The 47,651-nt window shown below is 38.5% G+C and carries 44 protein-coding genes, 8 tRNA genes and 1 other RNA gene; 27 read left to right on the forward strand and 26 right to left on the reverse strand.

Annotation, left to right across the window (positions count from 1 at the left end):
* Positions 1–77 precede the first annotated feature (77 nt).
* From PHO70_01140 to PHO70_01150, 3 genes are read left to right on the forward strand one after another with little or no spacing between them, the layout of a single operon-like run.
* A complete protein-coding gene (locus PHO70_01140; GenBank protein ID MDD5431585.1) occupies positions 78–1,280 on the forward strand; it encodes an FIST N-terminal domain-containing protein in 1,203 nt (400 codons plus the stop codon).
* 4 nt (positions 1,281–1,284) lie between these two features.
* Positions 1,285–2,772 carry a GAF domain-containing sensor histidine kinase gene (locus tag PHO70_01145; GenBank protein ID MDD5431586.1) on the forward strand — a complete coding sequence of 496 codons (1,488 nt, stop codon included), beginning with the start codon at positions 1,285–1,287 and terminating at the stop codon, positions 2,770–2,772.
* Positions 2,773–2,776: 4 nt separating this feature from the next.
* Positions 2,777–3,712: a response regulator gene (locus PHO70_01150; protein MDD5431587.1), complete on the forward strand. Its 936-nt coding sequence runs from the start codon at positions 2,777–2,779 to the stop codon at positions 3,710–3,712.
* A gap of 59 nt (positions 3,713–3,771) precedes the next feature.
* Here PHO70_01150 and PHO70_01155 read toward each other — a convergent pair.
* From PHO70_01155 to dnaA, 26 genes are all read right to left on the reverse strand, one after another.
* Positions 3,772–3,854: transfer RNA gene (locus PHO70_01155), tRNA-Leu, on the reverse strand.
* A 59-nt stretch (positions 3,855–3,913) separates the two neighbouring features.
* Positions 3,914–4,330, reverse strand: a complete 417-nt coding sequence (locus PHO70_01160) for a hypothetical protein (GenBank protein MDD5431588.1) — start codon at positions 4,328–4,330, stop codon at positions 3,914–3,916.
* Positions 4,331–4,389: 59 nt separating this feature from the next.
* Positions 4,390–4,465, reverse strand: a tRNA-Asp gene (locus tag PHO70_01165).
* Between the two features lie 55 nt (positions 4,466–4,520).
* Positions 4,521–4,594, reverse strand: a tRNA-Val gene (locus tag PHO70_01170).
* A gap of 152 nt (positions 4,595–4,746) precedes the next feature.
* Positions 4,747–5,412 (reverse strand): orotidine-5'-phosphate decarboxylase, encoded by a 666-nt coding sequence (gene pyrF / locus PHO70_01175; protein ID MDD5431589.1) that lies wholly within the window; start codon positions 5,410–5,412, stop codon positions 4,747–4,749.
* Positions 5,409–6,356: a dihydroorotate dehydrogenase gene (locus PHO70_01180; protein ID MDD5431590.1), complete on the reverse strand. Its 948-nt coding sequence runs from the start codon at positions 6,354–6,356 to the stop codon at positions 5,409–5,411. Before PHO70_01180 ends, pyrF begins: the two co-directional genes overlap by 4 nt.
* Position 6,357: 1 nt before the next feature.
* Positions 6,358–6,717 (reverse strand): sulfite exporter TauE/SafE family protein, encoded by a 360-nt coding sequence (locus PHO70_01185; GenBank protein MDD5431591.1) that lies wholly within the window; start codon positions 6,715–6,717, stop codon positions 6,358–6,360.
* A gap of 10 nt (positions 6,718–6,727) precedes the next feature.
* Entirely contained in the window at positions 6,728–7,534 is an 807-nt protein-coding gene (locus PHO70_01190) for a dihydroorotate dehydrogenase electron transfer subunit (GenBank protein MDD5431592.1), read from the reverse strand.
* A complete protein-coding gene (locus PHO70_01195) occupies positions 7,531–8,115 on the reverse strand; it encodes an isoprenylcysteine carboxylmethyltransferase family protein (GenBank protein MDD5431593.1) in 585 nt (194 codons plus the stop codon). The genes PHO70_01190 and PHO70_01195 overlap by 4 nt, the downstream gene beginning before the upstream one ends.
* Before the next feature lie 9 nt (positions 8,116–8,124).
* Positions 8,125–8,925 carry a DNA-formamidopyrimidine glycosylase gene (gene mutM / locus PHO70_01200; GenBank protein MDD5431594.1) on the reverse strand — a complete coding sequence of 267 codons (801 nt, stop codon included), beginning with the start codon at positions 8,923–8,925 and terminating at the stop codon, positions 8,125–8,127.
* Position 8,926: 1 nt separating this feature from the next.
* Complete coding sequence (locus PHO70_01205; GenBank protein ID MDD5431595.1) at positions 8,927–9,376, reverse strand: TIGR00725 family protein; 450 nt, start codon at positions 9,374–9,376, stop codon at positions 8,927–8,929.
* A 10-nt stretch (positions 9,377–9,386) separates the two neighbouring features.
* A tRNA-Arg gene (locus PHO70_01210) sits at positions 9,387–9,458 on the reverse strand.
* Positions 9,437–9,931 carry an NAD(P)H-dependent oxidoreductase gene (locus PHO70_01215; protein MDD5431596.1) on the reverse strand — a complete coding sequence of 165 codons (495 nt, stop codon included), beginning with the start codon at positions 9,929–9,931 and terminating at the stop codon, positions 9,437–9,439. The genes PHO70_01210 and PHO70_01215 overlap by 22 nt, the downstream gene beginning before the upstream one ends.
* Positions 9,931–11,172: an endonuclease Q family protein gene (locus PHO70_01220; protein ID MDD5431597.1), complete on the reverse strand. Its 1,242-nt coding sequence runs from the start codon at positions 11,170–11,172 to the stop codon at positions 9,931–9,933. The genes PHO70_01215 and PHO70_01220 overlap by 1 nt, the downstream gene beginning before the upstream one ends.
* An 8-nt stretch (positions 11,173–11,180) precedes the next feature.
* Positions 11,181–12,464: a dihydroorotase gene (locus PHO70_01225; protein ID MDD5431598.1), complete on the reverse strand. Its 1,284-nt coding sequence runs from the start codon at positions 12,462–12,464 to the stop codon at positions 11,181–11,183.
* Positions 12,457–13,395 (reverse strand): aspartate carbamoyltransferase catalytic subunit, encoded by a 939-nt coding sequence (locus PHO70_01230; protein ID MDD5431599.1) that lies wholly within the window; start codon positions 13,393–13,395, stop codon positions 12,457–12,459. Before PHO70_01230 ends, PHO70_01225 begins: the two co-directional genes overlap by 8 nt.
* A gap of 4 nt (positions 13,396–13,399) precedes the next feature.
* A complete protein-coding gene (gene pyrR / locus PHO70_01235; protein MDD5431600.1) occupies positions 13,400–13,939 on the reverse strand; it encodes a bifunctional pyr operon transcriptional regulator/uracil phosphoribosyltransferase PyrR in 540 nt (179 codons plus the stop codon).
* Positions 13,940–14,193: 254 nt separating this feature from the next.
* Entirely contained in the window at positions 14,194–20,001 is a 5,808-nt protein-coding gene (locus tag PHO70_01240; protein MDD5431601.1) for a hypothetical protein, read from the reverse strand.
* A gap of 237 nt (positions 20,002–20,238) precedes the next feature.
* Positions 20,239–20,892: a 16S rRNA (cytidine(1402)-2'-O)-methyltransferase gene (rsmI, locus tag PHO70_01245; protein MDD5431602.1), complete on the reverse strand. Its 654-nt coding sequence runs from the start codon at positions 20,890–20,892 to the stop codon at positions 20,239–20,241.
* Positions 20,892–22,733 carry a glutamine--fructose-6-phosphate transaminase (isomerizing) gene (glmS, locus tag PHO70_01250; GenBank protein ID MDD5431603.1) on the reverse strand — a complete coding sequence of 614 codons (1,842 nt, stop codon included), beginning with the start codon at positions 22,731–22,733 and terminating at the stop codon, positions 20,892–20,894. Before glmS ends, rsmI begins: the two co-directional genes overlap by 1 nt.
* A gap of 93 nt (positions 22,734–22,826) precedes the next feature.
* A tRNA-Glu gene (locus PHO70_01255) sits at positions 22,827–22,900 on the reverse strand.
* A gap of 4 nt (positions 22,901–22,904) precedes the next feature.
* Positions 22,905–25,337: a DNA gyrase subunit A gene (gene gyrA, locus PHO70_01260; GenBank protein MDD5431604.1), complete on the reverse strand. Its 2,433-nt coding sequence runs from the start codon at positions 25,335–25,337 to the stop codon at positions 22,905–22,907.
* Between the two features lies 1 nt (position 25,338).
* Positions 25,339–27,771, reverse strand: coding sequence for a DNA topoisomerase (ATP-hydrolyzing) subunit B (gyrB, locus tag PHO70_01265; GenBank protein MDD5431605.1), 2,433 nt, complete (start codon positions 27,769–27,771; stop codon positions 25,339–25,341).
* Positions 27,768–28,055: a DciA family protein gene (locus tag PHO70_01270; GenBank protein ID MDD5431606.1), complete on the reverse strand. Its 288-nt coding sequence runs from the start codon at positions 28,053–28,055 to the stop codon at positions 27,768–27,770. The genes gyrB and PHO70_01270 overlap by 4 nt, the downstream gene beginning before the upstream one ends.
* 2 nt (positions 28,056–28,057) lie before the next feature.
* The gene (gene dnaN / locus PHO70_01275; protein MDD5431607.1) at positions 28,058–29,149 is read right to left on the reverse strand and encodes a DNA polymerase III subunit beta; all 1,092 of its coding nucleotides are present in this window, start codon (positions 29,147–29,149) and stop codon (positions 28,058–28,060) included.
* A 144-nt stretch (positions 29,150–29,293) separates the two neighbouring features.
* Positions 29,294–30,634 carry a chromosomal replication initiator protein DnaA gene (dnaA, locus tag PHO70_01280; GenBank protein ID MDD5431608.1) on the reverse strand — a complete coding sequence of 447 codons (1,341 nt, stop codon included), beginning with the start codon at positions 30,632–30,634 and terminating at the stop codon, positions 29,294–29,296.
* A gap of 668 nt (positions 30,635–31,302) precedes the next feature.
* Here dnaA and rpmH point away from each other — a divergent pair.
* The 24 genes from rpmH (at position 31,303) to PHO70_01400 (ending at position 47,550) form a co-directional block, all read left to right on the forward strand.
* Positions 31,303–31,440 (forward strand): 50S ribosomal protein L34, encoded by a 138-nt coding sequence (gene rpmH / locus PHO70_01285; protein ID MDD5431609.1) that lies wholly within the window; start codon positions 31,303–31,305, stop codon positions 31,438–31,440.
* A complete protein-coding gene (gene yidD, locus PHO70_01290; GenBank protein MDD5431610.1) occupies positions 31,440–31,655 on the forward strand; it encodes a membrane protein insertion efficiency factor YidD in 216 nt (71 codons plus the stop codon). Before rpmH ends, yidD begins: the two co-directional genes overlap by 1 nt.
* Positions 31,656–31,660: 5 nt before the next feature.
* Positions 31,661–33,208, forward strand: coding sequence for a membrane protein insertase YidC (gene yidC, locus PHO70_01295; protein ID MDD5431611.1), 1,548 nt, complete (start codon positions 31,661–31,663; stop codon positions 33,206–33,208).
* A gap of 7 nt (positions 33,209–33,215) precedes the next feature.
* Positions 33,216–33,404, forward strand: coding sequence for a Jag N-terminal domain-containing protein (locus tag PHO70_01300; GenBank protein ID MDD5431612.1), 189 nt, complete (start codon positions 33,216–33,218; stop codon positions 33,402–33,404).
* A 106-nt stretch (positions 33,405–33,510) separates the two neighbouring features.
* Positions 33,511–34,338 carry an AAA family ATPase gene (locus tag PHO70_01305; GenBank protein ID MDD5431613.1) on the forward strand — a complete coding sequence of 276 codons (828 nt, stop codon included), beginning with the start codon at positions 33,511–33,513 and terminating at the stop codon, positions 34,336–34,338.
* A 1-nt stretch (position 34,339) separates the two neighbouring features.
* Complete coding sequence (locus tag PHO70_01310) at positions 34,340–35,194, forward strand: ParB/RepB/Spo0J family partition protein (protein ID MDD5431614.1); 855 nt, start codon at positions 34,340–34,342, stop codon at positions 35,192–35,194.
* On the forward strand, positions 35,191–35,694 hold the full coding sequence (locus PHO70_01315; GenBank protein ID MDD5431615.1) for a nucleoside-diphosphate kinase: 504 nt from the start codon (positions 35,191–35,193) through the stop codon (positions 35,692–35,694). The genes PHO70_01310 and PHO70_01315 overlap by 4 nt, the downstream gene beginning before the upstream one ends.
* A gap of 15 nt (positions 35,695–35,709) precedes the next feature.
* On the forward strand, positions 35,710–36,537 hold the full coding sequence (locus PHO70_01320) for a YicC family protein (GenBank protein ID MDD5431616.1): 828 nt from the start codon (positions 35,710–35,712) through the stop codon (positions 36,535–36,537).
* Complete coding sequence (gene gmk, locus PHO70_01325; protein ID MDD5431617.1) at positions 36,530–37,117, forward strand: guanylate kinase; 588 nt, start codon at positions 36,530–36,532, stop codon at positions 37,115–37,117. Before PHO70_01320 ends, gmk begins: the two co-directional genes overlap by 8 nt.
* A gap of 12 nt (positions 37,118–37,129) precedes the next feature.
* Positions 37,130–37,333: a DNA-directed RNA polymerase subunit omega gene (gene rpoZ / locus PHO70_01330; protein ID MDD5431618.1), complete on the forward strand. Its 204-nt coding sequence runs from the start codon at positions 37,130–37,132 to the stop codon at positions 37,331–37,333.
* A 16-nt stretch (positions 37,334–37,349) separates the two neighbouring features.
* Positions 37,350–37,892 (forward strand): flavoprotein, encoded by a 543-nt coding sequence (locus tag PHO70_01335; protein ID MDD5431619.1) that lies wholly within the window; start codon positions 37,350–37,352, stop codon positions 37,890–37,892.
* Positions 37,883–37,957: transfer RNA gene (locus PHO70_01340), tRNA-Cys, on the forward strand. Before PHO70_01335 ends, PHO70_01340 begins: the two co-directional genes overlap by 10 nt.
* A 17-nt stretch (positions 37,958–37,974) precedes the next feature.
* Positions 37,975–38,057 (forward strand) — tRNA-Leu (locus PHO70_01345).
* 156 nt (positions 38,058–38,213) lie between these two features.
* A tRNA-Val gene (locus tag PHO70_01350) sits at positions 38,214–38,290 on the forward strand.
* A 17-nt stretch (positions 38,291–38,307) separates the two neighbouring features.
* The gene (locus PHO70_01355) at positions 38,308–39,381 is read left to right on the forward strand and encodes an ATPase, T2SS/T4P/T4SS family (GenBank protein MDD5431620.1); all 1,074 of its coding nucleotides are present in this window, start codon (positions 38,308–38,310) and stop codon (positions 39,379–39,381) included.
* A 6-nt stretch (positions 39,382–39,387) separates the two neighbouring features.
* Positions 39,388–41,106, forward strand: coding sequence for a threonine--tRNA ligase (thrS, locus tag PHO70_01360; GenBank protein MDD5431621.1), 1,719 nt, complete (start codon positions 39,388–39,390; stop codon positions 41,104–41,106).
* Between the two features lie 84 nt (positions 41,107–41,190).
* Positions 41,191–41,706 carry a translation initiation factor IF-3 gene (gene infC / locus PHO70_01365; protein MDD5431622.1) on the forward strand — a complete coding sequence of 172 codons (516 nt, stop codon included), beginning with the start codon at positions 41,191–41,193 and terminating at the stop codon, positions 41,704–41,706.
* 21 nt (positions 41,707–41,727) lie between these two features.
* The gene (gene rpmI, locus PHO70_01370; protein ID MDD5431623.1) at positions 41,728–41,925 is read left to right on the forward strand and encodes a 50S ribosomal protein L35; all 198 of its coding nucleotides are present in this window, start codon (positions 41,728–41,730) and stop codon (positions 41,923–41,925) included.
* 65 nt (positions 41,926–41,990) lie between these two features.
* Positions 41,991–42,341 (forward strand): 50S ribosomal protein L20, encoded by a 351-nt coding sequence (rplT, locus tag PHO70_01375; protein MDD5431624.1) that lies wholly within the window; start codon positions 41,991–41,993, stop codon positions 42,339–42,341.
* Between the two features lie 57 nt (positions 42,342–42,398).
* On the forward strand, positions 42,399–43,421 hold the full coding sequence (pheS, locus tag PHO70_01380; GenBank protein MDD5431625.1) for a phenylalanine--tRNA ligase subunit alpha: 1,023 nt from the start codon (positions 42,399–42,401) through the stop codon (positions 43,419–43,421).
* A gap of 3 nt (positions 43,422–43,424) precedes the next feature.
* A complete protein-coding gene (pheT, locus tag PHO70_01385; GenBank protein ID MDD5431626.1) occupies positions 43,425–45,461 on the forward strand; it encodes a phenylalanine--tRNA ligase subunit beta in 2,037 nt (678 codons plus the stop codon).
* A 79-nt stretch (positions 45,462–45,540) separates the two neighbouring features.
* Positions 45,541–45,699, forward strand: a non-coding RNA gene (ssrS, locus tag PHO70_01390) — 6S RNA.
* Positions 45,700–45,779: 80 nt separating this feature from the next.
* On the forward strand, positions 45,780–47,090 hold the full coding sequence (locus PHO70_01395; protein MDD5431627.1) for a replication-associated recombination protein A: 1,311 nt from the start codon (positions 45,780–45,782) through the stop codon (positions 47,088–47,090).
* 1 nt (position 47,091) lies between these two features.
* Complete coding sequence (locus tag PHO70_01400) at positions 47,092–47,550, forward strand: YMGG-like glycine zipper-containing protein (protein ID MDD5431628.1); 459 nt, start codon at positions 47,092–47,094, stop codon at positions 47,548–47,550.
* Positions 47,551–47,651: the final 101 nt, after the last annotated feature.

Below are 47,651 nucleotides of genomic sequence, written 5' to 3' on the forward strand. Positions count from 1 at the left end.
CTTAAGTCAATAATTTTATTGACCCCTATCTCTTTACATTATATACTGATAAATCAAATAAAATGGAGCTTTAATCTATGCAAATCGGCTTAGGAGTAAGTACCGATAAAAATATTGCCTTCGCAGCGCAAGAAGCGGTAAAATTAGCAAAATCTGAATTAAAAAATGCCCCTGACTTAGCCATCGTTTTCAGCTCTACAGACATGGCTTCATCCATCTTACTTAAAACCATTTCCGCAATTTTATCAGACATCCCGATTATAGGCGCCAGCGCTTCGGTTTTATTTGCCAATCAGGAAATACTTGAACATGGCGTTGCAATCTTGCTTGTTGATTTCCCGGATGGAGTGCATTTCAATACAGCTTTTGCAAAAGGAGTAAACGGCAGGTCAACATTAGCTGCTGAAGAAATCGGAGAAGGCCTTCTATACGGTTTTAAAGATATACCCAGAATATTAAGCGTTGTACTTTCCGACGGCCTAACCGCTGAAAGCACAAATTTTATCGCCGGATTACAAGAAAGATTAGGCAGAAGTTTTCCTTTAACCGGCGCAAGCGCATCCGACCATCCGCTTTTAAAAAGCCAGCTTTTTTTTAATAAAGAAACCTACAGCGATGCCTGTGTCGGCTTGCTCATTGGAGGAAAAATTAACTTCGGGTTAGGGATTAAACATGGCTGGAATCCTTTAGGCAAACCTCACATTGCAACAAAAACCAACGACAACCTCTTAATTGAAATTGACGGACAGCCTACAGTAGAATTCTATCAAGAATATTTAGGATGCGATCTTAAAAGGCTAAAAAAAGACTTGAACAGAATATCTATTTTTTATCCGATTGGTGTGTACATACCCGGAGAAAAAGAATACCTTTTGCGTAACATCGTCTCCTTACAACCTGATGGAGCAATGCGCTTTCAAGGGAATATCCCGGAAAAAAGCACAATCAGAATCATGATTGGCACGAAAGAAACTTGCCTGGATGCAACAAGGCAGGCTGCAGAAGAAGCAATGAACAGCCTTTTATCAAAACCCTCAAAAGAAAACAAAAATGAAATCGGAAAAAAATTCGCGCTTGTCTTTAGTTCAATTTCAAGGCACGAGCTCTTAAGAAGAGATGTCAAAAAAGAACTGGAGGCAATTAAGCAGGTTTTGGGAGATGATACCCCAATACTAGGCATCTACACCCACGGTGAATTAGCACCTTTAAAAGCAATAAGTTACCGTGGGCAGGTTTATTTTCATAACCAATCTATTGCCATTTTAATAATCGGAGGCTAACCTCATGAACGCCGAATATATCGTAAACATAGTGGGTTTAAGCGCATTATTTGCCATAATCTACCTTAGTATCCTTGTTATGTCAAAGATGAAGAAGATACAAGACTTAAACTCCGACGTAAACAGGCTGCAAAAAGCGCTTGAAGAAACCGATGAGCAGGCTAAATTAGTCGTTCGCACCGATATGGAATTAAACCGCGCTCAAGAAGAATTGGATAAGAAAATCAAAAGCCTCTATGCCTTACAAAATCTCTCCCGGGCAATGAGCACAACCCTTGAAGAAAACCAAATATTTAAGAAAATTGACCCTGCGATTATAAAAGAATTAGGCCTTGATAAATCCATGGCTTTTCTTTGGGAGGAAAATGCGAAAAAGTTCCAATTAACTCTTAGCGTAGGATATTCTGAGGCAGATGCCGAGGAAATAAGAAGTTTTTTGGATTACAATCAGGATGCCTATACTAATTTTATTAATGCAGAAAAAACCATTTCTTCTACGCTTTCAAAAAAAGACGATACCGGAAAATTGAATATTTATAATAAATTTAAGGTTAATTCTTTTGTCCTTTCGCCGATTTTACCAAAAGAAGGGTCTAAAGGGATTCTTTTTATGGGGACTGATTATGCTGACGCACCCATTACTGAAGGAGACAAAGAATTAATTACAATACTGGCCAACGAATTAGGGCAAGCATTAGAAAATGCCCGGCTTTTTGAAAAAACATGGAAAGCACAACAAGAATTAGAGAAAAAAGTAGAAGAAAGAACTCATGAGCTTAGCCTTGCGCTTGAAGAGGTAAAAAAAGTAAGTGCGCGCAAAACCGAATTTGTTTCCAGCGTATCTCACGAGTTGCGAACGCCTCTAACGTCTATAAAAGGGTACGCGTCGATCTTATCTACCGGTAAACTTGGGGCTATCCCGGAAGAAGTAAAATTGCGTATTGAAAAAATAAATAAACATAGCGACGAACTTGCTCAATTTGTAAATGACCTCTTGGATATTGCGCGCATTGAATCAGGAAGAATCAGCATGAGCCAATCATCCGAAGACCTTAAGAAGATAGTAGCGGAAGTAGCTGATTTGTTATCCCCGCAATTAAAAGAAAAACAAATTGAATTAAAATTCGACCTTCCGGCCGGATCAGATGTTGCTTATGTTGACCGCGGGCAGATAAAAAGAGTGTTTATCAATTTAATCAACAATGCAATTAAATTTACACCTGAAAAAGGAACAATTACAGTTTCCAGCCACAAGATAAATAAAGATATCCAAATAGATATAAGCGACACCGGCTGCGGAATTCCTCAGGAAGCGCAAAATGCGATTTTTGAAGAATTTTACCGCGTTGATAATCTTATTAACCAACAGCTAAAGGGAACCGGGCTCGGGCTTACTTTAGTAAAAAACATAATTGAGGCGCACAAAGGTAAAATTTGGGTAAAAAGCCAAGAGGCAAAAGGCTCTACCTTTAGCTTTACCTTACCGCAATAAAAGCATGCCAATAAAAATACTCATTGTTGATGACGACCCTGATATCAGAGACGTTTTAAAACTCACGCTTTCAGAAGAAAACTACGAGGTATTGGAAGCCCTGGATGGAGAAGAGGCCTTAAAAATGATCACTGCAAAATCTCCCAATCTGGTCTTATTAGATTATAAAATTCCTAAGGTTGACGGCCGCGAAGTCTGCCGAAGGATAAAAAGCGATTTATTAATGCGCCATCTCCCGATAATCATGGTTACAGGAAAGGGCGACATCACCGATAAAGTCCACGGGATTGACGCTGGAGCGGATGATTACGTGGTTAAACCATTTGAGCCAAAAGAATTATTAGCGCGCATTCGCATGGTTATAAGGCGCTCTGAAAGAGACCTGGAAGCAAACCCGCTTACCCGGCTTCCGGGTAACGTCTCAATTATAAATGAAATTACAAAACGCATTGAAAACAAATGCCTTTTTGCTGTCTGCTACATAGACCTTGATAAATTTAAAGCCTATAACGATAAGTATGGTTTTGAACACGGGGATGAAGTAATTAAGGAAACCGCGCGTATATTAATTAGAGGCGTCCAAGAACAAGGAAACAAAGATGATTTTATCGGGCATATAGGAGGCGATGATTTTGTAATTATTACCCTGCCCTCAAATGCAGATAAAATTTGTGAAAAGGTTATTTCTGATTTTGATACTGCTTCTCCTTCATTCTATAACGAGTCTGATAGAGAAAAAGGCTACATTCTCGCCCGCGACCGCAAAGGAGTTGAGCAACACATCCCCCTTCTTTCTCTTTCAATCGGAGTTGTGACAAATGAATTCCGCAAGATTGAACACGTCGCTCAAATTGGAGAGATTGGTGCAGAGTTAAAAGCAATTGCAAAGAGCCTTGAAAAAAGCAATTACGTAAAAGACAAGCGCAAGTTTGATAAATAATAGGGACACATCCTTTTTCTTCTCCTACAGGTTAAAAATCGGATGTGTCCCTATTTTAATGCGAGGAGAGGGAGTTGAACCCTCACAGTCTTGCGACCAACAGCCCCTCAAACTGTCGCGTCTGCCATTCCGCCATCCTCGCGAAAAATATCTAAATCATCTTACTTTATCTGCTTACTTTCGTCAAGCAGCTTAATCTTTCTATTTCTTTATTACTGTAAAAGAGTCAAAACTTTTGTCGCTTTTCTGCCCGCCATAGGAAACTGCTTTTAGCGACCAGGTATATACCTCACCCTCTTCAAAAACTTTTGATTCCACTTTAAAAGAAGACGTGTCAGAATCAATATTCTGCTTTAGAATCAAATTCTTTTCATACATTTCGTAACCCTTATATAATCTAAACTCGCAATTTCTGATTGTATAAGAATCTATTATAATCCATTTAAATTCCAAATAGTCTTTACCGCTTAAATCAACTTTCTCAGGATAAGGAGCTACTAGCCTTGGCTGTGGAGGATTATAAAAAATACCATCCCCGCGTCCCGCATAAACAAATGTTGTTAATGATAAGAAGCAAACCGCAAGAAACAATAACAAACTACTCTTCCTGTTTAGCATCTTCTCCTCCTCTTACAAGAAAACAGGCACCGCGGAATTTTCGGTGCCTATATGTAAAACGGGGTCGACGAGATTTGAACTCGCGGTCTTCGCCGTGACAGGGCGATGTGTTAGACCAGGCTACACCACGACCCCAAATTGAGAATGTTAATTATAACTGAAATTCCCCTGTTTGCAAACAAAATTTAAATGGGCGATAGAGGAGTTGAACCCCTGACCTTCTGAATGTAAGTCAGACGCTCTAACCAACTGAGCTAATCGCCCAAGGGTTACTATTATAAAAGAAATAAATCCCCGCGTCAACTAATGAGTTAATGAGGGCACAACTTACGGAACGAGCGAAGCGAGTGAACGTAAGTTGTCTGCCCGAATTAATCCCGCAAGCTTTTTGCGGGATAACGTCAACCTGTAGGGTTTTAAAGACTTTCTATTGCTCTCAATGGGTCTTTTGCTTCTAAGATTGGTCTGCCTATGACTAAAAAACTACTTCCTGCTTTTATAGCAGCTTCTGCTGTAGCAGTGCGCTTCTGATCATCTGATTTTGCTGATTTTGGCCTTATCCCCGGAGTTACAATTACAAAATCGCTCTTAATTTTACTGCGCAGATATGCAGTTTCTTTTGGAGAACATACAATTCCATCTAAACCGCATTGAAGTCCAAGTTTTGCCAATTTTAACACTCTTATCGGAGAAGATTTCTGACTAGTAAGCACTGTTACCCCGATTAAAAGGGGCCGTCTTAAACCTGTTTTGCAAGATTCATCCTCGGCAGCCTTAACTGCCGCCTTAAGCATCTCCTCTCCACCTTGAATATGAAGCGTTAACATTTTTACTTTTAGACGCACAGCTGAACGCACAGCATTGGCAACAGTATTAGGAATATCAAAAAATTTTAAATCCAGAAAAACCTCGCCACCTTTCTTCCTAACCACCTCAACAATCTTTGGCCCAATCGCAGTAAATAGATGGGAGCCGATTTTAAATATTTTTATATCAGGATAAAGCTTGTTAAGAAAATACTCTGCCTTTTTAAGGCTGTCCACATCCAAAGCAAGAATTATCTTTGAGTTTATATTTTTCATTTTTCAATTGCACCTATTAGTTCTTTTATGTCGCGAATATTATTCTCTCGGCAATATTTTTCTATGCCTTTAATTATCTCAACTGTGGCCTTTGGATTAACAAAGTTTGCTGTGCCAACACTAATCGCAGTTGCACCTGCAAGAAAGAATTCAATCGCATTTGCAGTATCCATTATACCACCCATACCGATAATAGGAATTTTAACTTTTTGAAAACACTCCCAAATCATTCTTACAGCAACCGGCCTTATCGCCGGGCCGCTTAGGCCAGCGGTTACCATGGCAATTTTAGGTTTTCTTGTATTTATATCAATACTCATACCGGAAAGAGTGTTTATTAAAGCGAGTGCATCGCTTCCGGCTCTTTCTGCTGCCAGCGCAATCTCAACAACATCCGTTACGTTTGGAGATAATTTAGTAATTAAAGGCTTGGTAGTCAACCTACGAACAACCTTCACTACTTCAAAAGTCGCCTTAGGGTCTTGAGAAATTAGGTGCTTTGTGCTTTTATCTTGAAACTTGAAACTTGAAACATGCGACTTTATATTGGGACAGGAAATATTTAATTCAATCGCGGAAATTTCTTTTATTTTACTTAATCGCTCAACTAGGATACCAAATTCATCAACATCTGTTTCGGAAGCAATACTTACTATTATTGGTACCCCTAACTTTTTAAGATAAGGTAATTTATTTTTAATAAATCCTTCTAACCCGGGATTCTCAAGCCCTATGGAATTAAGCATACCCGAAGGAGTTTCACAGGTGCGCGGCATAGGATTTCCCTGCCGGGGATTTAAGGTAATGGTCTTTGTTACAACAGCGCCTAACTTTTTTAAATCAATGAAGTCTTTGAATTCCTCAACATAACCAAAAGTTCCGGAGGCAACCATTACCGGGTTTTTGAGTTTCAATTTTCCTATATGAGTATTTAAGTTAGTCATTTTATTTTCCCAAAATCATTTGAAGCGCTACGACAGCGAGAAAAATCCCAAATCCTTTCTTAAGCATTGGGTCGGAAATATTCTGAACCATACCCGCCCCAAAAAAAGCTCCGATAAAGAACCCCAGAGCAACAAGAAGCGAGATTCCGATTTTTACATTCCCAGCCTGATAATATTTGATTGCAGCCAATAAACCGATAGGCAAAACCATTGCCGCTAACGTTGTCCCCTGCGCCTGATGCTGGCTTAACCCAAAAATATATACTAATGCAGGGATTATTATAATTCCACCGCCGATACCTAAAACCCCGCTTAAAAAACCTGCAGTCAAGCCTGTTAAAATACTCAAAAATATCTGCATTTAACTCCTCCTAGTCCCAGACTATTTCCTGCGCATCAAAAACCGGGCCTTCCTTACAAACTCTTTTAAACCCATTTTTCGTATTAACAACACAGCCCAAACACGCGCCTATCCCACAAGCCATATGTGCTTCAAGCGAAAGTTGCGCAGGGATTCTATGATCTCCTGCAACTCCTGATAAAGCCTTAAGCATAGGAGCTGGACCACAGCCAAAAATAGTTGCAGGTTTCAAGTTGCAAGTTTCAAGAAAAGATACCAATAAATCCGTAGCTATTCCTTTAAATCCTTTAGAGCCATCGTCAGTTGCAATTTCTACCTTGCAACCTAAACTCTTAAACTCCTTCTCGCAGAGTATCTGATTTTTCGTTCTCGCCCCAATCAATATTATTGGTTTACCTGAAACCTGAAACTTGACACTTGAAACTATTTTCTCCGCCAGAAATAACAACGGTGCTACTCCCATTCCTCCTGCAATCAAAATAGGTTGCAGGTTGCAGGTTTCAGGTTGCAAGAAAAACCCATTTCCCAATGGCCCAATAACGTCTAAATATTCTCCTACCTTTCTCGTTGAGAGAATTTTAGTAGCCTGCCCTTTAATCTCAACTAAAACTTTAAAATTCCTTCCTTTAACACTATGGATTCCTAATGGCCTGCGCAATAATGGCTCTGCTGCGTCAGAAACTTTTATCTCAATAAATTGCCCAGGTAATGCCTTCTTCGTTATATCAGAAGACTCGAGCATCAATTCAAAGAAGTCTTTGCCGATTTTCTGATTTGCTAAAATTTTTACTCTTTCCTTAAAAATATTTTTTATCATACTAATATAGAATTAAAAATGATCTTTGCTATGATTAAAAAAGCAAGTATCCAAGCCAAAGAAGAAAATTCTTTCTTAAGCCATTTGGGCTTAACTGAAAATATCCTATTCCCGCCCCTTTTAAACAATACTGAAAGGCTCGGGAAAAATTTTGGAGTATGTTTGCAGTAATTTTTAAAAGCCTCTCCAAATAAATTCTTTAGCTTTGCTTCTTCTTTTGTTATTTCAGGGATATATATTGAAAGATAAACTACAAGAAAAATAACCGCTATCCACCATTTAAAAAGGAACAATATAACTCCCAGCCCGATTAAAAGCGTTCCAAAATACATCGGATTGCGCATTAGTTTATATACACCGGTAGTAACCAGCGTTTTCCCGTCGGGATTCTCATCTGCCTTGTGCCCTCTTGCAATTATTCTTAAAAAATACCCTGAGATAACCAGTAACAATCCTATTCCCGAAAAAATCAGATTGGATAAACTGCTTTGGCCTTCTTGCAGAATTTGTTTATAGAAAAAAACCACTGCCATCACTGATAAAAATATCAAGAACCCTTGAATTTTAATACGTTTTTTCATGCTTAGTTCCTATTTTTGGCACTTTGCGCAGAAATAAGTTCCCCTTCCACCCAAAGCAATCCTTTTAATTGGCGTCTTGCAAACTAAACAAGGCTTATGTTCTCTTCCATAAACCTTGTGATACTTTGAATAATCCCCTTTTTCTCCGCTAAGCTGTATATAATTATCGACCGAAGAGCCTTTATGTTTGATTGCTTCCTGTAAAGTATCATTAATTTCCTTAAATAACAGCTCTTTTTCTTTTTCAGTTAATCTCTGAGCTGGGCGAGCTGGGTTAATCTTCGCTCGAAACAATGCTTCCGCAGCATAAAGATTCCCTATGCCGGAGATAAATGTTTGATCCATTAATAACGGCTTAATCTTTGTTTTTTTAGCTCCAAGCATTTTTTTAAATTGCTCTAAGCTTATATCAAAAGGCTCCGGGCCTAATCCTTGGATAAATTTTAATTTGTGCCAATCATCAATAAGCCGCATTTCGGCAAATAACCTCTGATCAAAAAAATCTAACAACTTGCCATCAGAGAATTTAAAAGTAACCCTGCTTTTTAAGCCTTCCCCCGGATAAACCAACTGCCCGGTCATTTTTAAATGGATAGATAAAGACTTACCATTTGATAATTCCAAAACCAAAAGCTTTCCTTTGCGCAAAATATTTTTTATTACTGCGTTTTTTAAACCGCTGACAAAATCTTTTTCTTTTGGCTCTTGGATGACTCTTGGGTTATTTACAATCACATCCGTAATTTTTTTACCCAAAATCGCCTGCTCTAATTCCCTTTTAATTGTTTCAACTTCCGGTAGTTCTGGCATATTAGATTCTTCTCTTAACTTCCTTGACTGCTTCCTCAACTGTCTTGGCTTTAATGACGCCCGGGATGTCCCAAGATTTTAAACTAACCACCGGTATGCCAAATTGCAGGCAATAAGCAATCTCTGACAATGTTCCGGCTTCACCGGGCAATGCCACAACCACGTCTCCCGCTTTTACTACTAAAACATTTCTTGCCAAACCTATACCCGTAGGGATAACAATGTCTATATGCTTATTTGCATCTTTTTTGTCGTAACCCGGTATAATACCTATGGTTAGACCACCTCCGGCCTTAAAACCGGCACTTACTGCAGTCATACAGCCTGTCAACCCTCCAGAAACGAGCACATCCGCCACTTTAGCGAGTTTTTTGCCTAAATTATGGGCTAATTGCTCCACTTCCTCAGTACAAGCCCTACCTCCTATGACACTCACGACCTTTTTTCTCATCTTTATTTAATGCGCCTGGCGGGAATTGAACCTGCACCACCAGCTCCGGAGGCTGGTGCCCTATCCGTTGGGCCACAGGCGCAAACCTTCTTTAATCTTTAATAAAACAATCTTTTGATCTTTAACCTTAAACTGCTGAACAGAAAATTGCTGCAACTCTTTTACTCCCTTAGCAGCAAGAGATTCTCGCATATAATCCATACATCTTTGTTTGCCCGCACCTGACCCATAGGTTGTAAAAATAACAACTTGTTTATTTTCTACACCTGTACATTTTGCCAAATAAGTATTTATTGCCGGCGCTGGCCCAAATGCCCAAACCGGAGAACCAAAACAAATCAAATCATACCCGGATAAATCATAGTTCGTTTCCTCTAATTTTGCTTTTGTATGGGAGAAGGCTCTCTTACATTGGCCAAGAAAAGATTTTGATTCATCCGGAGCTTTTAATTCTATTTGCTCAACACTTCCAAATTGTAACAAATACATAGCTAATGCCTCTGCTACTTTTCTTGTATTCCCGCTATATGAATAATACACAATTGCGCTTTTCATTAAAATAGGCTTAACTGCTTTTCTCCCTGCTCTGGCTTATTGTTATTATCTTTGGCAATTGAAATAATACCGTATTCCCCATCAAATCCGGCTTTAATATTAACCTTACCCTCGCGTACATTTATAACTGCTTCTGCAATTGCCTTTGGCAGCCCTTTTAATAGTTCTTCTTTTGAAGCCTTAAGAAGAATATTGAATTCTGTGCCAAATTTAGCAATTAACCCCATATATTCTCTTTCAACTGTCTGGGAAGCTTTCCCCATTCCCTTTACATCGGCAATGATTTCATCTAAAGGGATTAAATTTTTAAAAGGGATGCTGTTATCCGGCACAAATCCATCCGGCCTGTCTGCAAGCTGGTCTACGCGGTTCATGACACCTACGGTAACCGGTTTTCCGCATTTTGGGCACATGCCTTTATTTTTCTTGGTTTCTTCCGGGGATAATCTTGCATCGCAAAGCCTGTGGCCGTCAAAATGATATTTTCCTTCTTCCGGAAAAAATTCAATCGTATATAAAAATCTTTTTTTGTCTTTTGTCTTTAGTACTTCTCTTATAGTATTATAATTTAAATCGCAATTAAAAACATTCGCCTCTCTTCCTATCTTCTGCGGTGAATGCGAATCGCTGTTAGATATTAAACTAAATTTATCCAAAGCGCTCAAACGCCAATTCATTGCCGGATCGCTGGAAAGCCCGGTCTCAAGAGCAAATATCTTTGGAGTTGCTTTCTCAAAACAATCCTCAATTTTATCAAACCCTGACATTGAGCCAAAGAGAGAAAACCACGGTGTCCAAATATGCCCTGGGATAACCATGCAGTTTTCATCAATATCAAATACGATACGCGCAAGTTCCGCAGCATCAAGCCCTAAGATCGGCCGGCCGTCGCTAGAAAGGTTTCCGCAGCGGCTTAATGTTTCATTAATCTTATCGGTGGTTTTAAAAGAAGGGCTAAATATTAAATTGTGTATGCGGTAGGTCTTGCCTTTTTTAGAATAAATACTGCTGATTTCTGCGGTTAAAATAAAATTAATGCCGTTGTGCTTATACAAACCGTTGCCAGTATCTTCTAAATTGTGTTTTAGTTCTTCAAGCCAAAGATGATGGGTAAAATCACCTGTCCCCATCAAAGTAATCCCTTTTAATTTAGCCCAATCAGCCAGATGCTTAATATCCATATCCCGGCTTGTTGCACGGGAATATTTTGAATGAATATGAAAATCAGCAATAAATTCCATTTTTTGGTTTAATCTAAATTTTGATATACTATTTTTCCATTAAGAATAGTATATTTTACCACACCTTTGAGTTTTCTGTCTAAAAAAGGCGAGTTTTTTGATTTTGAAACGATTGTTTGTTTGGTAAGGATTACTTCTTGCTTAGGATCAACTATAATAATATCAGCATCACTGCCTGCACTTAATGCCCCTTTATTGATACCGAGTATTTTTGAAGGATTTAAGGATATTTTTTTAACCAAAGAACCCCAATCCAGGATATTTTTATCAATTAATTCCGTAATGCTCACCGCCAATCCCGATTCTAACCCGATTTTACCAAACTCTGCGCGGTCAAATTCAATATCTTTTTCATTCTCGGTATGCGGCGCATGATCAGATGCGATTGCATCAATAATGTCGTTTTTTAATCCCTCTTTGATTACCAATACGTCCTCTTTTGTCCTTAAAGGAGGATTCATTTTCATATTGGTATCGTATCCTACCACATCATCCTCTGACAAAGCGAAATAATGAGGAGCTGTCTCACAAGTAATCTTAATTCCTTTTTTCTTGGCCTTGCTAATTATCTCAACAGACTCTTTACAGCTTACATGCGCGATATGTATCGCTGCTCCTGCTTTTTCTGCCAAATCAATGTCGCGCTGAATACGCAAATACTCTGATTCTTTGGATATTCCCCGCAAGCCCAGCTTAGTAGAAATAAATCCTAAATTTATTACCCCATTATTAGAGAGCGATTTATCTTCACAATGATCAATAACAAGGATTTTTTCTTTGGCTGATTTTTTAAGTGCTTCTAAGAACACTTTCTCGTCATCAACATTAGAGCCGTCGTCGGTAACAACAATTATGCCTGCCTTTTTTAGCTCAGCTATATTAGTAATTTCTTTCCCAAGGCGTCCAAGAGTAATTGCCCCGCTTATAAAAACATTGCACTTTGCATCTTTTTTTATTATCCTCTGCAGCAATTTCACATTTTCTACCGAATCAATTGCGGGAGTTGTGTTCGGCATTGCCAAGAGAGAAGTTACTCCTCCTTTAAGGGCGGCTTTAGTCCCAGTCAAAACTGTTTCTTTGTCTTCTCTGCCCGGCTCTCTTAAATGCACATGTATATCAACGCCTCCGGGCATAACAATCATACCTTTAGCATCAATAATATTATCAACCTTACTTTTAATATCTTTTCCGACCTGTGAAATCTTAGAATCATCAATTAAAATGTCACAAATAGCGTCAATATTATTGGCCGGGTCAATCACCCTGCCGTTTTTTATAAGTATTTTAGACATCTTTAATATGCTCGTTTGCATGGGCGACTAAAAATAATACTGCCATTCTTACGGCAATCCCATTTGTTACCTGTTCTAATATAACTGAATTCATTCCATCGGCTACTTCGCTTGACATCTCAACTCCACGATTTATCGGCCCGGGATGCATTACAATAATATTCTTTTTTGCTTTTTGCAGCCTTTCGGAAGTTATCCCGAAATTCTTAAAATATTCCAGCTGTTTTGGAAAAGCATTTTGTTCATCGCGCTCAAACTGCATTCTTAAAACATTTACCGCATCAGCTTTGGCAAGCGCTTCGTCTATATCGTGCGTTACTGTGACTCCCATTCTTTCTATCTGCGGAGGAATGAGTATTTTGGGCGCACAAACAGTTACATTTGCCCCCAGCTTAGTTAACCCCCAAATATTAGAACGGGCAACGCGCGAATGAGCTATGTCGCCTATTATGCTCACATTTAATCCTTGAATTTTTCCCAGCTTTTCTCTTAAAGTGAAAATATCTAACAGTGCCTGCGTTGGATGCTCATGCCAGCCGTCGCCGGCATTAACTACGCTTGCATGCACATTTTTTGCAAGCATTACTGCAGCACCCGAATAATTATGGCGCATTACAATAATATCAATCTTTAATGCCTCAATATTTTTCCCTGTATCAATAAGGGTTTCGCCCTTCTTCACGCTTGAAGTTTCAGTTGCAATATTAATTACGTCAGCTGATAATCGTTTTGCAGCTACCTCAAAAGAAACCCTTGTCCGGGTAGATGGCTCATAAAATAAATTTACAACAGTCTTACCGCGCAGAGCTGGTACTTTTTTGATTTCTCTCGTTGAAACTTCTTTAAATGAATCGGCAGTATCCAAGATTTGTTCAATCTCTTCCTTGCTTAATTCTTCAATCCCCAGAAGGTCTTTTCTCTCCCAACTCATAAGCTTATTCCTTTTCTACAATAACCACTTCATCAGCACCGTCGACTTCTTCCAAATGCACTTCAACTCTTTCATCTTGTGCAGTGGGGATATTTTTCCCGACGTAATCCGCACGGATAGGAAGCTCTCTGTGTCCGCGATCAACAAGCACTGCCAATTGGATAACCTTTGGCCTTCCAAAATCAATTAAAGCATCCAAAGCAGCCCTAATCGTCCTTCCGCTATATAACACATCATCAACCAAAATCAGGTTTTTATTGGTAATATCAAAATCTATCTCTGTTTTATGTACTACGGGTTGAGTTGAAATCAACGTTAAATCATCTCTGTATAAAGTTATATCCAGAATACCTACTGGGATTGTTTCATTATCAATTTCTTTGATATACATACTAAGCCGCTTAGCAAGTAAATCTCCCCGATTCCTTATCCCAACAAGGCATAAATCCTGCGTTCCTTTATTTTTCTCTAAAATTTCGTGGGCAATCCTGCGCAAGGACCGATTTAAAGCTTCCTTATCAAGTATCTTTGCTTTTGTTTTCATATAATCCCTATCCTTGTAGTCAAAAAAAATCCCAACCGGTTACTTTCTACGGTTGGGTTACAATTTTGAACACTATGTATTTCATTTTATTTACCTTGCCAGCTTCTCTGAGCTAGGCTTAAAGGCCCTTTATTATTTCTTTAAATATAACATCTAAACCCTGCACTGTCAAGGTCAAATAATATTGAAGGGGGGCGCCTTAGGACGGCCTTTGGGCTGATAAACCTAAGGCTGGGGCACCCCTCCTCCAAAATCTATGGTTCAACAGTTATCAATCCTTCGGATGTAATATTTATCTTATTCAAAGCTAGAATTAAATCTTTACCGGTTTTATCAGATTCCAACACAACTAACAATTCTTTTAAATCAGAATTGGTTGTTACCACCCTCTCCTCCTCAATACGCAAAATATCCGCGATACAGCCAATAACCCTGTCTATATCGAGATTAGCATCTTCTTTTAAACAACACTGTTCTAAATATTCTTTGATTCTCCGGGTGGAAGGAACGATCCCGGAGTTTAGCATATTTTGTATAGCTATCCATTCCGCATCTAAGCTATTATTTAACCTTAATGCTTGTGGGCGGTGGGCTGTAGGCTGTGGGCCAACCATTGGTTGAACTACAAAAGGCGTTGCCCGGAAATCAATACCGCCTACTTTTGCAGCGCTATTTTGAAGTTCTTTTGTTTCTTTTGGCGCTGGAGGTAAACTATTTTTATCCTTTCTTGAAACTACAACCTTTGTCCCTTTAACACCATCAATCTGTTGTCGCGAATAATCCCAGTCTTTCATAATCTCTTCAACTCCAACACTCTCGCCACCCAAGCCATCATCTTTCGCTTTTTTAGCCTCAAGAGCACTTATCTTTCTTTTAGAATTGTTATCATAAACCTCAAGCCTTAAAATACCCCTATTGTTTTTACTTACTTCGATAGACAGATATATCAGCAAAGAAAAATCAAGCCTATTGCCATGATAAAGAGCGTTCTTGATAACCTCTTTAATCATAAATTCCGCATCTTCTTTTTCTTTATTACTCCGCATAATATTAAACCTTTGACTCAACATTACCCCTATTGTCTTTATAATCTCGTTTACATGGCGATAGTCATTCTTTACATCTAAAGGAAGACGGTCAAAGTTTAAAGCAACCATTTTGCCTTGTTCAAGCGCACGCACTATATCAACAAAATAATTCCTACTTGAAAGGTCTACCGTCACAATTTCATATTTATCCTTAAGATATCCTTCCAAAGTATTCGTCTTATTACCGGAGCGGTAACCTAAAGCTTCTTTTAATTTTAAGCCATTTAATCCTAACTCTAACTGTTGCAATAAATTTTCTCCGTCCTGGCTAAGTCCATTTTTAGAATTTAACTGCCTTAAGAGCGGCAAAACAAAATTATCAACCTGCTCTACTATATCTGCAATAGGAAATCCTGAAGCATCATTCTCTTCAAAATCATTAGTCCTCAGCAGATTGACTGCCTCATCAACTTTAATTTTTGCCAACGAGACATTACCAGCATCAAAAGCTTTTTTAGCTTCCAAAAGAAAATCGTGCACTCTATTACCAGTATGGCCGAAATAAATAGTAGGCTCTTTAAAAACAGCTCCTGAATTATTATAGATATCCATCACCACTCTTTTTAGCTCTTCTCTGGACTGGGCCAAAACAAAGTCGTATTGTGCTTTTGCTGCCCTGTCAACAACAGGAGAAGGCATATGGCTTATAAACTGCTCAAGTTTAATTTTATCTTTAACTAAGGAAAACAAAATTTCGTTATCTTTAAGAATCCTAATAAACAAATCCTGCAGGCTTCCTGCTCTACGATTTAAATCTATTTCAACAACTTCTAATGCATCCAAATTGCTTAATAATAACGACCCAACGAAAATATTTAAGATAGAATCTCCCAAGAGCCGAATTTTATGTTTATCCGCATCTAATGAAACTACATAATCAAAATCATGTATTACTAAATCGCCGGTTTCAGTAAGCCCATAGTTCTCAAACTTTGCATCACCGTCAAAAAAACCCTGTTTCCAGATTTCCTTCTGCAAAATTACAAACCTTTTCAGTAGTTTTTCAACTAAAGACAGGTCTTTATTGCGCAGGGCGGTTTCCAGTGCTTTATCTAAAGGCGTAACTGTTTCCTGCCAAAGAGCCGGACTATCCAAAACAACATCTTCGCCAAAAAGATTAACCTTGTTTCCCTTATTCAACAATCTGCTTCTTGCTGCTAATTGCTTTCCTTTTTTGTTAAGCTCTTCGCTTATGTAAACCTGCTGCTCTCTTGTTGTCACATTGTTTCTCTGAGCTCTCTCTTTTTGCAGGCTTGTCTGCATTTTAATAACACTCTTTTTGTCGCTTGCTTTATATACGGTTGAAAATGTACCTTCAACCCTATCGCCATAAACAACCCTTCCATCCATTGACAAATCTTCTTTTTCACCTAAATGTGCTTCTCGCCGCTTGGCCTCATTTACCCTTATCCCTTCCATGTCTATTGCAACATCATCCGCATACTCATCAGGACGGTTTCTTTGCATCCAATCAGCCATAGCTTCATGCATCAAAATATCTAATTTTTCCCCCTCGCTTAAACTCTCCCAATATTCTTCCTCCACCAAAACTAAATTACCTTGCCTTAAAACTCTTCTACCGGGCATATCTAACCTTGTTAAGAGACGTATTTCCGGAAGATAAAAATCCCCTCCTAAAATAGAATCCCTAAAAACTTGCTTGTGTTCGGAAGAAATACTTACAGGTATGGCCTTCTGCCATAAAATATCAAAAGTATCTTTGTTAACCTCTGGAAACCTTCCATCAAAAGAGACATCTACCCCGGAACCCCTCCTTTTAAGCTCTTCTTTGATAAGTTCACGGGATATTTTATTGGTTAAAGCCGCATATCTTGCTCTTAAAGAAACAGCGTCAAGAGTAACTCCTTTAAGAGCCTCTTTGTAAAGCTCGAACACTGCGCGCGCTGCCCCCAACCCATAAATTTGACCAACGAAATCAGAATTAGTTGAAAATTCAATTCCAGCTACAATTATTTCCTCTGCAAAATCTCCCTCTTTAAGTAAATCCAAGAATTCATTGGCTATCTTTAGACGGCTGGCAATACTTTTCTTAGAAAACATTGCTGCTTCCATCAGCGTTAAGCCTAATTTGTATTTTATTATATGGTGTTTCTCGTTTCCTGCTTTCTGCGAAAGCTTAATTAACATATCCACAGCCTCTCTGCCAAACAATGCCTCAAGCTTCTGCAAGTCTCCGGTTACAAGAAAATCATAGATATCCTGCAAAGCACTTTCTTTCAAATTTCCCATTGCTTTTAAAAGAGCCCTCTCTTTGATGTAAGATACAAAAATCGTTCTACTTAAAGTGGCGGCTAATGATTTTTGGCTGGTAGCTGCCCCTACAATCATAGCCATTATTTTTTCATCGGCAGACGTTCCCCCTAAAATCCTATCTCTAATCTTTTTGTTTCTCTGGGCAACATCCTCCATAATGGCAATTGACTGGCCTTCTGTCATCGCTTCTTCTAAAATACGATAAAGAAGCCCTGCTTGAGGATTATCCCTTGCTAATATACTTCTTCCCTCTTCAAATCGCTTATGTAAAACCTCGTGAAGAATGACCTTGACCGTTTCAATAACTGAGAGTTCGGCGCTTATAAAGACTAAATTGCTCTTATTCCCTTGGCTATCTTTAATCGTATAAATAACTCCACCCTTATGGAAAAATTGGAATATTCTGGCAATCCATGAATTAGTTGGCACAAAAATTACCTCATTCGGATCAAATTCTATATTAGGGTATTTCTTAAGAACTTCTTTCATATCCCTAAGTGCTGCGCTATGCTGTAACCCCTGCGATAGTTGCATAGGATTATACTTTTCACAGTCTTCCCTTAAAATTTTTATAATTTCTCCGACGGTTTTTCCTTCTGAGCGCTCTTTTAACTCTTTGAGCCTCTCCAGCGCCTCAATACTTTCCTTCAAATCATTTTCAGCAATCTTGTTAGACCTTTTTGCTTCTAGAAAATCATCCCTTCTTCTTTGCATTACAGAAGAAGTGGGTTTTATCAACCCACTCTTAGTTATAAAATCCATGGTTTTCATTTGTTCTTCAAGAACTTCATTTATCCGGGCTATCTCCTTCCTTGCAATAGCTATATTTTTCTCAAGCTCGGCTAAAGCATCCGCAAAAAACTCCTCAATATTGCCTCCAGAAAATCCATAATCTTGGCCCTCTAACTTACCCTCTTTCTCTTTCTTCTGTGCAAAATACCTGTCTAACTGCCTGCGCCGATTCAAATCCTGCAGCGATGTTTCATCTTTCCAATCTGCAATAATAATTCTTTCCACCTGCCTTGCCAACACATGGCCCAAGGCTTCTCTATGAGAAACTTCTTTTGGATTGTTCTTCTGCCAGTTTTCCAAATCAAAAATTTCATTTCCATTCTTATCCACATCAATCAAGGCGTCGTATCCATTTATAAATACCCATGCTGCCACATATTCATGAGCAAGGATAATAAGTGCTTTTTTATCGCCATTTTTTATAGCTTGGGCTAACTCACTACTTACTACAATTATTTCTTCTCTGCCAAAATTATATCTTGCAGCAGTCATGCCGGAAGCTTTGCGTTTACCAAACTCGTCTTGGGCCTGCACAAGGATTCTTGGAATCATATACCTTCTACTACCATCCTTATTTGTTGAAAGGCCTATTATTGCCACAATCGCGGCATTTAAATTATTTGGAAGAGAAATTTCTTTACCTTTGCGCAAAGCTTCTTCTGCAAGCCTTTGTGCGGCCTGACTATCCATGTCTCCGTAAAAACTATTGTCTGAGGCAGTATTTTGTGCAGCTTCATTAAGACTAACTCCCATCTGGCCCGCATTTAAGGAAACAACTGGGCTGCCTTTTACTGAATTAACCAAATCCCTACGTGCATTACCGACAATTGAAGACACATTATTTTCAGTCATTCCTGGACGAGGGATTGGCAAGGTCGCAGCAAGATCAATTCCTCCGCTAAAATACGTTCTAATCACCTGCCCATAAACAGTATTTACTGCTTCTTTAAGATTGTACTCACCGTCTTTAAACGACTTAACATATTCGTTAAAATAAGTGTCTTTCGACCACGGTTCTTTAGAAACTAAGCCATCAAGATTTTTTCTATCTATGAGGCTGCAATATTTTCCATTCTTTCCGTTAAATCTTGCTTTAAACCAACGGGCAAGAATCAATGAATAATAAACCTGCCTTAAGGGAGCATATTTTTTTTCGGTATTAACTGCTTTCGTTAGTTCAGGCAGGATTGATTCGCGCATTAAACTTGATGCATATGTATTTAATTCTTTTTGACGCTCATCATTAAAATCATACACAAGAGAGTTCTTTAAATGGTCTTCTTCAAGCATTACTTTAAGAGTTGCTTTATAAATATAGGCATTGTCTTTTGTTTCTCTAAGAACAATCTCCCCCGGGACAATCCATGGACGGCAAAGCGTAGGAATAGTTAAGTTATCCGAGCCAAACAACTCTCCTGCTTTTTGATAAAGCTTATTCCAATATTCTCGTCCTATAGGAGTTTCCGGAGAGGTTAAATGCGCGGTGTCTTTTTTTAACTGAAGATCGGCTTCGAGAAGGATTTTCCCAAAATCAGTTTTAGTTAAATCGTCATCAATAATATTACTTGCGGCATCGGGTTTTAAATTTACCCAGAAAGCTTCATCCGGAAGAGTAACCCCTGTAAAGAAATAATTAAGAAGCTTGTTTGCAGCTTCTTTTACTTGTTCGGTTCTAACATTTTTTAAATCACCTTTATCTAAAAGTATTTTTAGGTTATTGTTTTGATTGTCATAAGAAAGGTATCGTAAATGGAAGGGCCGGAATTTTGCCTGAAGCGCGGCTTGATGCAACTGATCAATGTGCCCTGAAATATTAAGCTGGCCTGCAATTTGAGCAAAACCGCTGCTTTCAAACAAAAAACAAAAAGACAAAATGAGCGCAATAATTTTTTTTAATTTTTTAGCCATTTTAAAGATTTTTTTGTAAAATTATGAAGAAAAATTAGGTTTATCAGCCTTATGTAAAGTATCATATATTATTAATATTAATACAATACTATATCGGGCTTTTTTGGAAGCGCTTTCTACTGGAGACAAGAAGAGTGAATTTTATAAAAGGAGAGCTTCAATAATCAAAATTTCTTAATTAAACCGATTTTATTCAGATTGGACATTTTGATGCTCAAAATTCCTGGGGAAAGCTGGTTAGATTATAACCACAAATTCGCCGCGGGGCTTGGAATTCTTGAAAGAATCAATGATTACGCTTGTTTTTTCACGCTTTACCTCTTCAAATTTCTTCGTTAATTCCCTGGCTACTACTATATCCTTATCTCCGAAGACTTCCTTAATATCTTCAAGGGTAGACAAAATTCTATGACAAGATTCATAAAAGACAAGTGTATATTCAGAATTTGAGAGTTCTTTTAGCCTATTTTTCCTACTTATTGGTTTATTGGGCAAGAAACCTTCAAAGATAAACTTATGTGCGGGTTTACCGGACAAAACCAAAGCATTTACAAAGGCTGTTGGCCCGGGGATAAAAGTAATACCGATATTATTTTGAATTGCTAAATTAATAATATTGTAACCGGGGTCAAGAATCCCAGGAGTCCCTGCATCAGATACAAGAGCAACAGACTTACCTTCCTGTAAAACTTTTAACAAATATTGCGCTTTGGTGATTCTGTTGTGTTGAAAAAAACTTGTAGTTGGAGTCTTAATTCCGTAATGATCAAGCAGGATTTTCGTATGACGGGTATCTTCGCAGGCAATCAGGTCAGCCGATTTCAAGATTTCAACTGCCCTGAAAGTAATATCTTTTAAATTCCCAATTGGGGTTGATACTATATAAAGCATTATTCCACTGTTACGGATTTTGCTAAATTCCGAGGCTGGTCTACATCACAGCCTCGCTTTATCGCAATATGATATGCTAATAACTGTAATGGAAGCGCGACAATTAACGGTGAGAAAAATTCATCAATCTTAGGGATTAATATAACTTCTTTTGTCAGAGATTTAATCTTTGTATCGGCCTGTGTTGCAATGGCGATGATTTTTCCCCGACGGGAACGGATCTCTTGAATATTAGAAACCATCTTTTCGTATATTTTTGAATTTGGCGCAATACAGACTACTGCTCGATATTCATCAATAAGCGCAATCGGCCCGTGCTTCATTTCTCCGGCAGCATAACCTTCGGCGGGGATATAAGAAATTTCCTTTAATTTCAATGCTCCTTCCAAAGCAGATGGATAATTTACATTCCTTCCTAAAAACAAAAACGATCCGAAATGTGAATGCCTCAAAGCAATTGATTTAATTGAATTTTGATCCTTAAGAATTTCTTTTTGTAAATTAGGGCATGCTTGCAAGTTTGAAATAGCAGAAACGAGCTCGGCATCATTTATAGTTTTTAATTCATAGGCAAAATAAAATGCAAATAGATATAAAATAGCAAGTTGTGCTGTATATGCTTTAGTAGAAGCAACCCCTATTTCCGGGCCGGCATGGGTATAAATTACACCGTCGGACTCCCGCACTAAACTAGACCCCAAAACATTGCAAATTGCTAAAACCTTGGAGCCTTTTTTCTTCGCTTCCCTAACTGCAGCTAAAGTATCGGCAGTTTCTCCCGACTGGCTAATCGCAATAACTAAGGTATCTTTATCAACCAGGGGATCGCGGTAACGAAATTCACTGGCCAGATCAACTGCAACCGGCTTCTTACAGAATTCTTCTATTATATACTTGCCCTCAAGGCCAGCATGGTATGCGGTTCCACAAGCGACAATCATAATATTTTTTACAGAAAGGAGTTCCGCAATATCAATCTTCAATTCTTCAAAGAACACTTTCTTTTTCCCATTAGGTACTCTTTGATTTAAAATTCCCTCTAAGACCCGTGGCTGCTCATTAATCTCTTTTAACATAAAATGCGGCCAGCCTTGTTTTTGTGCCTGAGAAACATCCCATGTCACATGCACAACCTCATGCTTAACAGGCTCTCCAGAAATCTTAGATACTTCAATTTTATCTTTTGTCAATACTGCCATCTCATTATCGCCTAAGAAAATGGCTTCTTTAGTCGCATCAAGAATAGCAGGCACATCCGAAGCAAGAAAATTTTCGTTTCTTCCAACACCGACAACTAACGGGCTTCCAAACCTTGCTCCGATTAACTTGTCAGGTTCTTTCTTTGAAATAGCAGCGATAGCAAAAGACCCTTCCAAACAAGATAATGCTTTTCTTACCGCTGATTCAAAACCAGCAGAATTTTTATAAAACTTCTCGATTAAATGTACGATTACTTCTGTATCGGTTTGACTTTTAAATTTATGCCCTTCTTTAATCAACTCGCTTTTTAACAAAGCATAATTTTCAATTATCCCATTATGAACTATAACAATTTCGTTCTTGCAGTCAAAATGGGGGTGGGCATTAATTTGATTTGGCGCTCCGTGAGTCGCCCAACGGCAATGGCCTATACCGACAGTGCCGGTTAAAGGGCGTTTCTTAAGAAGAGCTTCCAATAATTTAATTTTCCCGGGTAGCTTTCTAACTGAAAGGTTTTTTTTATTGCTTAGGTAGGTGGCAACTCCGCAAGAATCATATCCGCGGTACTCAAGGCGTTTAAGCCCGTTTAACAGGATGGGCTGTGCTTCTCTTTCTCCAATATAGCCGATTATCCCACACATCGAGCACCTACTGTTTTTATTTAGCGAGATCCCGCCGAGTTTAAATTTTTCCGCGCAAACGAAGGCGGGATTATAAGTTTCATATTATTTAAATGTCCCCACGGGGATTTGAACCCCGGCCGAGAGCTTGAAAAGCTCTTGTCCTGACCAGGCTAGACGATGGGGACGAAATTATTCTTCTTCCTCTGCAATTACAGGAGCAACACAAGACACCTTATCTTTATCCTGCAATTTAATTAAGCGCACTCCCTGCGCAGAGCGGCCGGTTTCCCGGATGTCTTTAACTGCGCAGCGCAAGAACATACCATTTTGGGTTATAACCATAAGCTCGTCATTATCGCTTACAGTTTTAAGATTTACTGCTTCGCCATTCTTCTCTGTTACTTTAATGTTTATAACCCCTTTGCCGCCTCTTGACGTAAGCCTGTATTCATCTACAGTTGTGCGTTTTGCAAAACCTAAAGAAGTGACAGTCAAAATCGCAGCATCCTTATGCGGTAAAACCATATCTATAACTTCATCTTTTTTAGCTAACGAAATCCCCCGGACACCCTTTGCTCCGCGCCCCATATCCCTAACTTTTGATTCGGGGAACCTAATCGCCTTGCCTTGCCGCGTACCGATCAAAAGTTCCTGGTTTCCATCGGTTAATTCAACACCGATTAATTCATCATCTTTCTCAAGGGTGATACCTATTATACCACCTTTTCGTGGATTGCTATATGCTTCAAGTTTTGTTTTTTTGATCAAACCTTGTTTTGTAACCATCACCAAATATTTTTCTGGAGAAAATTCTTTCACCGGAATTGTAGAGCTGATTTTCGCGCCCGCCTCCATCTGGATCAAATTAACTACTGCCTTACCTTTTGAAATCCTACTTGCCTGAGGGATCTCATAAACTTTTACCCAATGTACCTGTCCTTTTCCGGTAAAAACCAATAGAAAATCTTTGGTTGAAGCTACAAAAAGATGCTCTATAAAATCTTCTTCTTTAAGCTCGGCACCTGATGCGCCTCTGCCGCCGCGTTTTTGTTTGCGATACGCGCTAACTGGAAGCCTCTTTATATATCCCCCGTGGCTGATTGTAACAACCACGTCTTCTTCGGCAATCAAATCTTCCACTTCAAGTTCTTCTACTTCTGCGACGATATCCGTCCTTCTATCATCGCCGTATTTCTGTTTTAATTCCTCCAGCTCTTCTTTAATAATACCTTCTATCTTTTTCTCAGAAGCTAAAATCGCTCTGCATATTTCAATCTTTTTAAGTAGTTCTGCGTATTCTGCATCAATCTTATCGCGCTCAAGAGCAGTTAATCTTTGAAGTTGCATTTCAAGAATAGCCTGTGATTGGATTTCAGAAAGATCAAACTCTTTCATCAAGCGTTCTCTGGCCTGGTCGGTATTCTTAGAAGTTTTAATTACTTTAATGATCTGGTCAATGAATTTAAGGGCTATCTTTAACCCTTCCAGGATATGAGCTCTTTTTAATGCCTTATCCAATTCAAACTGCGTGCGGCGACGGATAATAACTTTGCGATGCGCAATATAACAATCAATAACCTGGCGCAGGTTTAAAACCTTTGGCCTATTTTCAACCAGGGCGAGCATTATAATGCCGAATGTAGTTTCTAATTGAGTATGCTTAAATAGCTGATTTAAAACTATCTGGGGCTCGGTGTCACGCTTAAGCTCAACAACGATGCGCATGCCATCTTTATCCGACTCATCACGTATATCTGAGATACCTTCAATCTTTTTATCATCTACGAGGGCAGCAATTGCTTCAATTAAAGATGATTTCTGAACCTGATAGGGAATTTCTGTTATTACAATCAGGCCTTTCCCGTTTTTCTGATGCTCAACTGTCGCCTTTGCACGAACCGTTAATTTTCCTCTTCCGGTATTATAAGCATCCTTAATCCCTTGTTTCCCACAGATTACTCCACCCGTCGGAAAATCAGGGCCTTTAACAAACTTCATCAAATCTTTTATCTGGGCATCCAGGTTGTCTAAAACATAAATAATTGCATCCGCCACCTCATTAAGATTATGCGGAGGGATATTTGTTGCCATACCAACGGCGATACCACTTGAGCCATTAACCAAAAGATTAGGAAGTGAAGCTGGTAACAAGAGCGGCTCTTTTAAAGAAGCGTCAAAGTTCGGCCCAAAGTTAACTGTTTCTTTATCAATATCTGCAAGCATGACATCGGAAATCGCGGCCAGGCGAGCTTCTGTGTAACGCATTGCTGCTGCAGAATCTCCGTCGACGGAACCAAAGTTTCCCTGTCCATCAACTAAGGGGTATCGTAGAGAAAAATCCTGAGCCATTCTTACCAACGTATCATAGACTGCAACGTCTCCATGCGGATGGTATTTACCTAAGACTTCTCCGACGATACGGGCGCACTTTTTGTATGGTTTGGAGTGGTCAAGGTTTAACTCCTGCATTGCATAAAGTATGCGCCGATGAACCGGCTTAAGCCCGTCACGCACATCGGGAAGCGCGCGGCCGACAATAACACTCATCGCATAGTTTAAATAGGAGTCCTTTACTTCTTCTTCAATATAAACTGGAATTATTTTTTCGTTTCGAGTATACATATTAAATGTCCAAATTCTTTACTTGATGTGCATAGTTTTCAATAAATTCTCTACGTGGCTCAACTTGATCACCCATCAAAACAGTAAACATTTTATCAGTTTCTACTGCATCCTCCAGGGTTACTTTTAAAATAGTGCGCTTTTCCGGATCCATGGTTGTATCCCACAGCTGATGCGGATTCATTTCTCCAAGACCCTTATATCTTTGAATATGCATTCCTTTGGAAGCAGTCTCTTTGATAAAAGCTAAGGCTTCTTTTAATGAAAAAATCTCCTTATCTTCCTTTTCATTTTCAATTTTATAAAAAGGCTTGTTTTTTTTCACTAACTCTTTAGCTGATGAAGCAGCAGGAATTATTTCGGCAGGGCTATAAGTAGAAATATCCAATCCTGCTTTCTCAATTTTCGTGATTAATTCCTCAACATCTTGTGACTCAAAGAGCTCTAATACATCGATGCTAGCATCTTTTCCCTCTTTCTCTGTAAGCTCCGCCAACTCTTTATCAGAATAGAGAAATTGGGTTTTTCCCTCCACTTTTACCCGGTAAATTGGCATTTTCTTGGTCTTTGGGTGCCTAAAAGTAAGGTATTTTGAAAATTCAACTCCCTTTTTATCAAGATTCCTTCCGAGCTTCTCAATCTCAACTAACAACTTCAAAAGATCTTTAAATTGAGTGTCGGTAAAGGTCGTCTTCTCTTTTAAGTTTACAAACTTATGTCCTTCCCTGCCCAGGTCTAACAACATATCATCCATCTGCTGCTCGGTCTGGATATACTCTTCGCGCTGCCCTCTCTTTATCTTATAAAGCGGAGGCTGTGCTATATAAACATACCCACCTTCAATTAATTTTGGCAGGTGGCGATAAAGCAATGTCAATAAAAGGGTCCTGATATGCGAACCGTCAACATCCGCATCTGCCATCAGAATCAACTTATGATATCGAAGTTTTGCTATATCAAATTCATCTCCTACTCCAGCTCCTAAAGCAGTAATAATTGTGCGAATTTCTTCATTGGATAATATCTTATCTAGACGAGCCTTTTCTACATTTAGAATCTTACCTTTTATCGGAAGTATTGCTTGGAATCTTCTATCTCTTCCCTGCTTTGCCGAACCGCCTGCGGAGTCTCCTTCAACTATATAAAGTTCACATAGGGCAGCATCGCGTTCTGAACAATCTGCTAATTTACCTGGGAGCCCGGCTCCTTCGAGCGCTCCTTTTCTACGAGTAAGTTCGCGTGCCTTGCGCGCAGCTTCTCTCGCGCGGGAAGCCACAATTACCTTATCAATAATTTTATTTGCAACAGAAGGATTTTCTTCAAAGTAAGATGCGATGGCATCCAAACTGGATGATGCAACAATCCCTTCAACTTCCGAATTTCCTAATTTTGTTTTTGTCTGCCCCTCAAACTGGGGATTGGGAACCTTGACACTAACAACAGCTGTCAGCCCTTCGCGTACATCATCTCCGGTAATAGACGTTTCATCGCCTTTAATTAAATTTTTTGATTTAGCGTATTGATTTATCGCACGGGTTAAAGCTGATTTAAAACCTGAAAGGTGCGTTCCTCCTTCAACGGTATTAATATTATTAGCAAAAGAAAACATCGTCTCCGCATAACCATCGTTATACTGAAGCGCTATTTCAATTTGAATATCATCCTGTTCTTTTTGAAAATATACAACTTTATTATGCAGAGGATTTTTATTTTTATTTAAGTATTCTACGAAAGAAACCACCCCTCCGGCAAATTCAAAAACCGCCTCTTTTTCGCTTCTCTCATCTCCGAGTTTTATTTTTAAACCCTTATTTAAAAATGCCAGCTCCCTTAATCTTTGCGACAAGATATCATAAGAATACTCGGAAACAGAAAAAATAGTTTTATCTGGCTTAAAAGTTACTTTTGTCCCGGTTGTACTGCTCTTTCCAATAACTGTTAATTTAGAAACAGTTTTACCGCGTTCATATCGCTGATGATAAACCTTGCCATCCCTTTTTACTTCTACCTCCAGCCAGTCTGAAAGCGCATTAACCACACTGACCCCTACACCATGGAGCCCGCCGGAAACCTTATAACTTCTATGGTCAAATTTTCCTCCAGCATGCAATGTTGTAAGTGCAACCTCAACAGCGGGTTTCTTCTCAGTCTTATGAATGTCTACAGGAATTCCGCGTCCATTATCTGCAACGCTTACACTATTATCATGATGAATTTCGACTTCTATATTATCGCAGTATCCGGCCAAACTCTCATCCACGCTATTATCAACTACTTCGTAAACCAAATGATGCAAGCCACGATTACCGGTATCCCCAATATACATTGCCGGCCTGCGGCGCACCGCTTCAATACCCTCTAAAACCTGGATACTGGTTGCGTCGTAAACTTTGCCCTTATCTGGCTTGGCTGGTTGTTCTTTTTCTTTTTTCACAATATCTCTCCAATACGAAAGCGCACATCTTTAACCACGCTTGATTCTTTATTTAGTTTAGCAATTAAAGCTTCTTTCTCTAAACTTAACTTATAAAGCCAGGTTGAGGAATCAACATTAATGTTTAAAACCCCTTTCCTGAAATAATTTACCTTTATATGCTCCAACTCTTTCTTTGTCAAGATTTTTTTTAACAAGACCCAATAATCATCCTGGCTATAAATTGATTTTTTTTCTTTAATACTTTTTAAAACACTGCTAATTGTCTCTCTTATTGCTTCCATTACTAACTAAGCCGCATTGGTAAAACTATGTAAACATATCCGTCGGTACGAACTACTCCGGGTTTTTCGGAATCGGTTAATTCCAACTCAACCTTTTCTGTTGAAAGGTTTTTCAAAACATCTATTAAATAGTTAGGGTTAAAACCAATCATTAACTCCCTGCCTTGATACTCAACCACCACCTCTTCCCTTGACTCGCCTACATCAGGAGTTGATTTTGAAACAACCAACTTGTTTTTAAAAACCTCTAATTTTACAGCCTGATAATCAGGCGTAGAAAGTAAAGATGCTCTTTTAGCAGCCAACAAAAATTCCGAACGGTCAATCTTCATCTTATTAGAAGAAACCGGAGGAACAACCTGTTTATAATCAGGAAATTCACCTTCAATTAAACGCGAAATAATAATCATGCCATTTAAATCAAACAAAACCTGATTTGTCCCCAATGTTAAAGATAGCTCCCCCGAATCTTTAAGATTACGATTTAACTCGTGGATAGTTTTTATTGGGATAATAATTGAAATATCTTTACCTGTATCTTGTTCAATCTTTTTATCTACTATCGCCAGCCGCTTACCATCGGTCGCAACTAAAGTGATATTGTTTTTGTTAACACGAAAAAGGATTCCGTTTAAAATATAACGAGATTCGTCAGATGAAACTGAAAATGCGGTTAATCGTAGCATTTCTTTCAAAACACCCTGATCAATCTTAATAACTTCCTTATCTTTAAACTCAGGCAGTTTTGGGAATTCTTCCTTAGCTAACCCCATAATCTTAAACTGGCACGATTCTGTTTCAATGATAATCAAATTATTTTTTTTAGTAGTAATAACTATATTTTCCCCTGGCAATTCTTTAATAATATCGCTAAATCTTTTAGCTGGAACGGTAATTGAACCTACTTCCAGGATATTAACAGGAATTACACAGCTTATACCTATGTCTAAATCTGTCGCAGTTAATCGTAAACTACTCTGTTGAGATTCAATTAAAATGTTTGATAATATAGGTAAATTTGCCTTTGTTGTTATAACATTTTGAACGGTTTGAATTGCGTTTAACAACACATTCTTTTCCACATTTAACTTCATTAAAAGCTCCTTCTATTATTATTTATTTAATAAAGAAATACATATAATATTAGTATTAATAGGCTTAGGATTCTGTTTAAAACTCTGTAATTGTTTCAACTACTTATATTTACAGAAATAATTACCTTTGGATTACCTTTGGATTTACTGCTTAATTACCTGCATAACTCTTTCTATCTTTTCTTTCAAGGTCCCATCTTTTGTAATTAACTCTTTAATTTTATTAAAAGAATGCAAAACTGTGGTATGGTCTTTTCCGCCAAAAAATCCTCCTATTTCCGGTAAAGACATATCGGTTAACTCCCTGCTTAAATACATCGCAATTTGCCTAGGCAGTACAATTGTTTTATTTCTTCTTTTAGTTTTTAATTCCTGTAAAGATATGCCGAATTCTTCCGAAACACAACGTTGAATAAAGTCTACGGTAATTAATTTTTTCGGTTCTTTTAATAAATCCTTTAAAACCTCTTTCGTTAAATCTAATGTTACAGGCTTTTCTTCTAATAAGGAATATGCGATTGTGCGAATCAAAGCCCCCTCTAGTTCCCGGATGTTTGTTTTGATAAGTTGGGCGATAAAAAATATAACATCGTCTGGGATAGAAACCGGCTCCCTTTCAACCTTTTTCTTTAGTATGGCAATCCTGGTTTCCAGATCCGGTGTTTGAATGTCAGTTGTTAACCCCCAGCCGAAACGGGAAACAAGCCTGTCTTGTAGGTTTGAGATTTCCTTAGGCGGCCTATCCGACGAGAAAATAATTTGTTTATGCGCGTCGTAAAGCGCGTTAAAAGTATGGAAAAATTCCTCCTGAGTGGATTCTTTTCCCGCGATAAAATGAATGTCATCAATTACCAGGACATCTACATTCCTATATTTTTGTCTAAAACTATTTGTAGAGTGGTGTTGTATAGCATCAATTAATTCGTTAGTGAATTTTTCACTTGAGATGTAGCAGATTTTTGGATTACCCGTTGAATTTTCTTTAATCCTATGGCAGATCGCTTGAATTAAATGAGTTTTTCCTAACCCCACGCCCCCGTAAATAAAAAATGGATTGTAGTTTTTAGCCGGTGCATCCGCAACTGCCAATGAATAAGCGTGCGCATGGCGGTTTGAAGAACCGATTACAAAGTTTTCAAATGTATAACGTGCATTTAGGTTGTTTGTGCTTCCAGTATCCTTAATCTTTACTTGGGCTGAAGGAGTATTTGCGCTAAGGGCGGGTTTTGCTTTGTTGGGGTCAACTTCCAATAAAATAGATGTTTTCCTGTCCGGGACGGTTTTAAGCAAAGCGTCTTCAATGGCTTCTTTATAATGGTTTTCTATCCAATCTTTAAAAAAAACATCCGGAGCTTCAAAGACCAAACACCCCTCTTCTTTTAATGAGGCTTTTAAGGGGGATATCCAGGTATTAAAAACAGTATCTCCGAGCCTGTCTTTTAATAAAGCCTTTGCTTCTTCCCAAATTTTCGGTGAATTTAGCATCAAATTACTCAAGGTTGCCTTTTATAAGTCTTTTGTTCGCGGCTTATTATAGGGATTTCTACAGAATTAACAGATTATTAACATCTTGAATAAATCTGTGGAAAACTCTTCGTGCAGAAATCTATAAAAACCAACAATTGTTTCTCTAATGCTATCCGGGCTTGTTTAGAAAAACAATTAAATAAAAACACAGCCAGGGAGTATTTTAGCAGAAACTAAAAAGCTTGCAAGTAAAATAGTTTAGTTTCAACTATTATATAGCAATTTTTACACTCGTCAACAAAAATAACGATTGGCTTGCTGCTACTCGGCGCCAGATTAGAAAAAAATTAGGATTTGTTTTAAAAAAATAGTATTGGTTAATCGGTTAAAATGTAAGCCTGTAATAATTGTGGATAACTCGGTGTAGTTGTTAACAGTTGTTGCAAAAAACACCGGCGGACAGGAAAGAAATCCGAAATTAACAGGGGTTGATGCTTAGCGGTAAAGTTAACTATAAATTTCCTTGACTGGTGGGTAATCCTGTGATAAGATTTCGCTCTCGGTAAAAATTTAATTAGAGACGAAAGTTAATGAGTTGACTTAATTTAAGAATATGTTATAATTACTTTTTAACTAATTTGGCTCTATTGGAGATGCCTGAATTATTGAATACATAAGGAGAAAAAATGAAGAAGAATCTTAATACGCCCTCAAATATCGTCGGAAAGAGAAAGCATGGTTTTCGCAATAGGATGGCCAAGAAATCCGGTAGAAAACTACTGGCTCGCAGACGGTTGAAGGGAAGAAAGAAACTCTCTATTTAATGCTGGTGGCACTTTCGCTTAAAATAATCGCTTTTTATCAGAGCTATATAAGGGTTTTTTTACCTTGTAGCTGTCGTTTTGTTCCGAGCTGTTCAGATTATGCTAAAGCAGCTATTTTAAAATATGGATTTATAAGAGGAGGGATTAAGGCTTGTAAAAGGCTTTTAGCTTGTCATCCATTTTCAGGCAGAGCCGGTTATGATCCGTTAGTTTAATTATTATGGAAAAACGCTCATTAATTGCAGTTGCATTGTCTATAGGGGTTTTAGTGTTGTGGTCAGTTTTGTTTCCTCAATCGCATCCTATTGCAAAAAAAGAAGTTATAGAAAAAACAGAGGCGAATTCTCCCGTTGCTTCTGGTACGATAAAGGCTCTTCCTGTAGAAAAACCAATTATAGCAGTTACTGATACCGCTGATGATATTAAAAGCCTGCCAACTTTTACTTATTCAAGAGAAGGTATGGATATTGTCTTTATTGAATCAAGGGCGGCTATAAAAGAGATTGATTTTAAGAATCACGAGAATTACAAATTCAATTTGGGAGAGGGATTTTTGAGCTCTGGTTCTAAGGAAAATTTTAAGTTATATTCTAAAGATGCTAATAAGGTTGTGTTTGTATTTTCCGACGGAATTAAAAAGATTTTTAAAGAGTTTATTTTTTCTAACACTAATAATAGCATAGAATTAGTAATAAATGTCCAAAATGTAAGTAGTAACAAAATCGAGTTAGAAAACTCGGTAATTTTAGGCAGATTGGACATTTCTCCTGTGGGCCATCAGCAGAGTTTCTTGGGAACGGTTTTGTCTTCTGAAGAAAAAACTCTTCATATCGGTCTTAATAAAGAAGTAACTCTTAATAATGCTACTTTTGTGGGGTTAAAAGAAAAATATTTCTGTGCAATAATTGAAAATAAAACAGAAAAATCTACCGGATTTGTGCGAAGATTTAACGGTAAAGTTTTTGATGTTGGACTAACTGGTAATGTTTTAAGCGTGTTACCCGGCAAACAAGTAAGTCAAAATTTTCAGATCTATTTGGGGCCGTTGGATTTACGAATAATTAATCAAACTAAGCCAAGTTGGGCAACAATAATCCATTATGGTACCTTTGATTTTATCGCCCAGATTTTGTTGCAAGCTTTGGAATTTTTCCATAAATTAGTTCATAATTGGGGCTTAGCTATTATTCTGCTTAGTTTGGCAGTATATTTACTACTTTATCCGCTTTCTATAAAGCAGATGAAGTCAATGAAAGAGATGCAGATTTTGCAACCAAAGATTGAAGCTTTACGTAAAACCTATAAAGATGATGCGCAAAAATTAAATAAAGAAATTATGGAGCTTTATAAGGAGCACAAGGTTAATCCTTTTGGAGGTTGTTTACCTTTGCTTTTGCAGATGCCGATTTTCTTTGCGCTTTATCAGGTTTTATTGCGCTCTTTTGCTTTAAAAGGCTCGAGCTTTCTCTGGATAAAAGATCTTTCAGAACCGGATCGTTTATATACGTTACAAAACGCGATTCCTTTAATGGGGAAAGATATTAATATTCTTCCTGTTATTATGGCTATAGGTATGTTTGTTCAGCAAAAACTTACCATGGCTAAATCAGGAGGAGAGGCTGCTGAGCAACAAAAAATTATGTTAATTGTGATGCCCATAATGTTCGGCGTCATTTTTTACAATATGCCTGCGGGGCTTGTGCTATATTGGTTTGTTAATAGTATTCTCATGCTTATTTCGCAATTACGCATGAATGCAACCAAATAATCCCATTATGAAAATTGAATTTGAAGGAAAAACCGTAGAAGATGCCATAAAGAAAGCTTTAAAGGAATTAAAATTACCTCGTAAGCAAGTTAAGATTGAGGTGCTTGCCGAGGAGGAAAAGGGTCTTTTTGGAATGGCTGGAGCTAAACCCGCAAAAGTCAGGATTAGTGTAATAAATAGCAAAAAAAGTGCTTGACTTAAATTGTAGTTTTTAGATAATAAAGCTTGTAGATATATAAGTTAAATAGAGTGGGGTTAAGTATGTAGATCAGTTCCGCGTGGAACCTGGATAATCCAATACTATGGGCAAAGTAATAGCAATTTGTAACCAAAAAGGTGGCACTGGTAAAACAACCTCAGCAATCAACATTTCTGCGTATTTGGCTTTGGCAAAAAAGAAAGTAATGTTGATAGATTTGGATCCTCAGGGAAATGCAACTAGCGGTTCAGGAATCAACAAACATAATATCCAAAAAAGCTCATATCATGTTCTTCTGGAAGAGCTAAATATTGAAGAAACTCTGCAACCTACTGCAATTAATGGGTTTCAGATAGCGCCGGCTAATCTTGATTTAACAGGTGCAGAAGTTGAGTTAGTCAGCGTCTTGGGCCGGGAATATAGATTAAAACGAGCATTAAGCAAGGCGAGAGAAGAGTATGATTTTATTATTATTGATTCACCACCTTCTTTAGGCTTATTGACAATAAATTCTCTAAGTGCTGCAGATTCTGTAATTGTTCCTGTTCAGTGTGAATATTATGCTCTTGAAGGCGTGACACAACTCGTTAATACGATTAATCTGGTAAAAGAGAATCTTAATCCAGCTTTGTTTATTGAAGGCGTTTTGCTTACAATGGCAGATTTTAGAACCAATCTGACAAAAGAAGTAGTAGAAGAAGTAAGGGCTCATTTTAAAGAAAGAGTTTATAAGACAGTTATTCCTAGGAATATCAGGCTTACTGAGGCACCAAGTTTTGGTAAGCCGATTGCTCTATATGACAAAGAGTCAATAGGCGCAAAGAAGTATGAAGAATTAGCTAATGAAATATTAGAAATCAGATTGGACAATTCCAGATTGGACAATTCCGAATCTAAAGAGCTGTTAGAGCAAAGAGAACCGGGAGAATAAAATGGAAAGAAGAGCATTAGGCAAAGGCATAAGCGCATTGATTCCAGAAAAAGAAAATGATTCTCGTGAGTCAATTGTTTTTTTAAAAGTAGATCAGGTAAAAGCCAATCCTTATCAGCCGCGAGAGGATTTTGATACTCAAAGCTTGGAAGAGCTAATGCAGTCAATAAAAGAAAAGGGAGTTATTCAGCCCATTCTCGTACGAAGAAAAGGTGACTATTATGAATTGATTGCTGGAGAGAGAAGATTGCGCGCAGTCACAGCATTAAATTTAGGGGAAGTTCCAGCGATTGTAAAAAATGTTGAAGACCAGGACTCTTTGGAATTATCTTTAATTGAGAATATCCAAAGGCAAGAACTTAATCCTATTGAAGAAGCAAAGGCGTATCAATATCTTATTGATAAATTTAACTTAACACAGGAAAGAGTCAGTGAAATTTTAGGGAAAGCAAGGGTTACAGTAACTAACACATTGCGGCTGTTGAGGTTACCGCAAGAGATTCAAGAAGACGTACGCAGAAACCGTATTTCTTTAGGCCATGGTAAAGCACTGCTTGAAATTGAAGATAATCATTTGCAAAGACGATTAGTAAACGAAGTTGTCACCAGAGGATTGTCAGTAAGAGAACTTGAAAATTTAATTAAGAATCAAAGGAGAGGAGGAGAAAAAAAGCGGGCGCTTAAAACAAATTCGGATCCTTTGATTGGCACAATTGAAGCAGAATTGCAACAGATCCTTGCGACGAAAGTCAGGATTAGTAAAAAAAGCAAGAGAGGCAATATTCAAATTGAGTTTTATTCACCAAGTGACTTGGAGAGAATTTTAAATAAAATCAGGGGAGGTATTACAACATGAGTCAAGCAGTCTTAATCCTTATTAAACCGGATGGATTGATAAAATCTTTAACCGGGAATATCTTAACAAGATTGTCTGAAACAAAACTTGAAATTGTTGCTGCAAAAATGGTGCGCGTTTCTCAGAAACTCGCCGAGGATCATTACCAGCATTTAAAAGATAAGCCATTTTTCGGAGAGTTGACGAAATATTTAAAAGGAGAGCTCCACGATCGAAAAAAAGTAATGGCTTTGGTTTATTGGGGCAGCGATGCAATTAAAAAATGCAGGGAATTAGCCGGAGCAACAAACCCCGAAGAAGCAGAGCCGACATCTATCCGCGGCTCCTACGGCCGTATTACCACAGCCGGCCTTTACGAAAACGTTATCCATGTGTCATCAAATCCGGATGAAGCAAAAAGAGAAATTCAATTATGGTTCTCGCCGGAAGAAATCATTGTTGATTTATATCCACATAAAGAAATTGTTTTAGAGAAAGTAAAAAAGCTTTCCTGGTTATAAACTAAGGAGAATTTGATGCTGCGAAGCATGACAGGTTTTGGTAGCAAAGAAGCGAAAGTCAATCCTTATGGAAAAATTTCTGTTGAGATTAGAAGCACGAACCATAAATTTTTAGAGACGATAGTGCATATGCCAGAAGGGTTTATGTCTCTGGAAGAAAAAGTAAAAAAGGAAATTGAAGGCAGATTAAAACGAGGTAGGGTTGTTTGTTCAATTAATATCTCGGGTTGTAAATCCAACAACGTTTTTATTAATACGCAGTTGTTGAATAAATACTCCAATGCTTTTAAGAAAATAAGAAAAGAGTTCAAGTTAAAAGACGATTTAAGCTTGGACACTGTGGTGCATCTTCCGGGTGTGTTAGCGCTTGAAGGCTGCTCGACGGATAAAGAGCTTGTTTGGGCAAGTTTAAAAGGCGTTGTTGCCCAAGCAATGAATAGCCTGCTTGCAATGAGTAAAAAAGAAGGGAATGCTTTAGAGAAGTGTTTAAAAACCCTTTCGCATAAATTAAAAAAAGAAATTGAAGCTATAGAAAACAGATTTTGCGTTGCCATCAAAAAAAAGTCAGCTGAGTTAAAAACCGATGAAGAAAGATCAAGTTTTTTGAACAACTCGGATATTACCGAGGAGTTGGAACGTTTGGCTTTTCACGTCGGTAATTTGACTAAGAAGCTTTCTAACACAGGGCCGGTTGGGAAAGAATTGGATTTTATTGCGCAGGAAATGCAGAGGGAAACTAATACTATTGGCGCCAAGACTTGCGATGCTTTGGTTTCGTCAAAAGTAGTTGAGGCAAAGAGCCTTATTGAGAAAATTCGTGAACAGGTGCAGAATATTGAATAGACGCGGCAAAATCTTCGTAATTTCAGGTCCTTCAGGTTCAGGAAAAACTACCCTTGCGGCGGGATTGTTTAAGGACAAGTTCTTAAGAAGAAAAATCATCCGTTCAATCTCATATACAACGAGGCCAAAGAGAACGCAAGAAAAGCATAGCAGGCATTACTTTTTTATAAGCGAGCCAGATTTTAAGCTTAAGTTAAAAGCTAAAAAAATTCTTGAATGGACCAAGTATTTGGGGTATTATTACGCAACGCCTAAAGAGTTTATAGAGAAGAAGTTAAAAGAATCTAAGGGTATTGTTTTGTGTTTGGATTTAAAAGGTGCTTTGAAAATCAAGAAGCTTTATCCGAAAGAGGCAGTTACTATTTTTATTGTGCCGCCATCCGTAGGCATTCTTAAAAAAAGAATTGCAGGCCGTTGCAGTAAAACCAGTGCCAAAGAGATTAGGGGAAGGTTAATGTTGGCACGCAAAGAGATGGCTTGTAAGCATAAATATGGCTATCGTGTTGTAAATAATGATTTAACAAAAGCATTGGATGAGCTAAAAGGGATTATTCATAAAGAAATTAGCAATAATAATTAAAGAGAGGATAAAATGGAATATGTTGCATTAGAAAAATTATTAAGCAAGAAAGAAGATTCAGTTTACAAGTTAGTTAATCTAGCTGCTCAGCGTGCTTTTGAAATTGCTGAAGGTAAACCGAGGCTCGTCGAGGTTAATCCGAATATGAAGCCTTCCACGGTTGCTTGTTTTGAAATCGCTGCGGGAAAAGTATATTGGAAGAAGTTACCACATTAAGCTTTGAAAAAATCTTATGGCAGCAAAAAAAGAAATTATCTTAGGAGTTACCGGCAGTATTGCAATATATAAGGCCTGTGAAATTGTCCGCCGGCTTAAAGAAAAGTCCTTTTCCGTAAACGTGGTTATGACTTCTTCTGCGCAAGAGTTAATTAGGCCGATTGTATTCTCAAGTCTTTCGGGAAATAAAGTTTGTAGCGGAATGTTTGATGCTCAAGAAACCTGGGAGATAGAGCATGTTTCTTTGGCTGATAAAGCAGATTTAGTTTTGATTGCCCCGGCAACCAATAATATTATCGGGAAAATTGCTTCCGGGATCTGCGATGATCTTTTGACTTGTGTGGTGAGTGCTACGAAAGCCCCGGTTTTAATTTGTCCTGCGATGAACGCAAATATGTTTAATAATAAAATTACGCAGGATAATATCAAGAAGTTAAAAAGTCATGGTTATAAGTTCGTTGAACCAAAGAAAGGTAAACTTGTGTGCGGTAAGGTTGGCGTTGGCTGTTTAGCAGAGATTGAGCAGATAATCCAAGCAGTAGAAAATTTGGCGACGTAGCCAAGTGGCAAGGCAGCTCTCTGCAAAAGAGCTATTCAGCGGTTCGAATCCGCTCGTCGCCTCCATACTTTAAATTAAATTTGGGCAAGTGGTGGAATGGCATACACGACAGACTTAAAATCTGTTGACCGCAAGGTTGTAAGGGTCCGACTCCCTTCTTGCCCATTAGTTTGCATTGACTCGTTAGATTGTGTGTATTGGTGCTCGGGCTCATAGCTCAGTCCCGCAAAAAACATGCGGGATTCCTCAGCCCCGCCGAAAGGCGCGTGGCTTCGTCATTGGTAAGAGGTGTTCGCTATGAGCAAAGTAGTGAAATGATTTGGGCTCATAGCTCAGTTGGTTAGAGCGTTGCGTTGACATCGCAAAGGTCTGAGGTTCAAGTCCTCATGGGCCCACCATTTTAAAGGAGAAGCTGATGGAAACTACATTTGATTTAGGGCCGGTAAAAAGCCTTATGGATGATCCTCAGGTTTCCGAAATAATGGTTAATGGCGCAGGGAAGATTTTTGCCGAAAAAAACGGGAAAAAATCCCTGACCGACGCAAGGTTTTCGTCGGAAGAAGAGCTGGTTGCTTTTGTTCAGAAAATTTACGAGAGATTTGGTAAGAGGGTAAGTAAATATGTTCCATACGCGGATGTTTGTATGGATGATGGCACGCGTATCAATGCAATTATTCCGCCGATGTCCAGATTTGGGACATCCTTGACATTTAGAAAATTCTCCAAAGACATAAGGATGCTGGAGGATTTAATTAGGAATGAAACCATCACTGAGAGGGCGGCCGAATTTTTAATCGCTTGTATCAAGGGAAAGGTGAATATTATTTTTTCCGGCGGCACCTCAACCGGAAAGACGACACTGCTGCAGATGCTTTCGCGTTATTTCGGAGAAGGCGAAAGAGTAATAACTATTGAAGATGCGGCAGAATTAAAATTAGACCAGGAGAACCTGATTTCATTGGAAACAAGAGTCCCCGATGAAACTGAAAAAGGGGAAGTTACGCTGCGCGATTTAATCCGCAACTCTCTTCGTATGTCTCCTGACAGGTTGGTCATCGGTGAAGTTAGAGGCGCAGAGGCAATTGATCTTTTACAGGCTATGGCAACCGGGCACAAAGGGGCAATAGGCGTTATCCATGGAAATTCTCCGAAAGATATCGTCTCTCGGCTTGAAACAATGGTGCTCATGTCGGGGATTCAGCTTCCTCTTTGGCAGGTAAGAAAAATTATTGCTTCAACTATAAATTTAATTGTGCATCACGAACGCCTTCAGGATGGAAGCCGTAAAGTAACTTATATTACTGAGGTGCGAGGTTTAGAGAAAGAAGAAGTCATATTAAACGATTTGTTCACGTTTAATTTGGAAAAAGTTGATGAGAATGGAAAAGTTATTGGTAAATTGAAACCTTCATTAAGATACTATCCTTTATTTTATCAGCGATTCCGAAAAATGGGATTGTTAGACGATAAGACGTTTGTAAGCGAGTAAAAAATTATGGATCTAGATATTTTAAGGCATTCTTGTTCGCATGTCATGGCTGAGGCGGTAAAATCAATCTGGCCTGAAGTAAAATTAGGTATCGGGCCTTCTATTGAAGATGGCTTCTATTATGATTTTGATAAAAAAGAGCCTTTCACCGACGCTGACCTTGCAGCGATTGAGAAAAAAATGCGCGAGATTATTTCTAAGGATGAGCCTTTTACGCGGGAAGAATTAAATAAGCAAGAGGCGGTAGATTTGTTTTCCAAATTAAAAGAAGATTACAAAATAGATTTGATAAAAAATCTTGCAGATGAAAAGGTTTCTATATATAAAACCGGGGTTAATTTTATTGATCTTTGCCGCGGCCCGCATGTTGAGTCAACGGGAAAATTAAAAGCCTTTAAATTATTATCAGTTGCCGGAGCCTACTGGCATGGGATAGAAACAAATCCAATGCTGCAGAGAATTTACGGGACTTGTTTTGAAACCCAAGGCGAGTTGGACAATCACCTTGCAAATCTTGAAGAAGCAAAACTAAGAGACCATAGAAAATTAGGGCCGGCTTTGGAACTTTTTGATATTTATCATGAAGAAGCAGGAGCCGGGCTTGTCTTTTATCATCCCAAGGGCGCAATCTTACGCAAGATTGTCGAGGATTATGAAAAAAATGAACATTTAAAGCGCGGCTACCAACTGGTAGTAACTCCGCATATTATGCAAGCTGAGCTTTGGAAAACAAGCGGGCACTATGATTATTACAAAGAGAATATGTATACGCTTAAGGTTGATGATAAAGAGTTTGTTTTAAAGCCGATGAATTGCCCGGGGCATATCCTGATATATAAATCAAAATTAAGAAGTTATAAAGATTTGCCGATAAGATTATTTGAATTGGGTACGGTTTACCGCCATGAAAAAGCAGGTGTGTTGCATGGCATGTTGCGAGTGCGCGGATTTACACAGGATGACGCCCACATCTTTTGTCTTCCCGAGCAAGTACGCGATGAAATCAAAAAAGTTATAGATTTTGTTTTTGATACGATGAAAGTCTTTGGTTTTAATGATGTCGGGATTGAATTAAGCACACGCCCGGAAAAATACATCGGTTCTCTTGAAGACTGGAAAATGGCGACAGATGCCTTGGAAGATTCCTTAAAAGACAAAGGCCTGAAATATGATATCAATGAGGGCGATGGCGCTTTTTACGGCCCCAAGATAGATATAAAATTAAAAGATGCCTTAAAAAGGTCATGGCAGTGCGCAACCATTCAGTGTGATTTTGCGCTTCCTAAGAGATTTAATCTGACATATATTGATGCGCAAGGAAAAGAACAGCAACCGATAATGCTGCATCGGGTTTTGTTGGGAAGTGTTGAGCGTTTTATCGGGGCTTTGGTTGAGCATTACAAGGGAGAATTTCCTTTATGGCTTGCACCTGTTCAAGTTTTAGTCGTCCCTGTTAAAGAATCGGCTTTTGAATACGCAACAAAAATCAAAAATGTATTAGAAGAAAATTCATTCCGGGTGGAAATCGACAGTCGTAATGAAACTCTTGATAAAAGGATTAGAAATGCCGAGCTAAACAAGATTCCTTATTGTTTAGTTGTGGGGGATCGCGAGGCTAAGGCAGAAAATGTGTCAGTGAGGAAAAAGGGCAAAGGGGATTTGGGTGTTATGCCTTTTGATAGTTTTGTAAAGCAAATTAAAGAAGAGGTTTCTTTAAAAAAGTAATTTAAATTTGGCCACAGTAATTTATAAACAATAAGAAGCACCTTGCCATATCGGATTGGCAAGTGTGCATTTCTATGCAAGGAGGTGGTTGCTATAAATAAGTATATCCGCATTAATGAAAGGATTCGCGTTCCGCAGGTCAGGCTTATCGGCCCTGATGGGAATCAATTTGGGGTAGTGATGATTCAAAGAGCCCTGGAGCTTGCTAATGAATATGAGTTAGATTTAGTTGAGGTGGCTCCCACTGCTAATCCTCCGGTCTGCCGCATCATTGATTTTAGCAAATTCAAGTATGACCAGGAGAAAAAAGAACGCGAGGCCAAGAAACATCAAAAACACGGCCGTCTAAAAGAAATCCGCCTTAAGCCCAATATTGATGAACATGATTTTGCAACTAAAGTAAAACAAGCAACAACTTTCTTGAAAAAAGGGGATAAGGTTAAGATAAATCTTTTTTTCCGCGGGCGCCAGATGGAACATTTGGACATAGGAAAAAAAGTTCTAGATAAATTTGTTAGTGATGCACAGGATGATGGGTTATTAGAAAAAGGCCCAATGCTTGAAGGAAGAGTTATGATGGTGGTAATCTCACCAAAATAATCTAAAATTACGGAGTAAAAAATGGCAAAACTAAAAACAAAAAAGGGAGTTGCTAAACGCTTTAAGTTAACAAAAAAAAGAAAAATCAAGTTTACACCGGGAGGTAAATCCCATCTTATGACCAGCAAGACTACAAAAAGGCTGCGCAGGATAAGGCGGGCAAAGGTGTTAAATGACAAAAAAGAAAAGAATCTAAAAAGGATGCTGCCTTACGGTTAATTAGAACCCCTGTTCCTATCTGATGGAACAGGGTGAGCTTGTGCTCAAAAGGAGAGTTAAGTAAAATGGCAAAAATTAAACATAGTGTTGCAACAAGAAAAAGAAAGAAGAAGGTATTAAAGCAGGCTAAAGGCTTTTGGCTTGACCGTAGTAAGCAATTCCAGCAAGCAAGGCGTGCTTTATTGCATGCGCTCAAATATTCTTATCGCGACAGGCGTGTAAAGAAAAGAGAATTCCGTGCTTTGTGGATTGCGCGTATTAATGCAGCCTGCAGGCTGGAAGGCATTTCTTACAGCGTCTTCATGAACGGCCTTAAAAAAGCAAAGATTGTACTAGACAGAAAAGTCCTTGCTGATTTGGCAGTTAAAGATGCAGCGGTATTTAAGAAATTAGTTGAGTTGGTTAAGGCGAAATAGTTACCGTGTCGTCACCGATGTAGCCGCCATTTAAATGGCGGCTACAATAATAAATAAATGCCTAATATTAATATTGAGGAAATTAAATCCGTTTTAGCGCAGGAAATCAAAGATTCCAATTCTGCGCAGGATTTAGAAGCATTGCGCATTAAATACCTCGGAAGAAAGGGAGTTGTTGCCCAATTGATGAGCCAGATTCCCGGCCTGCCGCAGGAAGAGCGCGTTTCTTTTGGCCAAACAGCCAACGCACTAAAGAATTTTGCCGCCTCGCTCATTGATGAAAAAAATAAATCAATAAATGCAAGCAATTCTGGAGCTACGGTAAGTTCATTTGATATTGGAATGCCTGGTATTGCGCAAGAATTGGGCCAGTTGCATCCCATTACTCAAATCATTGATGAGATCTGTAAAATTTTTACCCGGATGGGTTTTTCTATTGTAGAAGGCCCTGAGATTGAAACCGAGTATAATAATTTTACGGGCTTAAATATCCCGCTTGACCATCCCTCACGCGATGCATTTGATACTTTTTATCTCAAAGACACCCCACATTTATTGTTGCGCAGCCATACTTCGCCGGTCCAGATCCGCGCTATGAAAAAATATAAGCCGCCTTTGGCAATCGTTGTCCCGGGGAGAGTTTATCGTCCGGATGCCACAGATGCAAGCCACCTTTTCATGTTTAATCAAGTAGAGGGTTTTGTTGTTGATGAAAATATTACCTTTGCGGATTTAAAAGGGACTCTTGAAACTTTTGCAAAAGCGGTTTTTGGGGAAGATATTAAGATGCGCTTTAGGCCGCACTTTTTCCCTTTTACCGAGCCATCAGCAGAGGTGGATATCTCTTGTGTAATCTGCAAAGGGAAAGGTTGTTCGTCTTGCGGGAGAAAAGGATGGCTTGAGATTTTGGGCAGCGGCATGATTCACCCCAATGTATTTAAGCACGTTGGGTATGACCCGAAAAAATATACAGGTTTTGCTTTTGGCATGGGGATAGAAAGAATCGCAATGCTAAAATATGGGATAAAAGATATAAGATTGTTTTGTGAAAACGACCTAAGATTTTTGAAGCAATTTTAAATTATGAAATTTACTTACAGTTGGTTAAAAGATTTTGTAGAAGTTAAGATTCCCGCCCGTTCTTTGGCTGATAAGCTTACTATGGCAGGGCTCGAGGTAACTTCATTAGAAGAGAAAGACGGAGATTTTGTTTTTGAGATTGAGATTACTTCAAATCGTCCTGACTGGCTAAGCGTTGTAGGTATTGCCAGAGAAGTAGCGGCGATAACTGGAAGTAAAATAAAAGTTTCAAGTTGCAAGTTTCAAGTGTCAAGCCGAAAGCCGTCAAAAAATACCGGAATAGAAATTAAAATAGAAGACAAGAAGGATTGTTCTCTCTATACAGCTAAAATAATTAGAGATGTTTTGGTTGGGCCGTCTCCTGAATGGCTTAAGAAAAGATTGGAGCTTATCGGTTGCCGCAGTATCAATAATGTAGTAGACATCACAAATTATGTATTGTTTACTTTTGGCGAGCCGCTACACGCTTTTGATCTCGATAAATTAAATACCGATTCAATAAACATAAGAAGGGCAAGGGCCGGAGAAAAGATTACTACTATAGATGAAAAGGAAAGAATCCTTGATGAGGGCGTTTTGGTTATCGCTGATAAAACTAAGCCGGTGGCTATCGCAGGTGTCATGGGTGGAAAAGATACAGAAGTTACAGAGTTAACAAAGAATATCTTATTAGAAGCAGCAATATTTAATCCGGTTGTAATAAGAAGGGCAAGGCAGAAATTTGGCATTCAAACAGATTCTTCGTATCGTTTTGAAAGAGGCATTGATGCCAGGGTTGCCATAGAAGCTTCTTGGCAGGCTTTGGGTTTAATTGAGAGCCTGGCTTGCGGAAAATTATCCGGTGAGAAATCAATAGGAACAGTAAGGGATTCTAAGAAAATTATCAGCCTTAATTTGTTATCAATAAATAAAATTTTAGGCAAGGCAGTGCCCTGCGCAAAAATAAAAAACAGTTTACAGCATTTAGGTTTCAAGGTAGCAACTAAGTCAAAAGATAAATTTACAGTTACAATCCCTTCATTTAGGCAGGATGTTTCAGGAGAGATTGATTTGATTGAAGAGGTTGCGCGTATAACAGGTTATGAATCTCTTCCTGTCAGCCTTCCATCTGTTAGGCATAAGCTAAACATTGAAAACACAAAGGATTTAGCTTCTCAGATAAAAAATTTACTTATCGGTTTAGGCCTTAGCGAGGTTATAACTTATAGTCTTATAGATAGGCTTTCTCTGGATGGATTCAATTTAAATTTTTCCTCTCCAGTTGAAGTGCAAAATCCTTTAAGTAAAGAGCAGGAGGTTTTAAGGCCGACGCTTATTCCTTCCCTTAGCAAATGCGTAGCTTATAACTTAAATCAAAAACAGAGCCTTGTGAACATATTTGAAATCGCCAAAGTTTTTCTTAAAAGACAAAATTCTCTTCCGATTGAAGAGTTGGTCTTAAGTATTGCTTTATGCGGCCAAAAATCAGCGCTTTTAGAGAACGGATTGGTAAAGGATGAGATGACCCCTTTGCATTTAAAAGGGATTTTAGAAAATGTTTTTAAGTCTCTGGGGATAACTAAATATAGTTTTGATTCCATAAATGCATTTTGCGTATCGGTGCGCGTAGGAGATGATGTGGTAGGAATGCTGGCGAAGTTGCAAAAAAGCACTTTAAATATGCTGGATATAAAGAATAGAGATTTAATCGTGTCTGAGATAAACTTAGAAAAGGTTTTAAAACACGCAAATTTAAAAAAACAATTTACCCCGCTTTCTTTTTACCCGGCGATCTTAAGAGACATAAGCCTTTTACTTAAGGAAGATATCAAGATTGATGATGTGTATAGCATAGTCAGAGAAAATGCGGGTAATTTGCTAAACCAGGTTAAAGTGGTGGATTTTTATAAAGGTAAGCAGATTCCTGCGGGTTTCAAAAGTTTGACTATTTCTTGTCAATATCGTTTGGAAGAACGAACTTTAACTGAAGCAGAAGTTGATCCGAAGCACGCTGTGGTTTTAAGTGCGCTCACAGAGAAGTTAGGCGCAAAAATCCGTTAGGTTTCCCGCGCATCTTTAGGGGAGAGTTGAATTCGGTTTTGACATGTGTTATACTTCATTTGTAAGAAGAGGTTTTATAGATTCCCTGCGGTGCGCGTTGGAAGCTTGATAATTGTTGAACCAACACCAATTAAAAGGGTACCTGCATTTTAAGTCGCTGTTAGCGTCTTAAAGAGGGTGCCCACCTGAAACCAAAACGGTTCAGACTATCATTCTAACGGCACATTGCGGGGATTTTTTTTCTCCGCCTTTGGCGGAGAAAAAAATCCCGAGCCGCTGTTATGAACTTTCACCGGCTCGGGATATCGTATACTACTTATGGACCTCTTTATCCAAGAAAATAGACCAGCCTTAAAAGACCTCCCTCTTGCTGTCCGTATGCGTCCGCAAACTCTTGATGCATTTGTAGGACAAGAGCACATTATCGGAGAAGGAAAACTTTTACGCCGCGCGATTGACGCCGACCGTTTAAGCTCCGTAGTTTTATTTGGCCCTCCCGGAGTCGGCAAGACTTCACTTGCTTTTTGCATTGCGAACACCACAAAGGCATATTACGTCTCAATAAACGCAACAACTTCAAATGTTGAAGAATTACGCCGCATCATTACGCAAGCCAAACAAAGAAAATCAGGAAATGGCCCAAAAACAATTCTTTTTATTGATGAAATTCATAGGTTTAATAAAGCCCAGCAGGATGTTTTGCTTCCTGATGTGGAAGACGGGAATCCTATTTTAATCGGTGCTACTGTGCACAATCCGTTTTTTTCTATGGCCTCAGCTCTTTTATCCCGTTCTCTCGTATGTGAATTAAAATCATTAGGAGAAAATGACATCTTAAAAATTCTTAACAATGCTTTAGAAGATAAAGAAAAGGGGTTAGGGAATTTTAAAATTAAAGCGGATAAAAAAGCGCTTGTTCATTTAGCTAAAACCTCTGAAGGGGATGCAAGAAGGGCTTTAAGTGCTTTAGAAATTGGCTGTTTGACTAGTGCCAAATCAAAAGAGGGAGTAGTTAATTTTGATTTAGGGGTTGCGCAGGAATCAATCCAGAAAAAAGCAGTTATTTATGATAGAGATGAGGATGGGCATTATGATACTGCTTCTGCATTTATCAAATCTATGCGAGGGTCTGACCCCGACGCTGCTTTATATTGGCTAGCCAAAATGCTTTATGCCGGAGAAGATCCGCGTTTTGTTGCACGGCGCATATGTATTTTAGCTGCTGAGGATGTCGGAAATGCCGATCCCTTAGCGCTTGTTTTGGCAAATGCTGCGTATCAAATTGCGGAGTTTGTTGGAATGCCAGAGGCAAAGATTCCTCTATCACAAGCATGTATCTATGTTTCTTGTGCGCCAAAATCAAACGCAAGTTATTTAGCAATCGCCAAAGCCTATAAAGATATTGAGGAAGAAAAGGTCCAGGAAGTTCCGGATCATCTTAAAGATGCCCAATATGCAGGTGCTAAAGATTTAGGCCATGGTGAAGGCTATAAGTACGCCCACGATTTCCCGGGGCATTATGTAAAGCAAAAATACACGCGGAAAAAAGTTATATATTATGAGCCGACAGATATCGGGTTTGAGGCGAAGATTAAACAGCGCATGGAAAAATTAAAAAAGGAGAGATAAAATGAATAAGGGATTAAAATTATTTTTGTGTTTAGGTTTGTTATTTTCTCTGACAGGCTGCCAAAATGCTAAAACAAGAGCTCCGGAGGGAGCAGTAATTGGTGGGCTTCTAGGAGCTGCTGCCGGAGGGATTATCGGGCATCAAAGCCATAGCGGTGCAGAGGGGGCTGCGATTGGCGCTGCCGCAGGAGCAATTACAGGAGCAATTGTCGGGGCGCAAATAAATAAGCCTCAGCCAGCACAAACTACTCCTAGTGGACAAATAGCCCAAGCTAACAATCCAAATCAAATGCCTATTGATCAAGTAATAAATTTAAGTAAACAAGGTGCTCATGAAAGTGTCATTATTGACAAGATTAGATTGTCAAATTCAAAATATACGTTAAGCGCAACAGATATTGATAATTTGAAAAAGCAGGGAGTGAGCCAAAAAGTAATTGATGAAATGCAAAAGCCATAATAATAGGTAAATAAAAATATGAGTTTAATCTTTCAGGTTTTAATAGTTGGCGGAGCGGGTATGGTGGTGTATGCGATATTTGGCATATTAAGCGCGCCTAC

The organism is Candidatus Omnitrophota bacterium, from assembly GCA_028715415.1.
Classification (GTDB): domain Bacteria; phylum Omnitrophota; class Gorgyraeia; order Gygaellales; family Profunditerraquicolaceae; genus JAQURX01.

Coding starts and splice junctions, on each gene's coding strand:
- PHO70_01140 (MDD5431585.1), top strand. CDS start 78: ATGCAAATCGGCTTAGGAGTAAGTACCGATAAAAATATTGCCTTCGCA.
- PHO70_01145 (MDD5431586.1), top strand. CDS start 1,285: ATGAACGCCGAATATATCGTAAACATAGTGGGTTTAAGCGCATTATTT.
- PHO70_01150 (MDD5431587.1), top strand. CDS start 2,777: ATGCCAATAAAAATACTCATTGTTGATGACGACCCTGATATCAGAGAC.
- PHO70_01160 (MDD5431588.1), bottom strand. CDS start 4,330: ATGCTAAACAGGAAGAGTAGTTTGTTATTGTTTCTTGCGGTTTGCTTC.
- pyrF (MDD5431589.1), bottom strand. CDS start 5,412: ATGAAAAATATAAACTCAAAGATAATTCTTGCTTTGGATGTGGACAGC.
- PHO70_01180 (MDD5431590.1), bottom strand. CDS start 6,356: ATGACTAACTTAAATACTCATATAGGAAAATTGAAACTCAAAAACCCG.
- PHO70_01185 (MDD5431591.1), bottom strand. CDS start 6,717: ATGCAGATATTTTTGAGTATTTTAACAGGCTTGACTGCAGGTTTTTTA.
- PHO70_01190 (MDD5431592.1), bottom strand. CDS start 7,534: ATGATAAAAAATATTTTTAAGGAAAGAGTAAAAATTTTAGCAAATCAG.
- PHO70_01195 (MDD5431593.1), bottom strand. CDS start 8,115: ATGAAAAAACGTATTAAAATTCAAGGGTTCTTGATATTTTTATCAGTG.
- mutM (MDD5431594.1), bottom strand. CDS start 8,925: ATGCCAGAACTACCGGAAGTTGAAACAATTAAAAGGGAATTAGAGCAG.
- PHO70_01205 (MDD5431595.1), bottom strand. CDS start 9,376: ATGAGAAAAAAGGTCGTGAGTGTCATAGGAGGTAGGGCTTGTACTGAG.
- PHO70_01215 (MDD5431596.1), bottom strand. CDS start 9,931: ATGAAAAGCGCAATTGTGTATTATTCATATAGCGGGAATACAAGAAAA.
- PHO70_01220 (MDD5431597.1), bottom strand. CDS start 11,172: ATGGAATTTATTGCTGATTTTCATATTCATTCAAAATATTCCCGTGCA.
- PHO70_01225 (MDD5431598.1), bottom strand. CDS start 12,464: ATGTCTAAAATACTTATAAAAAACGGCAGGGTGATTGACCCGGCCAAT.
- PHO70_01230 (MDD5431599.1), bottom strand. CDS start 13,395: ATGAGTTGGGAGAGAAAAGACCTTCTGGGGATTGAAGAATTAAGCAAG.
- pyrR (MDD5431600.1), bottom strand. CDS start 13,939: ATGAAAACAAAAGCAAAGATACTTGATAAGGAAGCTTTAAATCGGTCC.
- PHO70_01240 (MDD5431601.1), bottom strand. CDS start 20,001: ATGGCTAAAAAATTAAAAAAAATTATTGCGCTCATTTTGTCTTTTTGT.
- rsmI (MDD5431602.1), bottom strand. CDS start 20,892: ATGCTTTATATAGTATCAACCCCAATTGGGAATTTAAAAGATATTACT.
- glmS (MDD5431603.1), bottom strand. CDS start 22,733: ATGTGTGGGATAATCGGCTATATTGGAGAAAGAGAAGCACAGCCCATC.
- gyrA (MDD5431604.1), bottom strand. CDS start 25,337: ATGTATACTCGAAACGAAAAAATAATTCCAGTTTATATTGAAGAAGAA.
- PHO70_01270 (MDD5431606.1), bottom strand. CDS start 28,055: ATGGAAGCAATAAGAGAGACAATTAGCAGTGTTTTAAAAAGTATTAAA.
- dnaN (MDD5431607.1), bottom strand. CDS start 29,149: ATGAAGTTAAATGTGGAAAAGAATGTGTTGTTAAACGCAATTCAAACC.
- dnaA (MDD5431608.1), bottom strand. CDS start 30,634: ATGCTAAATTCACCGAAAATTTGGGAAGAAGCAAAGGCTTTATTAAAA.
- rpmH (MDD5431609.1), top strand. CDS start 31,303: ATGAAGAAGAATCTTAATACGCCCTCAAATATCGTCGGAAAGAGAAAG.
- yidD (MDD5431610.1), top strand. CDS start 31,440: ATGCTGGTGGCACTTTCGCTTAAAATAATCGCTTTTTATCAGAGCTAT.
- yidC (MDD5431611.1), top strand. CDS start 31,661: ATGGAAAAACGCTCATTAATTGCAGTTGCATTGTCTATAGGGGTTTTA.
- PHO70_01300 (MDD5431612.1), top strand. CDS start 33,216: ATGAAAATTGAATTTGAAGGAAAAACCGTAGAAGATGCCATAAAGAAA.
- PHO70_01305 (MDD5431613.1), top strand. CDS start 33,511: ATGGGCAAAGTAATAGCAATTTGTAACCAAAAAGGTGGCACTGGTAAA.
- PHO70_01310 (MDD5431614.1), top strand. CDS start 34,340: ATGGAAAGAAGAGCATTAGGCAAAGGCATAAGCGCATTGATTCCAGAA.
- PHO70_01315 (MDD5431615.1), top strand. CDS start 35,191: ATGAGTCAAGCAGTCTTAATCCTTATTAAACCGGATGGATTGATAAAA.
- PHO70_01320 (MDD5431616.1), top strand. CDS start 35,710: ATGCTGCGAAGCATGACAGGTTTTGGTAGCAAAGAAGCGAAAGTCAAT.
- rpoZ (MDD5431618.1), top strand. CDS start 37,130: ATGGAATATGTTGCATTAGAAAAATTATTAAGCAAGAAAGAAGATTCA.
- PHO70_01335 (MDD5431619.1), top strand. CDS start 37,350: ATGGCAGCAAAAAAAGAAATTATCTTAGGAGTTACCGGCAGTATTGCA.
- PHO70_01355 (MDD5431620.1), top strand. CDS start 38,308: ATGGAAACTACATTTGATTTAGGGCCGGTAAAAAGCCTTATGGATGAT.
- thrS (MDD5431621.1), top strand. CDS start 39,388: ATGGATCTAGATATTTTAAGGCATTCTTGTTCGCATGTCATGGCTGAG.
- rpmI (MDD5431623.1), top strand. CDS start 41,728: ATGGCAAAACTAAAAACAAAAAAGGGAGTTGCTAAACGCTTTAAGTTA.
- rplT (MDD5431624.1), top strand. CDS start 41,991: ATGGCAAAAATTAAACATAGTGTTGCAACAAGAAAAAGAAAGAAGAAG.
- pheS (MDD5431625.1), top strand. CDS start 42,399: ATGCCTAATATTAATATTGAGGAAATTAAATCCGTTTTAGCGCAGGAA.
- pheT (MDD5431626.1), top strand. CDS start 43,425: ATGAAATTTACTTACAGTTGGTTAAAAGATTTTGTAGAAGTTAAGATT.
- PHO70_01395 (MDD5431627.1), top strand. CDS start 45,780: ATGGACCTCTTTATCCAAGAAAATAGACCAGCCTTAAAAGACCTCCCT.
- PHO70_01400 (MDD5431628.1), top strand. CDS start 47,092: ATGAATAAGGGATTAAAATTATTTTTGTGTTTAGGTTTGTTATTTTCT.